We start from the raw sequence: 57,671 nt of genomic DNA, 5'->3' as shown, positions 1-57,671 counted from the left end.
TGATGGGCAAATCCGGCAATGCGTCGCTGCGCATCCCCGCCTGAATGATGCTCCACACCAGGTCTTTGGCGTTGATGTAGCCAAAATCGGACGCGCCGGTGACCCGGGCGAGTCGATACAGATTGATGGGGTAGCCTTTGTCGCGGGCGATTTCCGCCATGCGTTCGGACGCCCACTTGCTTTGCTGGTAGCCGTCGCCCAACCCCTCATGAACAGGAGTGAAGTCTTCCCGCAGAGCGGGGGCGACAGACGCCGGCGGCGCCACGGCGATGGTGGACACCAGGTGCAGGGGAACGCCTCGCACCGCCGCCAGCTTCAGTAACTCGCCCGTGCTTAGCGCATTGGCGGCGCGCAGGGACTGGTAATCGCGCATGACGCTGGTGACGGCGGCGTTGTGAATGACGGTGTCTATGTGTTGGGCGAGGTGCTCAAAGTCTTCCGTGGACAGCCCCAGCCGTGGCTTCTCCATATCCGCCAACAGGACCCGCACCCGCTTGAAGCCGGTGCAGGGCAGGCCCTGTTCGGACATGGCCTGCTCCAGGCGATAGAAGGCTTCGGCGTCTGTGGCGCCGCGTACGGCGCACAGGATGTCGGCGTCGGTCTGGTAGAGCAATTGATGCAGCAGTTGCGCACCGACGAATCCCGTGGCCCCGGTCAGCAATATCTGCCTGGGCGCTGCGTTCAGGTCGAATGCAACAGCCGGCGCCGGCGGCAGGGATTGGGCGAAAGCATCGCAGTCCGCCAGAATCTGTTCCCGCAAATCCCGTGATTGTGGTTGCGCGTCATCCGCCGCGAACAACGCCTGAGCCAACGCGGCGACAGTCGGGCTTTGAAAAATCAACGTCACCGGCACTTCCCGCCCAATGCGGGCGCTCAGGCGATTGGCCACCTGAATGGACTGCAGGGATTGTCCGCCCAACAGGAAGAAATCGTCTTCCGGTTTGATGGCGCTTTGCCCCAGCACTTCGCGCCAGACATCAATAATGATTTGCTGCTCCGCGGTTGCTTCCGCCTGGGGAAGATCGCTGGCGGATTCCGTTTCGATGGCGCTGAGCTGTTTGCGATCGACTTTGCCCGCCGCGTTCTTGGGCAAGTGCTCATGCATCGCCAACGCGGAGGGGATCATGGCTGTCGGCAAGCGCTTCTGCAGCGCCTCGCGCAGTTCGGAGATGCGGTAAGCGCGGCCGCTCAAGTGCGCCACCAGACACTTAACGCCCTCGCCCTGAACGCTCAGGGTGACGGCGGCTTCCTGCACGCCGGGCAGGGCGCTGAGCGCAGACTCGATTTCCAGCGGGTCGATGCGATGGCCGCTGATTTTGATCTGGTCGTCAAGGCGGCCCAGAAACTCCACATTGCCCTGTGCGTTGATGCGTGCGCGGTCGCCGCTGCGATAGGCGCGCTCGGGTTCTCTGGACCAGGGAAAGCGGATAGAGATAAAGCTTTCCGCTGTTTTTTCCGGCAGATTGAGATAACCGTCGGCAAGTCCGCCGCCCAACAGCAGCAGTTCGCCTTCTTCGCCTCGCGGCAGCAAATCCCCCTGGGGACTCACGATGGCGATCGCCCGCCCGCCCAGAGGCTGGCCGATGCTGATGACGCCTGCGTCAGCGCTGAGGTCCGCGCTGGTGGCGACCACGGTGGCTTCACTGGGACCATAGGTGTTGTACAGCGCGGTGCGGTCGCCGAAACAGTCGCGCCATTGCGCCACGCGTTCCGGCAATACCGCTTCGCCGCCGATAATGACTGCGCGCAGACTGGGCGGGAGCGCCAGCGACGCAGACGCGCAGCCGAAGGCTAATTCGTGCCAGTACGCCGTGGGCAGATCCAACAGGGTAACGCCCCATTGGCGACACTGCTCCAGAAAGCGCGGAGCGGATTCCAACATGGCGTCATTGCGCAGAATAAGGCGCGCTCCTTGCGCCAAGGTGACGAAAATCTCTTCGATGCAGGCGTCAAAATGCAAGGGCGCAAACTGCAGCACGCGATCCGAAGCAGTGACGGCGTAAGCGTCGATGGCCCCCGCGACAAACTCCGCCAGGGCCTGGTGTCCAATCACCACGCCTTTCGGCGCGCCGGTGGAGCCGGAGGTGTAGATCAGATAGGCGGCGCCCTGCTGCGCCGCGTCATGGGGCCATAGTGTGGCGGCGTCAGCGGTCTGGGTTAACCCGGATAACGCCAGCGTGGGCGCCTGTAAGTCCTCGCCCAGGTCCACACCGGTTTCCTCAACCACTACTAATGCAGGGCGGGCGTCTTCGATAATCAGGCGATTGCGCGTTGCAGGCGCGGCCGGGTCCAGAAAAACGAACGCAGCGTCAAGCGCCCAGGTCGCCAGCGCCGCTACAATAGCGCCTTCGCTGCGGGGTAGCGCCAGCGCGACTTTGTCGCCGCGATGGACGCCGGCCTGGCGCAGTTGACTGGCGAGGCGAGTGACGCGCTGGCCCAACTCAGCGTAAGTCAGACAGCGCCCATTAACCTGCAGGGCGACGGCGTCCGGAGTGGCCAGAATACGTTCGCGAATGGTTTGTAGCGCCGGTTGCGGCGAAATGGAGGGAGTCGGGCCTTGCAACCAGGACAAGGCGTCGCGATCCACCTGCAACGGCTGCTCCAGATGGGCGGCGGCCTGTTCTAAAAGGTCCAGCAACTGTTGCTGGATCTGTTGCAGCGACGACGTGTCGTAGCGATTGGGGTTGGCGTCCAGATCGAAACGCAGGCCGCCGTCCTTGTTCAGAATAAAGGCGAAGGACAAATCCTCTACAGGACCGGCGCAGAGATTATGGGTGCGGGAGACGCAGCCCTGAAACTCCACATGGCGGTCAAACGGCATGATGTTCACCACCGGGCCGAACAGGCGTTGGTCGCCGCCCACGCGGTTGAGATCGCGGCGCAACTGTTCATAGCGGTAGCGCTGATGCATGCGGGTCAGACGGGTCTGCTGCGCGGCAAGCTGCACCAGGTCTTTAAAGCTGGTGGCTTGGTCGACTTTCAGGCGTAGAGGAATGATATTCATCACCATGGCGGGCACGCGCAGGGATGCGGAGCCCATACGTCCCATGACCGGCGCGCCCAGTGTGATCTCCCGCGCGCCGGTGCGGCGGTGAAGCAGGTAGGCGGTGGCGGCGGTGAGCGCATCCGACCAGGTGGCGCCGACTGTGCCGGCGGCGGCCTGCAACTGTTTGACCAGCGTCGCCGGCAGACTGCGCTCCACCCGCGTCGCCATGTCAGCGATGGGCGCATTGGAGCGGCTGAGGCTGACGGGCGGCGTCTGGCCGTCCAGGTAATCCCGCCAGAAATCCCGGTCCTTGGCGAACGCCGGCGACTGACGGTAGCGCTGGTCTTCCTCCAGCACTTTGTCGTAATCGCCAAAGGCGCGTCCCACCGTGGCGGGGTCTGTTTCCGGGTTGGCCGTCAGGGCGTTATAGATTTCCGCCACCCGTTGCGACAACAGGGCGAAAGCGAAGCCGTCGCTGGCGATATGGTGGATGCGCTGATGCCAGCAATAATGATCTTCGCCGAGCTTGATCAGCGCCTGGGTGAACAGCGGCCCCTGGGACAGGTCCACGGCAGCGGCGAGATCGCTCAGCATCCACAGACGCGCCTGCTCCAGCGGCGCTTCGAAGTGGCTGTAATCCTTATGGATCAGCGTGAACGCCGGCGCATGCAGACGTTGCGCCGCTTCCCTGGCGCCGGAGTGGAAGGTGGCGTGCAGCGCGGGCGCTTCGATCAACGCCTGTCGCAACGCGCGCTCAAACAGCCCGATGTGCAGGGGGCCGCGTAATTCCACATATTCAGCCGCGTTATACATGGGGCTGGCGGGGTTGATCTGCTGACCCAGCCATATCCCGTTCTGCGCGGCGGATAATCCTTTAGGCGACGTCTCTGCCGGAGTGATCATCAATCTCAGGCCTCCGTCGTCAGGCGCGGCTCAATGGTGCGCCACCATTCGTTGATGGTCAGGGACTCCGCCAGATCGACGAAAGTGATGTCGGCGCCGCGGGCGCGCCAGTTTTCCAGCAGGGACATGACGCGAATGGAGTCCAGGCCCATGTACATCAGGTTCTCTTCCGGGTCCACGTCTTCCGGGCTCAACATCAGAATGGCGGCGACGTCGCGACGCAGGGCTTCCAGACTCAACGGCTCGGCGGTCGAGGCGTTGGCGGTTGCGCCGTTCAGCGCCGCCAGCACCACTTCCAGCGCGTCGACGTGGCCGCAGCGCTGCGCCACATAGTTCAGCGCCATTTTCTGCTCCTGCTCGGAGAAGTCGGCGACGGCGTCCGCCACCACGAAAGGCTTGATGTCGAGCATGAAGGCTTCCAGTGAGGTGGCCAGCACGCCGATGTGAGCGTACACGCCGCAGATGATGAGCTGGTCTTTGCCGTTTTCGCGCATGTAATCCAGCAGGGGCGTGCGTTTGAACGCGCTGTAGCGCCATTTCACGTATTCGATGTCGTCGCCTTCCGGCGCCAGCTCCGCCACGATATCGGTCAGGTTAGGATCGGCCGCCAGACCGGTTCCCCAGAAATCCGTCAACAACGCGCGGTCTTCCGGCGTCTGGTCGCCAGGCTGAGCGGTGTACACCACGGGCATGCCGGCTTTTTTGCAGGCCGCTTTCAGCGTCTGGATATTGGCGAGAAGAGGGCCCATGGGCTCTCCGTCCAGATTGTAGAAGTTAACGAAATAACGCTGCATGTCGTGCACCAGCAGCACCGCCCGCGACGGATCAATGGTCCAGTCGGTCTTGTTGCTTGGCAGGGCGGATGCGTTCGCCAGGGAATAATCAGCGATTTTTGGAATAGCCATAGGGGTCCTTATCAACCTAAATCTTGTTCTGGTTTAAGCCATGGTGGGCGGCGCGATCTTATCCGCGATCATCTGCCGCAACGCTTTCTTGTCCACTTTGCCCAGGCGGGTTTTGGGGAAGGCGTCGACGAACTCGATGCGGTCCGGGATCTTGAACACGGCGAGATCGCGCTCGCGCAGAAATTTGAGCAGATCCTGCGGGCGCGGGCGTTGCCCCGGCGCGGCGGCATGCGTCTGCGGAATGACGTAGGCGCAGGTGCGCTCGCCAAGATAGGGGTCCGGCATCGCCACCACGGCGGCGTCATGCACCAGCGGGTGCGCCAGCAAATGGTTCTCCAGCTCGTCCGCGGCGACTTTTTCGCCGCCCCGGTTGATCTGGTCTTTGGCGCGACCTTCCACCACCAGATAACCGGCGTCAGTCAGACGCACCACATCGCCGGTGCGATAGAAGCCGTCAGCGGTGAAGGATTTGGCGTTATGCTCCGCCGCCTTGAAATAACCGCGAATCGTGTAGGGGCCGCGGGTCAGCAACAACCCGGTGGCGCCGGGCGCTACCGGCTGGTCGTCCTCGTCCACGATGCGCACTTCATCCGCCGGCGAAATGGGGCGACCCTGGGTGGTGACGACGGTGTCGATGTCGTCGTCCAGGCGGGTGTAGTTCACCAACCCTTCCGCCATACCGAACACCTGCTGCAGCTTGCAGCCGAGGACAGGCGTGACGCGGCGGGCGGCCTCTTCGGTAAACTTGGCGCCGCCCACCTGCAATACCTGCAGGCTGGACAGATCCGGCGGAGACCCGGCTTTCGTCAGGTTGTCGCAGGCGGTCATCCAGGCCAGGGCCAGCGGCGGCACCATGGCGGTCATGGTGACCCGATGGCGGGCGATCAACGGAAACGCGATGTCCGGCGCGCCGGATTCGGACAGCACCACGGTTCCTCCCGCATACAGGACGCCCAGGACGCCGGGGGAGCTGAGCGGGAAGTTATGCGCGGCGGGCAGCACGGAGAGATACACCGTCTGTGGCGTCAGCTCGCAAATCTCGGCGCTGGCGCGCACGCTGTACAGATAGTCGTCATGAGTGCGTGGGATCAGCTTGGACATGCCGGTGGTGCCGCCGGACAACTGCAACAGCGCGATGGCGGACGGATCAATCTCCGGCAATCCGCCGGGCGCTTGATATAGGCCGTCGAGAGGGACGAAATCGCCTGCATCGCCGGCGATGATGACCTGTTGCACGAGCCCTTCGTCTTTCAACTTTTTACCGATGTCGCGATAGTCGAATCCGCCGGATTTAGCCGGTGCGATATAGGCGACGGCGTCGGCGAATTCGCAAAAATAACTGATCTCGGCGTAGCGATGGGTGGGCAGAGCCATGATCGGCGCTGCGCCCAGGCGAAACAGCGCAAAAATCACTTCAACGAATTCGCCGATGTTAGGCAGTTGCACCACGACCTTGGAACCCGGAGTAATTCCGAGGGTAATTAATCCTGATGCCAACTGATCCGCTCTGGCGTTAAGATCGCTGTAAGTCCAGGAACGCTCGCCGGCGATGACCGCGGTGCGATCTGCGAACGCCTGAGCGCCGCAACTCAGGATGCTTCCCAGGTCGTCGCCGGTCCAGTAGCCGGCGGCGCGATACAGTTCGGCCTCTGCGGCAGGCCAGGGCGTCAGTTCGATTTGCGGCTGCTCCATGCTCGCGGACATCAGGCGATCTCCACGCGGACAGGTGTGGAGGCGTGGCTGTCGAGGCCGATGGCGTTCAACATGGTTTTTAACTTGGTGGAGGTCTCGTCCAGCTCTTTCTGCGGGTCGGAACCTTCGACCACGCCGGCGCCAGCGTAAAGACGCAGCAGACGGTCTTCCACTTCCGCACAGCGGATGGTGACGGCCCATTCACCGTCGCCGGAGGCGTCGCTCCAGCCGACCATGCCTGTGAAAAAGCCCCGGTTAAAGGGCTCCAGTTCACCAATCAATTCCCGCGCGCGCTCTGTGGGATAACCGCACACGGCGGGCGTGGGATGCAGCGCCTGCGCCAAAGCGTAAGAAGTAATGGCCGGATCGATCAGCTCGCCAGTGATTTCCGTGGACAGGTGCCACAGGGTCGGCGTTTGCGTCAGTGAAGGCGTGCTGGGCACATCCAGATTGCGACAGAACGGCGCCAGCGCTTTGGCCACGGCGTCGATCACCACGGCATGTTCATGCAGGTCTTTTTCCGATTGCAGCAGCGCCCCGGCGCGACGGGCGTCTTCCCTGCGATCCGGGCTGCGCGCGACGGAACCCGCCAGCGGGTTGGCGAACACGCGCATGCCGCTGCGCGACACCAAGAGTTCTGGGCTGGCGCCCACCAGAAAACGTCGGGGATGAGCCGCATCCGCCAGATTGGCGGCGAAGTTATACCCTTTCGGGTTGGCGCGGCGCAGATTAGTGAGCAACTGCACGATGTCGATAGGACGATCGGCGCGCAGCTCCAGAGAACGCGCCAGCACCACCTTGCTGATGTCGCCGCGACGAATATGCTCCAGCGCACTGTTTACGCTTTGTTTGTAGCCCGCGCCAGAAGGCACTTCCTTCGCTTCATAAGAACCGAAATCGGTGATGACGCCGGTGCGTCCGGAAACCACGTCGCGACGACGCCAGGAACGGGTAGGCACCGTCAGCATGGGCGCTTCTCCTGGCAGGAACGGAGCGGCGCCGACCACCATGGGATCTTCCACTCCCTGCTCTCTGGCCTCGCGCAGGGCGGCGGGGATGGCTTCATTCAGGTCTCCCGCGCCCAGACGGGCGAAGACGCCGGCGGTCATCAGGGTTTGCCGGGGTGAGGAGAAGAAAAAAGGCGTTTCCGTCAGATGTGTTTTCAGCAATTGGAGAAACGCTTGATCATCCGCCTGTGGTTCCAGATGCAACGTCAAGTCATTCATGCCTGCTCCTTAGGTGACTGGTTATCAGACAGGCTGCTCCTCAGAACAGGTGAGCCGCCCCGCGTTAAGAAATGTAAAATATAATCTAAATGAAAATAATTCTCATTTGAAGAGAAATTTTCTTGTCCCATGAAGTGGAAAATGACAAGTCTGGGTCTGGTTTGTGTACCGCTGGAAGGGAGCGGCGCGCGTCGCATGGGGCGCGAACGATCTATTCGTCTTTTGCGAAAGAAAATCAATGTTATTTGATATTGATTATTGTTTGCAATAGATCCTTAGTCGCGATCAGCCATCACTGACGGCAAGAATGGTTTGACCGAGTCAGGCTGAGAAGTGTTTTTTGAGCGTCCTATGTTGCGGCGATGGCGTCTAAAAAGCGCTCGCGATCTGGTGTTGGCAGCAGGTTGGCGCGGCGGCGTATTTCAGCCTGCCAGCCCGGATCGTCTTTCTGATGAGGGAAATGGGTCTGCTTACGGACTGAGCCGAGAAACAGGTAGCCGTCGAACAGTTCCCGCACAGGTCTCTCGACGAGAGAAGGAGCCCGGTTGCTGAGCGCGCCAAACGGCAAAGCGCCAAGCTCGCTGAGATTGGTGCGCACCAGCGCTGGCGCAGACCACCCTTCACGTTCCCTTACCGCATCGACCTCCGGCCGATGACCAAAGTGCGGCCAGAGATAGAAACAGTGCGCAGGTTCGACGCCGCGCAGACGACTGGCCAGGGGCGGTCCGTTCAATGCCTGCAGGCCGCCCGCAGGACAATTGCGCAGCAAATGAAACGCTCCAAAGACCAGCAGCGCGCGTCGATTGCGCGCAATGACCTCCCGCTCTATCAACGCCTGATAGTGAGCTTCCCGTCGCTGGTTGGCCTCTCGCCACTGGCGCCCAGCGTCGACAGCGCTCCAGTCGAAGGGCGGGTCCGCCGCCAGTACGCGTACACGGGGCGTGGGCTGACGCTGATTGATCTGTCGCACCGCCTGAAAAAAGCGGCGATAAACATCGGCGAACCAGGCGCAAAAGTGCAGGGTATCGCCGCAAACTGCGTCGATTTTGCTCTCAAGTCCCGGTTCTCCGGTGATATAGGCGTCCAACAGAGGCTGACTGCGAGCGGCGGCGAACTCGACGACGATGGTGTCCATTAACGGCGCGATATCCGGACGCAGCAAACTGTCGATAAGCCATTGCAGGATCGCCTCCACGCCATGGGCGTCGCCGACTCCGACGATCTGGTGTCGCCTCAGCAACGCCGCCAACGCAGGCGTTGCGGGTTCATGGACAGGCAGTGTGGAGGCGTAGGGATTCACGAGTCGTCTGATACCTTGGGGGCTAGTCGCTTGTTCTACAGGAGAAAAGAGTCTACCCGTAAGACGATTTTTTGTCATTTGACAATGATTCTCATTTGCAATAGTCTGGCCCCGCTCGTAAGGACAGCGCGCCGTCACTCCGCTTCCCGCAGCGCTTGCGGATTCTGACGCACTTCCATTTCTGGAATCACCTGATTTCCGCTGTCATTCCGACGTCGCCTCCGAAGACGCGCCCGGCGCGGTTTGCTTCGCAATATTCCATTTCAGTTTTATCGGTAACAGCAGTCATGAAAAACAGTTCTCATCGTATGCTCGTTCGCTCCCTGGCGTTGTACGGAACCTGCGGTCTCGCCGCCGCTTCCGCCACCGCGGCGGAAACCCAGGGCGGCGCTCAGTTATTGCAACCGGTGGTGGTGACCGCCTCCGGCAAAGGCCAGGATGAAGCGACAGCGCCGGCCAGCGTCAGTGTTATCAGCGGCGAGGAACTGCAGGCGAAACCGGTGCATGATCTGGTGGATGCGTTGGGAGAGATCGAAGGGGTCACTGTGAGCGGGAACGCCAACCGCCGAACCCTGCAGTTGCGTGGTCTGGATCGCGCCTATGTGTTGATGCTGATCGATGGGCGTCGCGTGGACAGCACCTCGGCGGTATTTCGCGGCAATGACTTCGACACCGGCTGGATTCCCGTCGAAGCCATCGACAGAGTCGAAGTGATTCGCGGTCCCATGTCTTCGCTGTATGGCTCCGACGCTATCGGCGGGGTGATTAACATCATCACCAAACCGGTGAGCGATCAGTGGCATGGCTCCGTCACCGTGGATACGGTTGTACAGGAAGACAGCGCCGCCGGCGACAGTCGCAAGCTGGGCTTTTATGTCAGCGGTCCGCTGGCGGAGAAAAGCCTGGGCGTGAAACTATACGGCAGCGTGGACCGCCGCGAGGCCGATGGCGAAGTTAATCCAGACCCGGACAGTGGCGGCGAACCGCTGGAAGGGTTCGCCAGGAACGACAACCATGCGCTGAACGGCGAACTGACCTGGGCCGCCAGCGATACGCAGAATGTCAGTCTGGCGCTGGAAAGCTCCTCCCGGGAGCACGATGAACAGGATCTCGACCGCCTCGGCCTGGCGCTGACCCACAAAGGCAAATGGAGCTTCGGCGATACCGAAATCAAGGTGTATGGTGATCGCATTGAGAACAACACCGGCAATATCGGTGGCCAGACCAACCCCAACAAGGCGCACAACGCCAGCATCGACGGCCGTGTGACCCTGCCCATCGACGCCTGGGCGCAAACCCTGACCCTGGGGGCGGAAGCGCGTTATCAAAAACTGAAAGATCCCTCTACGCTGACGGGCAGACCAGGGACGGATTCCTTCGGCGAATCCGATTCCACTGATGTCAGACAGCAGGCGCTGTTCATTGAAGACGAGTTCATGTTGCGCGACGACCTGTTGCTGACTCTGGGCAACCGTCTGGATCACCACGAAAACTTCGGCAACCACAACAGCCCACGGGCGTATCTGGTGTATCTGCTGAGCGATGAAATCAGCATAAAAGGCGGCTGGGGCAAGGCGTTTCGCGCTCCGACGCTGTTGCAGAACAGTCCGAACTGGGGCTCCGCTTCCTGCGGCAGCGCCACGGCGGGATGTTATATCGTCGGCTCCGACGAACTGAAGCCGGAAACCAGCGAAAGCAAGGAAATTGGCGTGCGCTTCGATTATTCAGAGTGGGGCGGCTCGCTCACCGTTTTCCGCAACGATATCGAGGACATGATCGACATTTCCAGCCGCACACGCGATCCGGTCCTGGCGCCGACCTTCGATAACTTTGTCGGCTTCCTGCCCGACGGGCGCCCGATATTCGCCTACCAGAACGTCAGCAAAGTGAAGACGGAAGGCGTCGAGGCCTCATTCCGTTACAACCTGACCGCTGACCTGGATGTGCGCGCCAGCTATACCTATCTGGACGCCAAAGACGTCAGCGCGGGGCAGGACGCCAAACCTCTGCTGTATCGTCCGCGTCACTCCGGGACGGTGAAGCTGGGCTGGTCCGTCAGCGATCAATGGGATCTGGGGCTGACTGGCAATTATGTGGGCGAGCAGTACGCTTACATTTCCCGCGATGGGTCCGAGCTGATCAAGCTGCCGGAATACGCCACCTTCGACCTGCAATCCCTGTACGCGATCAACGAGCATTTCTCCGTCGGCGCCGGTGTGCTGAACCTGGCGGACAAACAGGTGGATCGCGAGCAGAGCTATGAGATCAATGAAGACGGCCGCCGTTATTACCTGTCTTTGAAAGCTCAGTTCTGATCCTGCGCGGACAGGTGGTCCTGCTCCAGCGCCGCCGCTGAGAGCAGGTCCGACGCCAGTTGGCTGGACGTAATGCAAAACCCCGCCGCCAGGGCTCCCGCCCGTAACCGACGATTCATGTCCCAGCCCTGACAATAGCCATAAAGATAACCGCTGAAAAACGCGTCTCCGGCGCCGTTGCTGTCCACCAGCTCAAAGCCCTCTGCGATTCCCTGCTCATACCAGTTCCCCGCCGCATCCAGGGCGGTACTGCCGCGCGCGCCATGGGTGCAGACGACAAAGTCCTTGCCGGCGGCCACTTGCTGCGCCATGAACGCGCGATAGTCTGGAAAATTATCGCTGGACAGAAACAGCGCGTCCGCCGCTTGAATAAACTCATCGTGATAGGGATTAACGCCGTCGTAATCATGCAGATCAATCCACAGCGGTTTGCCCAGCTCCCGCGCTCGCGTCAACACAGGCCGGGTGTAGTTGAGAATGCTGACGGCGGCGATATCGCACTGCTTCAGCGCCGGGTCCAGCTCGCTCCAGTGCAGCGGCGCCTCGTCCGGGGAAGGATGGGTGAAGATGGAAATGCGTCCGCCGTCGGCGGCCATCAGGTTGGTGTGCTGCTCCGTGGGTTCATCAAGCAGCTCCACCAGACAGGGCAGATCGCGACGGCGACATTCCCGCAGGATGGCGTGGCCGGCTTCGTCTTTGCCGAGAATCATATGCAGCCGCACATCCACGCCCAATTGCTTGAGATTAAACGCCTTGCCGGCGCCAGTGCCGCCGACCGCCTGATAGCAGTTTTTGGCGAGCAGGGTCTGAGGCTTGGGATCGGGAAAGCTATCCAAATGAATCAAGGTGTTGAGAGATGCGCCGCCGACGACCAATACGGATTTGGACATAGGGTTACCGCCTGAAGGTAAAAGGGAATGTGGAGTTATTATTCGTTGGCGGACAAGGCTTCGCCTTTTGGGCAAAATAGCCGCCGTGTTTGGGCAGAATAACCGCAAAAACGACAGGTCTGCTCCCTCGTCGCCAGGGATTCGCCGGAGGAGTGCGGGGGAGGAACTGAGCGTCATTAACGGACATCGAGAGGATGAGAGAAAAGGGGAGAAAATGGCCTTATTTTCTGACATTTTGGCGATATTTAGCCGCTATCTGCACGGAGACGCCATCCTGTCCGGCTGGATTGCGGAGTCGGATGACCTGTTGCGGGAGGAAGGCGATGAGTTGGTGTTTACTCTTCCCGGATTATTCGAATTCTGTCTTCGTCACGGGCTCTTGCGCGACCCGGATATCCAATACCCACAGTTTCGCGCGGCGTTGTACCAGAACCCCGCCAACACGGAAGTAAACGCCATGGGCGGTAACCTGCGCATCTACGCCAACGCCGGCAAAGTGGACGCCAGCCTGTATGCGTTAACGCGCCCGTCCCCAGGAACGGACGCATCGGTAACGCGGACGGATTAGCGTCTCAGGCGCACGGCGTCCGCCGCTCTGCGGGCCAGGTTGTACATGAAGGAGGTGAATACCTTCAGGGTCCAGCGCAGGAAATTCACGGTGATGCTTTCCACTTTGGAAATCGCATAACCCACCGCGTTGAGCATCTTCAGAATCAGACGCTCCACCAGTCCCGCCATCTCTTTGCCCATGCGCACCGCCTGATCCAGCAGCATCGCTAACTGATCCATGACGGTCAGCCCCGCCGCCAGAGCGACGTTGATGACGATACCAGCGCCGTGCAGCACTTTCTTCAATATCCAGATCAGCGCTTTGTTGATCATCTTGAAGGAGTTGACGGTGAAAGAGATAGGGCCGTCTGATTTCAGCCACTTCTCCACGTCGTCCGTCAGGCTGGCGCTGGGTTGTCTGATTTTCAGGGATTCCCAGGTTTTGCCTTCCACGGAATCAATATAGTGGTCCATCAGGTGGTTCTTGGAGGCGAAGTTCATCCCGCAATCGATGAAGCATTCCGTCCCCGGGTTGGGCACGTGATAGAACGGCCAGGTCGGTATCCAGGGCACAGGGTCCGTACTGTGAGCGACGCGATAGATATTCGCAGCGTTCACCTGGCGGGTGAGGTTGGAAGCGAATCCGGACGAGCCGACCCGTGGGCTGCCGAAGGTGTACAGCACCGGCTCCGCCACGTTGTTCTCCACCAGCCATTCCGCAATCAGTGACGCCAGCGCCCCGCCCAGGCTGTGTCCGACACAGTGCACACGGCGCGGGTTGTAACCGTTGAAGAACTTGCGCATATCCTGTTCGAAGGATTTGAACGTGGTGTTGAATCCCGTATGCACGAAGTTGCCGCTGCTGGAGCGCTGCACGGAGGTGTGCGCGTCGGTCAGTATGTCCCGGAAGTTGGTGGCGTCGGTGCCGCGGGTGACGATGAATGCGTCGTCGCGGAACTCGTTGCAGATATCGTTCACGCCGCGGGCGGCGAGGCCGAATCCTGATTGATACTTGAAAATGGACGCGCCAGCGACGCCTTCGAAGCGCGACTCATTGTTGAGGGCGAATTTCCCCGCCAGTTTATTACCGAAAAGACTGACGTCTCGTTCATGAATGATGCGGTACGAACGCTCTGCAGCGTACGCCGCCTCAGATGGAGTTAGAACTGCCACGACTGATTTCCCCTGTAATGACTGCTTTTGTTTTGGTTATTCGGTCATTCCAATTGGCATATGCCTTTGACCACATAGGAGCGACCTTCCTTGACGGACTCCTCATCGGCGAGGTCGCACTTAAGACGAATCTTGACGCCTTTGCCGAGCTCGGAATCTTCATCGAAACTTAATTTGCTGGTCGTCCAGGCGAGATATTCCTGACCGTCATGACGAATGATCATTCTTTGATGGATGACGGGTTGACCAGGTAAGTATTTGGATACAGTGCGGGAATAATAAGCGGGAAATTGGAAGCGGCCCTGGGCGTCGGTGGAGGTTTCTTCGACGGCGTTTTCATCGCTCCCCCAAGTCAGCGTGCGTTGCACCTGGGCGCCGGCGACAGGGTCGCCGTTGAGGGTGACGACAGCCGACATTTCTGAAGCGAGACAGACCTTTCCGATATCGAAAATAGACATAGACCATCCTTTACTAGACAGACATATCGATAGAACGGCAACCATCCAGATAATATTTTTGGTAGTCACGACTCTGTGTTCTTCTTATTAGTTTAGTTTCTCAATGTGCGCTGGCGATAAAACAGCCAGCAAACATTGGATATGCGTTCCCGCGGGACAATGCAATAGTAAGCGCTGACTTTTTATGAAATGCGTCAAAATATTCCGTATTTTTTTACGAGAAAATATAACTGATTGATTTTTCAGAAATATGAAAAAATAAATATTTTTTGGCCAGTCAGATCAATAGTTAGACAAGAGGTTTTTTCAAATTCAGAGAGGCGAAGAAGCAACCTCTTTGCTGGACAACGAACTAGAAAACTTAGCCAGAAAGATTCGCGCTGGCGTATAGATTAATAGCCCGAAAGTCCGGGTTACGCTTGAAAGGATCACTGGATTAAGATGTGAGAACGCAAGTAGTGTTGTTATTGGAGGGGCTAATGGCGGATACGAAAGAGGCTAAAAAGAAGTCTAATAGTGCTCTGACTGAGTTTCAAATGGAGCAATGGGCGCGGGAGCTGGACACGACTGAGGGACTGAAGCGCTTAGGGCGTGAAGCTGCTGAATGGGCAAAAAAGAAAAGCCAGCAGCACCAAGAAAAAACTTCTGAATAACTCTCTTTCTGTTATCAGATAAAGTGAACGTATGAATAAGAATGTTTGAGCCAAGCTTTTACTTGTCGCTGGCAAATCGACTCATACAGAAATCATGTGTCGTTGATAAGAAAATACCGCTCCCGCCGACAACAGGAGCGAGGGTAAGAGAAGGGACTTACAAATTCTCCCGCACCCATTGAACCAGTTGTGGGCCTTGTAGTGCGCCGGAAATGCGGGCGACTTCCTGGCCTTTCTTGAAGATCGCCAGGGTGGGGATGCTGCGGATCTGGAATTGTTGAGCCAGTTGCGGGTTGCTCTCCGTATCCACTTTCACGCAACGCACTGCAGGCTCCAATTGCGCGGCGGCCTGCTCGAAAATCGGCGCAAACATTTTGCAGGGGCCGCACCAGGGCGCCCAGAAATCCACCAGCAGAGGCAGGTCGCTGGTCTGCAGGTGTTTGCCGAAGTTATTCTGTCCGAGGGCGACGGGATGTCCTGCGAACAAGGGTTGTTTGCAACGGCCGCATTTGCCGCCGGCGGTGAGTTTGGCTGCGGGAACCCGGTTGGTGGTGTCGCAATGGGGACAGACAACCTGTAATGTATCGCTCATTTCTTTATCGCCCTGAATGTTTGAACTCCATGCTAGATGGGGGAGGGACGAGAGTGTTTCAAGTTGATTTGGGCGCATGCGCCGCCCGCAAGAGATGATATTGGTTGTATGGCAAAGGTTCCGCTGGTTTATCACCCCGAATACAGTCCTGAAATTCCCGCCGGTCATCGTTTTCCCATGGAAAAGTTTCGCTTGTTGGCGGAGTTTCTGCGCGCTGAGGGCGTGCTGACGGACACCAATCTGTTTGCGCCGGAAGCGGCGACTCAGGAAGACATCGCCCTGGCGCACTGCGCGGATTACGTGCGCGATTTTCGTTACGGCGAATTGTCCCCCAAGCACATGCGCCAGATTGGTTTGCCCTGGTCGGAAGGCGTCTGCACGCGGACTTTCCGGGCGGTGGGCGGCACTTTGCTGACTGCGCGACTGGCGCTGAAATATGGGTTGGTGGCGCACCTGGCGGGCGGCACCCATCATGCGCATTACGATCACGGCAGCGGCTTTTGCGTGTTCAACGACCTGGCGGTGGCGGCGCGGGTATTGGTGCGCGGGGGTGAAGCCTCGCGGGTGCTGATCATCGACTGCGATGTGCATCAGGGCGACGGCACCGCGCGCATTCTGACGGACGACGCCGACATCTTCACCTGCTCGTTCCACTGCCGCCAGAACTTCCCCTATCGCAAGGCGCACAGCGACTTCGATATCGAGCTGGATCGCGGCTCCGACGGTCGCGCCTACATGCAGACCATGGAGCATTGGCTGCCTTATATCTTCGACCTGACCCAGCCGGACTTTGTTCTGTACGACGCCGGCGTCGATGTGCATGACGATGATGTGCTGGGGCATTTGCATCTCAAAGACGCGGATATCGCGGAGCGGGATGAGTATGTCATCCGCCAGTGTCTGGAGCGCGATGTGCCGGTGGCCTGCGTCATCGGCGGCGGCTACGACAAGGACCGCAAACGTCTGGCCGCCCGTCATGGCATTATACATGGCGTGGCCAACCGTCTTTATCAGGAGTATGCGTTATAGGGGACGGCCAAGCCGTCCTTTGTTTCTCTCGCCTGCCATCTTCTTCCTGCCGCCGCTCTAATCTCAGCTCTCTTAATCCTCTGATTTTGCAGATAGTTCGTCACATTTTTGTCATCTGTTTCGCGTAAACCTGTCACCGGTTTCCTGTTTCATTAGACAGGTTTTCCCGGAAACGACTTCCTCCCCGACGGTTCGATGATTTCCAGGCTGGAGCGCCTGGCGGTCGCAACTATCTGCGTCCGCGTCTCAAGGTAAATATCCGGAATCCGGATCAGATCGCATAATCACCGTCCGCCGATAAGCTAGACTAAGCCTGCCCGTTAGAGAAAACGGGTGGGGATAACTCGATAATAAATAAAGTAAAAAGGGAACAAACATGACTACCAAGCCAAGGTTCAGGGTATCCGCGCTGTTATTGGGCATGGCGATGCTCCATACCGGCGCGGTCCACGCAGCGGCGGACCTCTTTTTCTCCGAGTATGTGGAAGGCTCCAGCAACAACAAAGCATTGGAAATCTATAACGGAACCAGCGCCGACGTTGACCTGAGCGCCTATGAAGTGCAGATGTATTTTAACGGCTCCTCCAGTGCAGGCGTGACGTTGAATCTCAGTGGAACCCTGGCGGCGGGAGACGTTTATGTCATCGCTCACAGCAGCGCTGATCCGGTGATTCTGGCGCAGGCGGACCTAACCAGCGGCGGCGGCTTTTTCAACGGCGATGACGCCATCCTGTTGCTGAAAGGCGGCGCGGCGGTGGACTCCATCGGCCAGATTGGCGTGGACCCCGGCAGCGAGTGGGGCAGCGGCGACGTCAGCACCGCCAATAACACGATGCGTCGCAAATCCGACGTGGAAGCCGGCGACAGCGATCCTTACGACGCCTACGACCCCACCCTGCAATGGGACGGTTATGCCAACGACACCTTTGACGGCTTGGGCTCCTATGGCGACGGCCCCACCGATCCGGGCGGCGAACCTGGTGAAATCGGCGAGTGCGGCGATCCCGCCACTTTGATCAGCGCGATTCAGGGCGACGGCGCGAGTTCGCCATTGAACGGCCAGCAGGTAGTGCTGGAAGCGGTGGTGACCGCGGACTTGCAAGGCGCGGATGAACAAAAAGGCTTCTTCGTGCAGGAAGAAGACGCGGACCAGGATGGTAACGACAAGACCTCCGAAGGCGTGCTGGTGTACGCGGACGCCTCCGTGCTGGACGTAAGCGTCGGCCAGAAAGTGCGGGTGCTGGGCTCAGTGACCGAATACTACGATCTGACCGAAGTGAACGCAGTGCAGGCGATTAAAGTCTGCGGCGACAACAACCGGGTAACTCCTGCGCAGGTGTCTCTGCCTCTGGACAGCGCCGACGCGCTGGAAAAAGTGGAAGGCATGCTGGTGACTTCCGCGCAGCCCTGGACCGTTAACGAAGTCTACAACCTGGGCCGCTACGGCGAGGTCTTACTGGGTAATGGCCGTCGTTATATCCCTACGCATTTAGCGACGCCGGGAGATGAAGCGGCGGCGGTGGCGGCGGCCAACGCCCTGAACCAGTTGGTGTTGGACGACGGCAGCACCAAACAGAATCCGGCGGTGATTCCATTCCCCGCGCCGGAACTGAGCGCGCTGAACACCCTGCGTGTGGGCGACAAGGTGAACGAACTCACTGGCGTCATCAGCTACAGCTTCTCCGTATATCGTATGTATCCCACTGTCACGCCTGCGTTTGTGGCGGAAAACCCACGCACCGACGCGCCTGTGACCACCGGCGCCGGCAACCTGAAAGTGGCCAGCTTCAACGTGCTTAACTACTTCAACGGCGATGGTCAGGGCGGCGGCTTCCCCACTTCACGCGGCGCTACCACAGCGGAAGAGCTGGAGCGTCAGGCGGCGAAAACCGTAGCGGCCCTGTTGGCGATGGATGCGGATGTCGTGGGCCTGATGGAGATTGAAAACGACGGCTATGGCGCGGACTCCGCGATTCAGGATCTGGTCAATCGTCTGAATGCGGCGGGCGGAAGCTATGCGGTCGTCAATCCCGGTCTGTCCGCACTGGGCGGCGATGAGATCGCCGTCGGCATGATCTACAAGGCGGATAAAGTGACCCCGGCCGGCGTCGCCAAGTCCCTGAGCAGCTATCCGTTTGATCACTTCAACCGTCAGCCTCTGGCGCAGACGTTCTCTCTGAATGATAACGACGGCAGGATCACGGTGGTGGTCAACCACTTCAAATCCAAAGGCTGCACCAACGCGGAAGGCGAAAACCAGGACCAAGGCGACGGCCAGGGCTGTTACAACGCCAAACGCAGTGAAGCGGCGGTGGCGCTGGCGGACTGGCTGGCGAGCGATCCTACCGGCGCGGAAGACGCGGACGTGCTGATCATCGGTGACCTTAACGCTTACGCCAAGGAAGATCCCATCATGGCGTTGCAGACGCAGGGGTACCACAATCTGTTGGCGGAGTTGAATGGCGACGCAGCCTATTCCTACGTGTTCTCTGGTGAAACCGGCTACCTGGACCATGCTCTGGCGAGCGAGTCGCTCAGGTCCCAGGTCGTCGGCGTTTCCGAATGGCACATCAATGGTGACGAGCCTCGCGCGCTGGACTACAACGTGGAGTTCAAAACCGACGCTCAGGTGCTGAACCTGTACAGCCCGGATGCGTTCCGCTCTTCCGATCATGATCCGGTGATCGTCGAGATCAGCCTTGATGGCGTCAAAGAAGAAGTGAAAGGCGACTTCGACGGTGATGGCGACGTAGACGGCCGCGACCTGCTCATGCTGCTGAAGCAACTGTTCCGTTCGGTCAATGACGACAACCGTCAGTACGACCTGAACGAAGACGGCCGCATCAGCCTGCTGGACGTGTTCGCCTTCCTGCGCCTGCTGTAGTCGGCATGCGCCTGGATTGTTAGGCTAAGCGTCGGCGCGATGCGCTGAAACAGCTTTCCTTCCCCCCTCGTCTTCTGCGGAAGCGGGGCGGGGGAGGCTCTGCTAGCCTGAACCATCTTTACGAGAGCGCCTATGTCCGTCGGCTACGAACTTGTCAACCAGACCAAACAAGAACGCATCACGTTCGCCCATCTTCCCGTCAGTACGCAAAATGAAATCGTCGGCCATCCCGTCTCGGCGACCCTGGTGTGCTGGTATCTGATGAATAATATCGGCGACGACATTCAGTTTGTTTCCGACACCTATGACGACTGGCCGTTTCGTTCCGGTCAGCGTAAAGATTATCTCGCCTACCCCGATCGCACCGATGCTGTCATCGCAGCACTTGTTCAGAAAGGCGTTTTGCAGGAGGATGGCCTTCTTTATGCGGATGAAGACGAACCTCATTCCGTGTACATCCGGGCGTTGCGCAACGTCTGGCTGGATAACTGAATAGAGATTGATCGCAACACAACCCAAGGAGCCACTATGAACTACAAGGGCAGCTGCCACTGCGGCAATATCGCGTTTGAAGTCGAAGGCCAACTGACGGAAGTTTTGGCGTGTAATTGTTCCATTTGTTCCCGTAAAGGGTCGTTGTTGTGGTTTGTGCCGCGGTCGCAGTTGACGCTGACGTCCGGGGAGAACGCCATGAGCGCCTATACCTTCAACACACACGTTATCCAGCATCGGTTTTGCCCTACCTGCGGCATTCATCCCTTCGGAGAGGGAACCGACCCCTCCGGCGCCAAGATGGCGGCGATCAACGCCCGCTGTCTGGAAGGGGTGGATCTGGACGCGTTAAAAGTGAATCACTACGATGGGCGCTCGAAATAACTCACGCGCCTGTCCTCGCTAACATTGAGAAAACTTATGCTGGAAGAAATCAAAGAAGCCAAAGAAAACGGAACCCTGGTCTCCATCGAGCGGGATGAAGTGGACGAAAACAGTCTGCAAGCTTTTGTATTGGACTATTCCGACGAACTGGTGTTGGTGCAGTACGTCTACGACTTTAACCTTGATGGTTTGATGGTGATGCGGATGGGAGACATCACGGACGTCTACATGGGCTCCACTAACATACTGCAAACCCAAATGCTGAAAGATGAAGGCTATTACAGCAAGGTGGAGTTTGACATAAACATTGACCTGAGCAGTTGGCGCGCAGCCTTGTCATCCCTGGAAAAGCGCTACGGATATTTGATTCTGGAAAACGAAAATCCAGATGACCCGTTGTTTCTGCTCGGCAGAGTGGAAGAAGTGAACGATGACCACGCTGTGGCGCGGAGCTTTGATGGCGAGGGCTTGTGGGACGATGAAGCGACTGAAGTGAGCTATGACGAACTCACCGCCGTCAAAGCAAACAGTAACTACATAAATTTCTACAAACGCTATTTCGAAAGAAATCCGTCCGCCGTCGACTACGAGTAAACGCCTCCCCAGGCCGTTCGCCGCGCATTTCCATCGCTCTGCGCGGCGGGGCCTCCCCACCTTTTCTCCGTTATCTCTCGCCTTGCGTAATCTCAAACTTGGTCTAAAACTTTTGTAATGTCAGGTCGCCGACATCCTGGAGGGGGGATGCATCGGATGAAGCGCGACTGGCCCCGCAACGGCGCGTTGTCGGGAAAAAGTGATTGCCATGGGTGCAAAGGAGCCGTGACGCTGGCGTTGACCGTCGCGTTGCGCTCACATAGCGAGGAGGTTGCTATGCGTAAGGAAGTTCTGACCCTCGTCGGCGGCGTTTCTGTTTGCCTGTCGTTGCTGCTCACCAGTTGCCGCACGCCGGAGTCGGGCGCCAGCTCTCCGCCCAGGTCGCAATCCGCCAGTCAGTCCGACGGTCAACCCGCCGATCTTCCGTTACCCACCAGCATGCCTCTGCGGGACTACGAAAAAGTCCTCTACACCTGGCTACTGAAATTCGATTACAAGAAGCTCGGCTGGAAGCACGACAAGGGCGTGCGCGACACCGGCCCCTTCATCCGCAACGAATATTTCGGCACGCATCCCGCCGTGCGCATTTTCTACTCGCCGGAAGTCATGCGTTGGCTGGAGGGCGGCCGCCAGGGCGATATCCCTGACGGCGCCATGATCGTCAAGGAGATGTACACCGCGCCCGGCGTGCTCTATCAGGATCTCGCCAAAGATCCCAAATATCAGGCCGACCCTGACGCTTATGAAGCCATGCTCGGCAAGCTGCTCACTGCATGGTCGGTGATGGTGCGTGATAAAGCCGGCTCCAAGGACGGCTGGTTCTGGGCGGGACCCAGCGCGGCGGGAGAAGGGCAGACCATTGAGAAAGCAGTGGACAGTCAGTTGGATAATTACAGCCACGCTCCCTATTCCAGCTTTGGCGCGCCCTGCCTGCGCTGTCACGGTTCGGCGGAGAATATGTTCACCTTCAGCGCGCTGCGCAATGTTGAAGGCTTCTTCCCGGAAGAATATCCCCTGCGCTTTTTCGTCGATACGTCCTGGCGCAGTCCCGATCATCTGAGCAGCTATCCCCTGTCTTTGTTAAAAGACGATCCCTACGCCCAGTCGGTGTTTGAAATTCCTGAATTGCAACGCCCCTGGGAAGACTCTGAAGTACCCGGTCTGCAGGCCTTCCTCAGCCAGCATATGGGGCAGGCGGAGCTCTCCGCGCTGCCGATGAAGAACGAAGCCCTGCCTATTCCGAACAGCGCGTTTCTGAAGCAGTTTCCAGAGTTAGCGCGCAACGTCTCTCTAAAGGTGAAACCTTTCCCGTCGCAGTGGGCCGACCATGTGGTGCCTGGTCCTGATGGCGCGGAAGCGTTTATCACCTCCAGTAACTGTCTGGGCTGTCATGGCGGTCTGGGCGGCTTGCCGTATGGCGTCACCATGTTCCTGCAGACCGGTCCTAATTACGGCGACGGCTTTAACGTCTCCGAGTATGGGGAATGGCGTTGGTCGCCCATGGGGCTGGCCGGGCGCGATCCCATCTTCCACGCGCAGTTGGAAAGCGAAATGGCTTATGTGGCGGCGGATGGGATGATGACTCCCACGCCGTTGAAAGGCAGCGTCGCCGATACGCAAACCGCCATCACCAACACCTGTCTGAGCTGCCACGGCGCCATGGGGCAGCGTCAGTTGGAAATCGACGCTGCGGTTGATCCGGCCCTCGACCCCAACTTCAAAGTGGATTATTTCTATCTCACTCAGGTGCTCTCCGCCGCGGAGCCGAAACCCGCGGACTACGCTTATCACAAATACGGCGAGCTGGCGCGGGAGGGCATCAGTTGCGCGGTATGTCACCATATCAACGAGCCCTCCGCCGAGCAGGTCGCGAGCTGGAATCCCGCCAATCCCGACTGGCTGACGCCCCTGACGCCGAAAGAACTGGCGTTTGGCCTGTTCCACAATTCCACCGGGCGCTTCGAGCGCGGACCGGATGACGAGTACTACGGCCCCTTCAAGGACGTATCCACCCGCCCCATGGAAGACGTGCTGGGCGTGAAGCCGGTGCATAACGGCTTCATGAAGGATTCGCAGATGTGCGGAACCTGCCACACCATCAACCTGCCCAATATCGGCATGACCCAGAATCCCTACCCGGTGCTGGACGCCGCCGAAACCAATCCGGCATTCAAGGATTATCCGCACACCATTGAGCAGGCCACCTTCCTGGAGTGGCAGAACAGCGCCTTCGCCCAGGGTGAAAACGACCCCAACTCTGACTTCAAGAGCTGTCAGGGCTGCCATATGCCGGGAGGTTTCGAAACTCTGGACGGCAGCATCAAAATCGACCAGCTCGTCACCCAGATCGCGGCGATTCAGGACGCCAACTTCCCCGCAGCGGAGCATACCCTGCCGCTGGAAGACATCGATATCCCCCTGCGTCCGGACTACAACCGTCACGAGCATGTAGGCCTGAATGTGTTCCTGCTGGAGATGTTCGACCAGTTCCCTGACATTCTCGGCGTGGATAAAACCGACTACATGACCGGCGCGGACAACGGCGTGGATCTGGCCATCGACAATATGATTCTGCAGGCGCAGAAGGAGACGGTGGACATCGACGTGAAAGTGGAGGGCGTCAGCAACGGCGTGCTCACCGCCAACGTCACCCTCACCAACAAAACCGGCCACCGCTTCCCCAGCGGCGTGGCCTTCCGTCGCGCTTTCCTGGAGTTTCTGGTGATGGACGGCGACAAAGTGGTGTGGGGCTCCGGCCGCACCAACTCTGTTGGCGTCATCGTGGACGGCAAAGGCATTCCCCTGAAAACCGAGTTCCTGCCCAGCCCGGATGCCTACCAGCCGCATTATCAGTTGATCACCCGTGAGAATCAGGTGCAGATCTACGAAGAGCTGAACCAGAACGCGCAACACGAATTCACCACCAGCTTCGTCCACCGCGTCTACAGCCCTAAAGACAACCGCCTGCTACCCAAAGGCTGGCGCGTCTCCACCGTATTCAAACCCGAAGGGCAGGTGATGGAGCAATTCATGGCCTCCACCGACCCCCACGGCGTCGGCGACGATCCGGACTACCAGGACCAGGGCCCCGGCTTCAAAGGCCAGGACGCACTGACCTACAAAGTCACCCTGCCATCCGGCGTCAACACCAGCGCCCTCAGCGTAAAAGCCACCCTCTACTACCAATCCATCCCCCCCTACTGGCTAAAACAACGCTTCACCACCGCCCCCAACGGCGCGGCAACACAGCGTCTGTACTACATGGTCAGCAGACTGAACCTGGAAGGAACCCAAATGGAGAACTGGAAGTTGGTATTGAAGAGTATGAAGGTTAGTGGGTTTTAGTGGGGGTTACGACCCTCTTTAAATCGTGAAGCTCATGTTAGGAGATAGTACTCGTATATGAGATTAAGAAAAGCTAGGGTAAGAATGTATCGCAGCGTTATAGATACAGGAATATTTGATATTGAGTCTTCTAAAACCATTTTTGTTGGTCCGAATGAAGCTGGAAAAACAGCTGTTCTTAAAGCATTGCAGCAATTAAATCCACCTGCTGGAACTCCAGGGTTTGACTCATTAAGGGACTATCCGAGATCGCACTATAATGAAATATCAACAAAAAATGTGGAAGTTTCTAGTGTTATAGTTTCTGAAGGATTTTTTGAAATAGAAGAAGAGGAGAAAGAAATTATTCCAGAGCCTTTCTGGGACTGTGTATTCGTTGTTGAACGTAGGCTTGATAATAGTATTAATTATTATTTTGAAAGCTTGCCATCTTTAAGTTTTGGGGAAGTAAAGAAAGACTTTTTTCGATTGTGCTCATATGTAAATGAAAGAATTGGAGGAGATGAATCTAAGCATGAAATTGTCTCCTCCATAGAATCTTGTTTGAGCCTTATAAAAAGCGTTGGTGATGAACTTGTTATAAATATTGATCTGTATAATCGTTTTAAACCTTTTCTTGAAATGATGTTTCCATTTTTGGATGAGGAAAATAAAGTTGAAAATGATAGGTATGATAAAATATGTAGTACATTGAAATACGCTCAAATTGAGCAGGATACTCTCGATGCTCTCAAAGACAGAGTACCTGTTTTTGTTTTCTTTAGTAACTACTTTAGAGTTCATCCATTGATTCACCTTGAACACTTGGCTCAAAGAACAGAAAGTAATTCGCTTGATGATAAGACGTATGATTATGGAAATAACTGCTTATTACAATTACTAGGATTTAAGGCTAGGGATCTCTCAAATCTTGGCAAGGCTGCTGAGCCCCAACTTGGTAATGCTGATGCAGTGAAGAAATATCGTGATCAATTAGACACTAGGAGCTACCAGTTAAATTCTGCCAGTGTACAACTGACCGAACAGATCAGAAAAGTATGGTCTCCCGACCCGTCGAAGGCCGAGGCAGATCGTCTTCGAGTAACTGCAGACTCTCAATATCTGAAGGTTGTTGTGGAAGATGATCTTGGAGTTGAGGTTGAGCTAGATCAGCGGTCAGAGGGGTTTCAATGGCTGGTGTCTTTCTTTGTAGTGTTTTTTGCTGAGGCGGCTAATAGACATAAAAATGCAATATTATTACTTGATGAACCTGGTTTGAGCTTGCATGGATTGAAACAACGCGAGTTCCGTGAAACTATTTCTAGGCTCTCTAAGAAGAATCAGACTATATTTACTACACACTCTCCCTTTTTAGTAGGCCCGAATGAATTGGACTTAGTTCGGGTTGTAGAAATGACGTCTAGAAATACTGGAACAAAAGTGCACACTGAGGTTGTTGCAGATGACCCTGCATCCTTACTTCCCTTGCAGGAAGCACTTGGATATGACTTAGCTCAGAGCTTATTTTCGGAGCAAAGAAACATTGTGGTGGAAGGTTTGACAGATTATTGGTACATAGATGCAACAGCCTCATTATTAAGGGAGGCTAATTTAGCTAATCTAAATGAGAAAATAGCCTTAGTTCCGGCAAATAGCGCGGGAAAAGTTGTTTATTACGCAACTATACTGCATGCTCAGAAGCTCAAGGTGGCAGCATTGTTAGACTCTGATAAGGCTGGAAACCAAGCCGCTCAGCAGGACACGTTGGTGCATACTTTGGGAAATGGTAGGATTTTGCGAACTAAGGATTCTTACAGTGGGGCGGTCGAGAATCCAGAAATAGAAGACTTGCTACGTATGACGTTGGTTAATGTTGCCAAGTCTGAACTTAATTGGGATATTACTGAATCTGCAGAAAAATATCCGGCACGACCTATAATAAGTATATTTTCGTCTGAAATTAATGATTTTTCAAAATATAAACTAGCTAAAATTTATGTTAAATGGACTCGAGATAATGATGCTTCATTATTAACCGAGCAAGAGATCTCTGATTGGGTTAGCTTAATTGATAAAATTAATAAGTCTTTGAAATGAAAGTTTACTGGTTGTGAGTTTGGTGAAAAAAATAATAAATAGCCTAAATTTCATAAATGTTCATATGTGAACAACACCTTGAGGTAAATTTGCTCCAAACTATTTTCCAGCCCCAATGGAGCAAATCAAATGAAGGGCAATCGCATTATCAAACAAGCACTGACCATCCTGGCCGCCCGCCTGCGCGAGCCCGGCGCAGTGATCGCCAGCCCCCGCTTCGCCTACGACTACCTGAAGCTGAATCTGGCTGAACTCCAACACGAAGCCTTCGGCGTGTTGTTTCTGGATAACCAGCACCGCGTCATCGAATTCGATCTGATGTTCCGGGGCACCTACAACGAATCCACCGTCCACACCCGCGAAATCGCCAAAAAGGCGCTTTCACTCAACGCCGCCGCCGTCATCCTCGCCCACAACCACCCCTCCCAAAACGCCCGCCCAAGCCAAAGAGACATCCGCCTCACCCGAGAAGTGAAACGCACTCTCGACCTATTGGAAGTACGAGTGCTGGACCACGTGATTATTGGAGGAATGGAGGAGTTTAGTTTTGTGGAGAATGGGATTTTGTAGGGGAGGGGGATTTGAGCTACTCCGAATGTTGGAAGGCGCTGCGCTTTTCCAACCTACGAAAATTCGGCGGCGTCAGTAATAGAGATGTTCTGTTAAAAATGCGTGGCTTGCGCCCAGGGAAGCAACTGGGCGTATGGCAATAACTGTAGGTTGGATAAGCGAAGCGCCATCCAACATTGTGCTTATGTTACTGGTTCTTATCTTCGAAAGGCAGGAGATCGGCGACTTTCGTTAAAAACTCATCCAAGGGAATATAAGCGTCGCAGTGCTCCAAAGGAACGCTCCATCCAAACTCCTCATCCCAGGTCATCACGTCGTACATATAGCGAAGGGCGGCAAGACAAGGTTTTGTGCGATCTGGCTCGCCATATTGCCATTGGATAATGGCGTCTGGAACTTTAGAACCATCAGAAGGATCTAGAACACCAGTGAAGGCGCCTATGACTTCAGAAACGGGTATGAAGCCGACTACCTTGGCGATTTTGGAGTCGAAGGGCACCCAGTAACTATCTCCACTTGGATCAACCTGCCAAAAGAGAACATCGTAAACAGTGCCTGCTGGATACTGGATGGCGGAGACATAATAAATACCGCCTTTTTCTGGAGCGCCCTGGCGCCAATTGACTTCACTATTTGAAGCTACCATAGCATTGTCTCTCCTTTATTTACCGCTCTTTCAAACTCATCAACCATTTCTTGAAGTCTGAATTTAGAATTTGTATTGAGCTGGCCATGCGCATCAAGCCAGAAATCCAGTATTCCAAATGCGCTTCTTTCTTTATGTGGAAGTTTATCTTCTGACCAAAGCGTGCAGTATACTAGGGCGTAATTGCTTGTCCAGTCTACTTGTTTGTTAACGTTGTATCTTCTTGTCGCCTTCAGATGCGAGGGAGAGCCTTTTTCTAGAATATGTGCGTGGTATGTATCTTCTAGCTTAAGAGGGTCTTTGTCATAAGGGACATCCCTCCCGATAAGATATCTAATGTTTATATAGTTATTTGTGTCATTGAATTTTAAGTTTTCTTTCTTGTACTCGATAAAATCCCTTATTAAGTCTTGAAGCTCTGGAATTGCTTGGAACTGGCTCTTTATCTGTGGACTAAGCCAAACCTTTTTAGCCTTGCTCATCAATTACTTCCCTGTGTTTAGTAAACAATCATGGTCCACTTGTGTCCATTTATCTCTGCATCCTTTCTTGCTCTTTCGAATGCATCAGCGACTTTCTTTATATTTTCAGGGGTTGGCTTAAAACGAGGTACGTAAGCTGGCTTATTTGGGGGTTCGTTTTTTGTCTTGTCGGTCATAGTGACTAATCCTTTAAGCGTGTATAAGATGATTCTGAACTTCGAAATTCATATCTATTTTGACAACGACTTTTGATTATCTTGTGTGTGTCGGATGATGTATAGAAAGCTGGCTTGGTTTAATGTTAAAAATGATTAACTTTGATGGTAATCATATAATTCTGTGAAGTTTTGGATGGAAGGTATAAATGTGACTATATATCGTATTATCCATGAGGAATCCTATTTAACTTTCGAGATTCCCACGGGCGAAGTCCTGAAAAATCTGGGTCGTGAATACCCGTTTCATATCAAGCGTTTTCCTGTGCCTTACAGCGCTATTTGGAAACCGTTAAGTATCCGATTCAAAGCGACAGACAGCGGCGTTGAAACTATCCCAGATATCGCAGCCAGAAACGGTCGGCTTTTCTTTAACGAAAAGGCGTACAAAGCAATGAGCGGCCTTTTGGCCCAAGCAGGGGAGTTCTTGCCGGTTAACTTCGATGAATCCCACGGTTATCTGTTCAACCCTTTGCGAACAGCGGAAGAAGTGGATGGCGTGGATCGGCGTTTGACGGCGTACGATGCAAATCAAAACTTGGTAAACATCGCTTTCGACGAGTCCAAGGTTGGCGGCTTTCCTATATTCCGAACTGAACTGGATACCTTCCAGGGCATATTTTGTAATGAAGCCTTCGCCAAAGCTTACAGGCAGTCAGAACTAACCGGCATTTTTCTCCATTCGGACTTATCCAATCCGCTCGGCGAGAGCTACGGCGTAAAGCATTGATGCTCTGAACCCCCAGTCACCGTAGGTTGGATAAGCGAAGCGCCATCCAACAGTTCTTCTCACATGCCGCGATACATTTTTCGCCCTTCCTGTGATGCCTGTTTGTTTCTTTCCACGACGGACTTTAGACGTTGTTATCGCTATATTTCTTTCGGGAACACGCTCGGATAACATCACAGCGTTTCTCCATTTTCCGGAGCCTGATCTCCCTTCACTCAACGAGTAATACTTTTACAACCTCATATGAAAAAACACTATTTGGCCGGACTGCTGTGTGGATTACTGATAAGTGGCGCCGGCGGGCGTTCCGCCCTCGCTGCAACGTCGGAAGAGTTGTTCAAGAGCGGGCAGTATGAAGAATTTTTTTCTCAGGCCCATGAGGCGGCGGCCAAGGGCGACGCAGACGCTCTGTTTTTGCTTGGTAAAGCTTACGACTTGGGAAAAGGCGTTAAGGAGGACCGCGAACAGGCTCGTGTTTATTATCAACAGGCTCGGGAGAAAGGCTCTGCGCGAGCCAGTCATAACCTGGGCGTGATGGAGATTGACGCCAAGCGACCCGAGGCCGCAATCCCGCTTTTGCAGGAAGCGTTGGAGCGGGGGTTGAAGATGCCTACCTATATTAACCTCGCGATTGCGTATAACGAACCCGATCCTACCTCTGTGTTCGCCGTGGCGGGCGTGCTTCCCAATATTCTCAAGTCTGGCGATTACTACGCCAAGGCGCATGAATCGGCGCCGGACGCAGGCTATGACTTCGAAGCCTCCCGGCAATATGTGCGCGCTTACCAGATGTCCAGGCATCTATTGCCGGGAGAGCGTGATGGTTTTGACTCGTCCGCCATGAGAAAGCAGGCGGTGGAGTGGCTGCAGAAGGGGATGGACAGAGACCTCAGGCAGGCATGGACCAACTACGGGGTGCTAATGCTTGATGAGAAAAACTACGCGGAAGCCCAATCCGCCTTCAGCAAAAGCGCGGCGCAGGACGAGCCGGTGGCCCACTATCATCTGGCCCGCATCGCGGAAATGGGATGGGGTCAGGAAGAGCGCGATAGAGAACAGGCGTTGATTCACTACGAGAAAGCCGCCCTGCTAGGGCTGGAAGCGGCCCGCCAACCCGCCAGAAATCTGTTGGAAGAGGAACTCAGATACGAAACCGACATAGATAAGCTGGAACAAGGCCTCAAAAGGCTGGAGGCCCTACGCAAGCCGGATGATTATAACTACATATCGCTGAACTCGCCTGAAGCCCGCTTGATGTGGGGGAAATTCTTGCGTGATCAAAAACGAACAGCTCAGCCTCTCCCCGCACAGCCGATCATTCTAAAGGCCTGCGGACTGGGATTCAGTCAGCCTTATGGAGTGCAATTCAACATCGGAGAAAATTCGAGCTGGCGTTTGGAAGCGCACAAAGCACTGGGCGAAGTTGAACCCCTTTCTTTCAGTGGTTTAGTAAACGCCGAAGGCTGCGCTGAACTGGACCAGGAAATGCCGGCGAATGTACGCGCTCTACTCAATGAGGGGGCGGTGCTAGCGCTCAGATTCCCCAACTATTCGTTGCCTCTGCAATGGAAAGAAGAAACAAAAAATATCCTCCTCGACATGCAACCCATCGGCGCCCCACTGCCAAGTGGGATTTAACTACTAAGCCGCTGACATTGCTCGATCCTGAAAACGCCCTGAACCTCTACGATAGGCAGGGCGTTTTACTTTATTTGGGCTTATCCAATCCGCTGACGAGCACTACGTAGTCTCTGACTCTCAATCACCGTAGGTTGGATAAGCAAAGCGCCATCCACGCGCCCCAGAGCCGCCACTTCATACCCCCAAAATCGGGCTTAATCAGCTCCGCCAATGCCCATATAAAAGCTCAGGCTTGATTGCAGGATGTTGCTTTCTTTATTCGGCAAAAAGGAAACGCTGTATTCGACAAAGTCGTCGAAGGTGAGTGGTTCTTGAGGCAACCCAAGTGAGAGAGGCTTTTGACCATCAAAAGCGTTTTTCTCCAACTCGGATGTCACTATGCTGCTCAGTGAGGGCGAATAGGTTGGCGTGAGCTGAGCGTATTGAGCATGCTTTTCGATGATTTGCCCAATGGACTGGCTTGTGGGGGCTGGATTCTGACTGGAGAAAGCATAGCTGACCTTAAAGTTATACATATCACAGTATTTGTGTTCTATAACGGCGATATCGCCATTTTTATACACAAGATAAAGCTTTTTTATATATTCATCGCTTTTTCTGTCTCGTTCTGTGCTCCAGTGTGAAAGCGCCACACTGCTATCTGTTACGGCCGCCTCCTTAACAAACGAAGCTTTATAGTGGCACTGGGCTTCTTCAGCACAAAAAGCGACAGGCGTAACAAGCATGAGAACAGAAAAACTAACGGCTTTCATTGATGTCATTATCTTGTTTTGATACCAAATTCATTTAAGTAATGAATGAGCTTCCCAAATAAGCCTGCCTGGATTTCAAAGAACTCGTTTTCATGAGCCTCATCATACTTGGGATGGTCATCACTCCAGTAGGGATACTTCAACTCCGCCTTCATATGCTCAACTATTGCTACATTTGTAAGCGCTTGAGCTTCCTCACGGGCAAGCCTAATCGCAGTCATAGTGTCAGCCGTTTCCATATCACTGGATGAAGGCTTGCTAAGAATACGCGTCACTTCAGGATAGTTCTCGCTTTCGGCAATAGCTTTTAATTGTGCAATGAGTTCGTCGGGAAGAAACACGATTTTCATGGCTGTTTAACTCTGATAAATGTGCTCAGATAGAAGGCGAAAATCATTATCATCTCCCTCTGAGTCGTCCAAGGCATGCTCGCTAGTGCTCCAGGCATAGAAAGATTTCTTCTGCTCTAACACTTCTATTGAAACCAATGCGATTGTTCTACTTTCTTCGGTAGGTTCGGAAAATTTTTTAGGATGATATTGCTCGCACTTCCATATCGCCATAACTTCCATTTTATTCTCGTTTAAATACGCATCGAAGTTGTCTAGGGCTTCTCTTATGGTAGAACCGGGAACTATTGCAACTCCGACTAGAAACTCAGATCCATCAAAGTTTAATGGGGACATTGCATCTAAAGATGCTCTATGGTGAAAGATCCAGGCAGATACAGGGCTCATAAATACCTCATTCAGTTGATAAAAAGCAGCTTGTACTACTCTAATGCCTAATAGATGAGCAATGAGTTCGAAGGAAGAAAAATACTGCACTCATAAACAGGTGGCGCCTTGTAAGATTTTCGGAGCCCATCGCATCGATATTTACTGGAATTGGCATAAATGGAAAGTCCTATTATGTTTTCTTTAAAGTACAATGTATAGAAAGCCAGCTTGTTAACTATTTGGTAATTTCTTATCGAGTGTATGTGTGGCTATATTATTGAAGTGTTTAAATCTACGGGTAATGAAAAGAGATGGGTAGTCATGTTTGGTGAAATTAATGAATTGATTGCCTGAAGAAATAATAAGGATGAAGCATGGCCTTAAAGACAGCGACTTTATATGCATGGCTGATTTTTATCTCGTTTTGTATTGCGACCATTAGTATCGATTACATCATGAGAGTAGCTAGCGACGATTTTTATGCCGGCGGACTGTCGAAAACGCTATGGACTACAATCCCAATTTTGGGCGGACTGATCAGTCTTTCTATACTGGTTAGTGGGGCTAAAAACATAAGCAAAAACTGGCGAAAGATCTGCTTAATTTTCTTAAATGCTCTTTGCGGTGCGCTGCTCTACTTCGTCGTTGCTTTTCTTTATGTCATTGAGCTGGGTATTGACTCACTGTAGGGGCGTGGCGAACATTGCCTTAATAAGTCCGAGGGGCGCCAGAAGGAGCTATTAAATGGTGGTTACCTCAGAGAGAGACCCCATGTCATGGAATCCAAAGAGTGAATAACAGGATTATTTCTATAAACAACGAGAAGCTGGATGCGTTTCCCGCTATTGAGGATTACGCATCTCTTCGTGAGCTGTCTTTGAACGGCAATCGCATCAGCGCTATTCCGCAGGATATCGGGAGTGCAAAAGAGCTGAAAAAATTCAGCGTCTTCGATAACCAGATCGCGGAGATTGCGTCTGAAATCTGGAGTCTGACTCAGCTTGAAGATTTGAATGTCAGTAAGAATCAGTTAACGGCAATTTCCAGTGAGATTGGCAATCTGACCCAGTTGAAGTTAATCGATATCGCGCATAACAGGTTGAGTGAGATTCCGGGTTCGATTGCAAACTGTCGTGACGTGGCGTTTTTATACGCCAGCAACAACAAGATTGCTGCGTTGCCAGATTCACTGACGCGTTTGAATAAGCTGCTTTACCTTAACCTGAGCGATAACCCGCTGCCGGTGTTGCCGGAGGATTTCAGTTTTGAATCACTGGTGGAGTTCAGGTTGTATAACAGCGGTCTTGTCACTTTGCCGGATTCTTTCTTCCTGTCCCGAACGCTGAAAGAAGTGTACCTCCAGAACAATCGTTTAACTGAACTGCCGAAGACGGTTGGACGTTCAACCAAGCTGCGTAAGTTATTCCTGGAGGGCAATCAGATCATGGCGTTGCCTGATGAAATCGGGAGCTGCGCGTCACTGGAAGAACTCGATTTGCGCAACAACCCCGTTGAGCGCCTGCCAGACGCCATCGGCGAACTGAAACAACTGCGTCTGTTGGATCTCAGAAAAAATCGTCTGCAAACGCTGCCTGAATCGATCCTGTCGTTGGAGAACCTCTGCAAACTGGACCTGCGCTGGTCCGAGCGGCTGCAAACGCCGGAATGGCTCGACGAACTCAGAGCAAGAGGCTGTCTGGTTTACTGCTAATGCTGGCTTGGAGGCGGCGAAGTAACAACGCTAGATTGCTTCGCCTTCTTCATCCTCCAGAACTTTCGAACTGGCGCCGGTGACGAATTCCGCTTGCTGGTCGACGAGGACGATTTCTGCGACTTCTATGATGTCCTGATTTTCTTTTGTTGGAGCGGTAAAGTTTTCAGGAACGTACCGTTCGCATTTGGAAACGTCCATTACCCACATTTTGTTCTCGCTCAGATAATTATCGAGCGCATCCAGCGCCGCCCTCATTGAATTTCCCGGGACGATGATAATGCCTGCGATATATTCTGATCCGTCCAAATTCATAAGCGAAAACTCATCCATGTGGGCTTTGAAGTGAATGATCCAGGCGGAGTGTTTTGTCATTGGGTTGTTGTGTCCTGAAAGAGCAACGTTAAGGCCGACAGCAAGTCTTACGGGTCAACGGAATATGTTTGGCGACGGCGTTCAAAAATGTATCCAGTGGGATATGCCCGCGGCAGTAGGCGATGGGGGTACTCCAGCCGAATTCTTCATCCCAGGTGAGGATATCGTAGGAGCCTGGGGCGGCGGCGATCTGGGGCGCTTTGGCGTCTGGTTCACCATCGCGCCAAGGCAATATGGCCGCGTCGGCCTGATAGTTTTCTTCGATGTAATAAGCGCCGGTCAGGTATCGTAAGGCGTCTTTGACGGGCATGTAGCCCGTCACGTCTGCGGCAGGGGAGTCGAAGCCGTTCCAACACCGGGTCTTACCGTTATGGCGGTCATAAGCGCGGTACATGGCGTCATAAACCAGCCCCGCCGGATAGGTGATCGCCACCAGATAGAGAATGCCGACTTTACACTCTGTCCCGGATAACCACATGGGCTTTGCAATCGTCGGCGATGTCATTAAATTTCACTTTTTCCTGTTCTACTTTCCCGGCGTATACTCGGGCTGAAGGGTTCGCTTTGCGCGGAAAATTATCTATGTTGAGGGCGGAGATGTATAGAAAGCCGGCTTGATGATGGGCGGTTAATTCTGAGAAATACGCTGCATCCGCGTGGGGTAAATCCTCCGGCCGCTGGTTAAACCGGGAATAGTGGGCTATCTGTTTAGCAGAGAAGAAGGAAAAGACTTTTAGTAGTGGGTATCTGAGAGACGGGTTGAGCAGGGTTATGGCTAAAGCAAGCGCGATAAATACGCCGGTGCATATTGTTCTGGTCGGCGACTCCATTTTTGATAACGCATCCTACGTCGATGAAGGCGACTCCGTTGTCGAGAAATTGCAGGCGGCGGTTGGGGACGACGTGAAGGTGACCCTGATCGCGGTGGACGGCAGCGTCACCACGGATGTGTCGGAGCAGCTGGTGGACTTTCCCGACGATGTCTCTCACGTCATCGTGAGCTGCGGCGGCAATGACGCCCTGAGCGTGATTAACATTCTGGACGCCCGCGTCAACACCGTCGGCGCGGCCATGCGCGCAATGGATCGTGAGCGCGACGCCTTTCGCTCCAACTACAGCAACATGCTGGAAGCCCTGCTGGAAAAAAGCCCGAATCTGGTGGTCTGCACCGTTTACAACAACATCCCCGGACTGGGGACGGAAGCGGTGGCCGGGTTGGCGCTGTTCAATGAGATCATTCTGGAGGAAGCCATCGCCAGACAGCTCCCTGTCATCGATCTGCGCAACCTCTGCCAGGATGTAGGAGACTACTCCGCCAGTTCCCCCATCGAACCCTCCGCTCAGGGCGGCAAGAAAATCGCCAAGGCTATTCAGCGGGTAGTGACGCTGCATGCGTTTGGGACCGGAGAGAGCAGAGTCTACGTCTAAGCCCACCTGCCTAGCTTCAAGCGGGAACGCGGGGCAGGTATACGGGATAAACCCGTTCACCCTGAACCCGCCGAAGGGCCTTCCAGAGCGCCAACGAAGCCGCAGTAAAGTCTGACCCAATACCACACCCACTCACACATACGCTCACCCGCTGGGCCACCACATGCCCCGTTCGCCCTGAGCTTGTCGAAGGGCCTCCCAGAGCGCCAAAGAAACCACCGCCAGCCCCGACGCTTTTGCCTGAACCAAACAGCTAACCCTATACTCTCCGGCGAAACACAACACGAAGGACGCAAACAAGCGTGTGGAAGTTACTGAAGTACCTGTCTCTAACCGTTTTTATATTAGCGTTCCTGACGGTGACGGCGCTGGCGTATTTATGGACGACCCGCGAAGCAGATAAATGTTTTATACCAGATCAATACAGCCTGCTGAGTTCCAAAGAAATAAACGGCGACGCTTATCAGCTTTATTATGTGGTGTCAGGGTGGGCGGATAAGGTTGAGTTTTTGACGCTGTATCGCGGTGAACTCGCCTACGATCAATGCGGTGGCGTCAGTTCCGAAGCCCTTGTTAATGTTTATATCGACAGAGGTCCCGAGGGCGCAGCGAATCAGGCGCCGACCAAAATTATTATTGAAGGCGAGCGGATACGTATTGAATATGCGCCATTGAACGAAACGAGGACGCCTGTGTCTGAGTCGCCAGTCGAATGGCTATCTCTCTCGCAGAACGCGGAGAACTTATAAACGGGGTAGTGCATGAAGAAAAGAATGACATTGAACCGCGTCGGCGCACTCCGTTGTCTGCGCGGAATAGCGGCTTTGTGTGCGCTGCTGTGGGCCACTGCGACCTTCGCACTGGAAGATGACGGCCTTCAGGATAAAGTACTGGCCTATGTGGAAAAGCTGGAAGAGAAGACGTCGCCGGAGCAGGCGTTGAGCTATTGGCGCTCACTGGAGTTTGAGCTGGGCGGGACGGATGGGCGTTATGAATACTGGCTGGGAAAAATCTACCAGGATCTGCAACAAAACGAAGCGGCGCTGCAGGCGTTTAACCAAAGCGTCAAACTCGATCCCGGCAATCGCTGGCCCTACATAAAAATCGCCGAGATAGGCATCCAGCAAGGCGCCTACGAGGCGGTGGAATCGTTGATGAACAAACTCATCAAAGCGTATCCAGACTGGCATGTCACTCCATTGACGCTGGCGCAGTCCTACTACGCCAGCGGACGCTATGACGACGCGGTGAATGCCGTGACGACCTCCCTGAAGATCGAACTGACGCTGGAAGGCTACGTGCTGTTAAGCAAGGCGGCACTGGAGACCAAAGACTACCTCACCGTCGTCCAGGCAGGGGTGACAGCGCAGGAAAGCGATTCACAACTGCAAAAAGACCCTGAACTGTCCGAACGCATAGTACAGGCCTTGGTCGGCATGGAGCGTCGCGACAAAGCCGCCGTCTATCTTGATAGCCAAAAGTCTGCTCTGCCTGCAGAGACGATTCGGGCGTTGCAGGAAAAATATGGGCTTAAGTAGAATCTGGATCGCTCCCACCGTCGCCTTGACGTAAGCCGGGCGTCATAAAATCGGCGTATCGCCATTATCAAGCGAGAAGGACATTTAACTGCTTCTTCCGTAATGAAATCTTTTTGTAACCATGCTGTCACCTCTTTCCGGTATTTCTGGCCCACTGCGTTCTGAAGTGAACTCTGATGAGAAGAGGTTTGAGTATGTCCGATATAAAAAAATTCGAATTCGACAACTCCGGGATCGATCCAGTTACAAACTTTTCCGGAAATCGCCCTTTCGCTTCCGTGCTTGAAACCCGCATCGCCCGTCGCACTGTCATCAAGGGCGGCGTCAGCGCCGCTTTGGCGGGCATGCTCGGCATGTCGCTGGTGGGCTGCAGCAGCGATGACGGCGGCGATTCTGATGACAACCAGGGCCCGTTGCTGGGCTTCACCGCTATCGCCACCAGCGTCGCCAACGAGGTGAAAGTGGCGGCTGGCTACACCGCCACGCCATTCGTTCCCTGGGGCACGCCTCTGACCGGCGCGCTGCCTGAGTATCTGGGCGATGGAACCAATACCGGCGCGGACCAGGAACAGCAAGTGGGCATGAACCACGATGGCATGCACTACTTCCCGATTGATTTCAAAGAAGGCGGCGCCAGCTCGGAAGAAGGCCTGCTGGTGATGAACCACGAATACATCGAGCCGGACTTCCTGCACCCTGACGGCCCGACCGAAGTCGGCGGCGCTCGCCCTGAAGCGGAAGTGCACAAAGAAGTGGCGGCCCATGGCGTCAGCGTTATCCATATCAAGAAGACCGCTGGCGTTTGGGATATCGTCCACGGCAGCCAGTACAACCGTCGCGTGACCGGCGCTACCGACATGGAATTGCGCGGACCGGTGCGTGGAACCGATTACGCCGTCACCAAGCACAGCAACGACGGAACCCTGGCTCGCGGCACCCTGAATAACTGCTCCATGGGATATACGCCTTGGGGAACCTATCTGGCCTGCGAAGAGAACTGGGCGGGATACTTCAAGAGCGATGACGATCCCAAGCCGCGCAACCTTAGCCGTTACGGCGTGGGGAGCAATTCGCGCTATGGCTGGGACACCGTGGCGGGCGTGGACGTTTACGAACGCTTCGACGCCACCAGCAAAGGCGCTGGCGCTGCGGACGATTATCGCAATGAGCCCAACACCTATGGCTGGATTGTGGAAATCGATCCGTTCGAACCGACTTCCACGCCACAAAAGCGCACTGCGCTGGGCCGCTTCGGCCATGAAGGCATCATCTTCGGACTGGTGGAAGAGGGCAAACCCATTGTTTGCTATTCCGGCGACGACTCCCGCTTCGAATACATCTACAAATACGTGTCCAACCAAGCCTACTATGCGGACACCGCCAGCGGCGCGCTACTGGACGACGGCAAGCTATACGTGGCCAAGTATAACGATGACGGCAGCGGCGAGTGGCTGGAACTGTCTCATGGCGTCAACGGCCTGACGGTGGATAATGGCTTCGCGGATCAGGCGGATATTCTGGTCAATACCCGCACTGCGGCGGATTTCGTCGGCGCCACGCCCATGGATCGACCTGAGTGGGGTGCGGTGCATCCTACTACTGGCGAGGCGTACTTTACGCTCACCAACAACAGCCGACGCACTGAAGACCAAGTGAATGCGGCGAACCCGCGCCCCAATAACCGATACGGCCATATCATTCGCTGGCGCGAGAACAGTGACTCCGTCACCGCCTTCCAGTGGGATATTTTTGTGCTGGGCGGTCCCGCCGGCACGGCGACGCCGGGTGAGACCGCGGCGCTGGTGACGCTGGACGACAGTAACAAGTTCAACAGCCCGGATGGCTTGTGGTTCGACAAGCGCGGCGTATTGTGGATTCAGACTGACACCGGCGGCACCGAGGAGTTCGGCAACGATCAGATGCTGGCGGCCGATCCGTCCACTCGTGAAATCCGCCGTTTCTTCACCGGGGTAGTAGATTGCGAAGTCACAGGCGTGACCTCGACGCCGGACCTGAAGACCATGTTCGTCAATATTCAGCACCCAGGCAGCAAGAACGGCGACGGCAGCTATACCAGCAACTGGCCGGACGGCGGCTCCGCCCGTCCTCGCGCCGCCACTGTCATCGTCACTAAAGACGACGGCGGCGTTATCGGCAGTTAAGCCTCGCTTAGAATGTCTGCCGGCCGCGGATGAGGAATTGGACCCCGTCGATTTCCTTTCCGCCGCCTTCATCCCGGTCCAGCGGGAAGGCGATATCCAGGTGCAGGACGCGAGTCACTTGGATACGGCTGGAGGTCAGACGCAGACCGATCCCGACATCGTGCAGGACGCCGTTGTTGGGGCCGTTATCCTCTCCGGGAAACCACGCCCGCCCCATGTCCATGAAAACCGCGCCGCCCAGGCGGAACAGCTCGAACGGATGCCAGTTGGAGTAATAACGCCGCTCCAAAGTGAGCAGAAAGCTGCGATCTCCGGTCTGATACCGTAACGGATATCCGCGCAGCCCGTTGTCGCCCCCTAACGTCAGCTGCAAATCTGAAGTGAGGTCTTTGCTATAGGCCAGACTCAATGCGGCGTACCAGCTGTTTTTGCGCTTGGATTCGGTGCGCAGATAACGGGTTTGCAGGCCCAGGATCAGGTTTTCCAATCGGTCTCCCGAAGGGCTCCAGTAGCCGGTCTGGTCGAACTGCAAGTCCGCGAATTGCAGGCGCTCCGCGATCAGTGCGCGGCTGATTCCGCTTTTTAATACCCACTGATCCTCGCTGGCGCCGAAAGATTCCGATGACCAGCCCAGTCGGGCGTATAACTGCAAACCAGTGGGAATGTCTTCGGTTTGTTGGATCTGATTGAAGTTGTAGGTCTGAAAGTAAAGGTCCTCACGGTACTCATAACCGATCCAGGGATAGCTGAGGATGCGGTCCTCGGGAAAGGGATCGGGGGGCGTTTCGCCCGCTTCTTCGGAGAAGTCGTAATGGGCGTACTCGTAGCCGTAAAGCAGGCGATGGTCGTTGAAAGCCCCGCCGCCAATGGAATGGCCGCTGAACAGACCGTAACTCTCCAGACGCTGTTTGAACTCGCTGACGCTATCGCCCCGGTAATAAAGTTGTTGCGTCAGTTGCTCGCGGTTGTAGGCGACGCCGCCGGACCAGTTGGCGCCGACTTTATAAAAGGGCCGCACGAACTGGGCGGCGCGCCGATAGCCGTCGCTGTTTTCGGTAAACGTCAACTGCGAGGTCCAGCGGGAGCCAAGCAGATTGGGGTCCTGATAATCGACGGTGAAGCCGGTGCGGGATTCATCTTTCTTGTGGCTGAAAGCCAGACGTTTGCCATACCCCAGAAAATTCTCGTCGGTCAGGCCCAGCACGGTCGTGTTCTCGCCGCCGCTGCGACTGAAACCCAGCGCGGGCAGTAACGTCCATAAGTCCCGGGTGACCACGGCGATATCCACCATCCGGCCGCATACGCGAAAGGGACGCACCCAGGCGTCGTACAGGTAGGATTTATCGCGCAGGCTGCGTTCGCTTTGTTGCAGCATATGCGGGTCGTAAGGATCGCCGCTTTTAAACAGCAACTGATAACGCGCGGTTTCTTCGCGGGTGCGAATATGCAGGGCGTTGGCGGTGCGGTAAATCCAGTGATCTTCTTCCGGGTCGGTGGCGTCGAAAATCTCCCGGTTGAAGACATAAACTTCGCCAATCAGCGCATTCTCCGGGATGGTTAAGCCCAACTCCTGTCGCAACTGCACTCTGGGATTATCGAAATCCACCTCGCTGGGCTGAATCTCCGCATACTCACAGACCAGCCCGGCCTCCTGCTCCGCCAAGACCTGAGCGGCGCAGCAACCCGACGTTGCGGCGATGAACAAGCGGAAAAATCGGCGAAGTGAGTTTGAGCTCATTGCGTATCCATCGAGAGGAAGTCCTGATTGATAAGCGGTTTTTATTTATAGCTTAGCGGTTTATGCAGCAAGATGGAGCCTCAACTTTACCGCCTGATGACTGAAATAATCGGAATCAACCGTTCGCCCTGAGCCTGTCGAAAGGCCGCATACCTGCTGCGCCTCAATAATCGAAATCAACCGTTCGCCCTGAGCCTGTCGAAGGGCTGCATACCTGCTGCGCCTCAATAATCGAAATCAACCGTTCGCCCTGAGCCTGTCGAAGGGCCGCATACCCGCTGCGTCTCAACAATCGGAATCAGCCGTTCGCCCTGAGCTTGTCGAAGGGCCGCATACCCGCTGCGCCTCAATAATCGAAATCAACCGTTCGCCCTGAGCCTGTCGAAGGGCTGCGTACCCATTGCGCTTCAACAATCAGGATCAACCGTCCACCCTGAGCCTGTCGAAGGGTCGCATACCCGCTGCGTCTCAATAATCGGGATCAACCGTTCGCCCTGAGCTTGTCGAAGGGCTTCCCAGAGCGCCAAACCGAATCAGGAATGGAAACATGCCTATTCCAGCGCCGCCAACGCCGCTGCGCATTTCTCCCGCAAAAAATCCCGCAGCAATAGCGCGGCGGGCGTCACCTGTTTTTTACCGGGACAGATCAGGTACATGCTGATCTCCGCACAGGCATATTGGGTGAGGGTGGCGCGGACGCGGCCGTGCAGCAGATCCTGACACATATCGAGCCTGGACTTGTTGGCCAGACCCACGCCAGCGACGGACCAGCGGTGTACCGCTTCGGCGTCATTACTGATGCGGTCGCCATTAACATTGACGGTGATGCGTCGATCGCCGTCATGGAACCCCCACTGGTCATAGGCGCGCTCATCCACCAGATACAGCAGGCAGTTATGGTTTTGCAGGTCTTCCGGCGTCAGCGGGTCGCCGTAGCGTTCGAAGTACGCTGGCGACCCGCAGATGATGCGGCGCGTGCGCACAATGCTGAAGGCGACATGGCTGGAGTCGGGCGGCGCGCCGTAGCGCAGGGCGATATCCACGTTTTCCCGATTGATGTCCGCCACCCGGTCTGTCAGCTCCAGGCGCAGCACGAGATTAGGATGCTGACCCTGAAACTCATCCAGCCAGGGCATCAGCAGATTGCGGCCAAAGTCTGAAGACGCGGAGATGCGCAAGGTTCCGCCAATTTCGCCTTTCTTCGCCAGCAGTTCCCGTCTTCCGGTATCAAGGGCATGCAACGCCGCCCGGCAGTGTTGCAGAAAGCTTTCTCCTTCGCCGGTGAGGCGCAGGCTGCGGGTGGAGCGCACAAACAGGGCGGTATCCAGGCTTTGCTCCAGGCGTTTGATGGCGGCGCTGGCGGCGGCGGGAGTCATATCCAGTTCCCGTGCGGCGGCGGTGAGGCTGCCGTGCAGAGCGGTCTGGTGGAAAACGGTAAGGTCGTTGATGGAGGTCATTTTCAAAAAATATTTGAAAAAGAAACAACTAATAGGCTGTTTTTCGTTAACAGTCAATCTACGAGAATGCCTTATCGCCGCATTACGGCCCTGAATTCACCTGCACAGGAACACGAACATGAAAGCTATTGGTTATCTGCAAGCGCAATCCATCGATCATCCAGAATCACTATTAGACATCATGCTGCCTGATCCGCACCCCAAGGGACGCGACCTGTTGGTGGAGATCAAGGCGGTGGCGGTCAACCCTGTGGACGTGAAAGTGCGCAGCAGCATGTCTGCGGAAGGAGAGGCCCATAAAGTGATTGGCTGGGACGCTGCGGGCGTGGTGAAAGCGGTTGGGGATCAGGTCAGCCTGTTCAAGCCCGGCGACGAAGTGTATTACGCAGGCTCTATCGCCCGCCCCGGTACAAACAGCGAACTGCATCTGGTGGATGAACGCATTGTCGGGCGCAAGCCGTCCAATCTCGGCTTTGCGGAAGCGGCTGCGCTACCGTTAACCGCTATCACTGCCTGGGAAATGCTGTTTGATCGTTTGCAGATCAGCCATAAGGGCGCAAACAGTGAAAACGGCAATCCCGCCCGTTTGTTAGTCGTCGGCGCGGCTGGCGGCGTGGGCTCTATCATGCTGCAGCTGGCGCGCAAACTGACCGACGCGGTGATCATTGGCACGGCGTCGCGTCAGGAAACCCGTGATTGGGCGCTGGCCATGGGCGCGCACCATGTCATCGACCATCGTCTTCCTTTGTATGAAGAGTTACAGCGCATCGGCATAGACAGCGTCACTCATGTAGCGAGTCTTACTCACACGGAAAAGCATTACGACAGCATCGTCCAGGCGTTGGAGCCGCAGGGGCGTCTGGCCATGATCGACGATCCCTCCACGCCGATCGACATCATGCCCTTGAAGCGCAAGAGTCTGTCTTTGCATTGGGAGATGATGTTCACCCGCTCCTTATATGAAACAGCGGATATGATTGAGCAGCACCGCTTGTTGAATCGTGTGGCGGAGCTGGTTGAGGAAGGCGCTGTGCGCACCACGCTGAAACAGAATCTGGGTAAGATCAACGCAGAAAATCTGAAGCGCGCCCACAGCCTGATTGAGAGCGACGCCGCCATCGGCAAAATCGTGCTGGAGGGATTCTGACACTTTTGGGCTCTTTCCCGTTTCCGTATTGCAACCGCTTCACGCCCGGCTAAGCCGGGCGTTTTCGTTGTTTTCAGCGCCCCTCCGCAAAGTCCAGTTACTTTATTGCAACGATTTTGTAAGTCACGCCTAGGACCATTCTGTTTTTTTCCGGCAGAAAACGATCGGAGAACGCTATCCAGTTCTTTGGTTTTGTTTCTAGTTTGTTGTTTATAAAGAAAAAATTAGAGCTGCCTGTTTTCTTTTGAAAACCATTCGTCTTATTCAGATTTTCTGGTATGAAACTTGAAAAGACCTTCTCAGTTTTCGTTGATACGTTGTAGCGCCGCAGAATAAAAGGGGAGGCTTGTAATGCGAAAGGTGACATTTTTTGGTTTTCTGGGCGCTTGGTTGTTGGCTGGGGCGGCGCAGGCGGCCGTAATAGGGGAAGCCGGAGGGGCGACCTGGACTCCGTTTCAGATCCATGAAGGAGAAAATTCAGCCCAGCGGCGGGGGGCGTCCCACGAGCGCCGTCAGGCGGAGTCTGCTGACGATCAGGGCGGCTGGCTGGAATCCTATGTGCAGGAAATGTCTGAGGTTGAAGCGCAGGCGTCGCGCTTCACCGGCGCAGAGCCGGTCATCAAGCCTTACTGGTTTACATTGCTGTTGTCGGATGTCGCCTCTGTGCGTTGGTTGTTCTCTCATCTGGGCGGCAATCTGTGGGTGATAGATCGCAATGGACCGGTGTCCTTTGTGCCGCAACCTTCCACTTTGGCGCTGATGGGGTTGGCGGGATTCGCCACTGCGACAGTTGGATTGAGAAATAAGCGTAAATATTGTTAAGACATTCGGGGGCTGGATGTGTCAATATAGGGCCCCTTCAAAAATATTCCGAATTATTAACGAGTTGCCTGCGCCGGTCCGTTCCGCTTCGTCTTCCTGCGGGCGGGCCGGCTTGGGGCTTGTTTTGCTAACGATTCGCCAAGGTTTGGTGTGAAGTATCGGCAATGAAGATAAGGCGAGCTTCCTCGGAAGAGTGTGTTGTATTGAGTGAGATCGCCATGGAAAGTAAGGCGGTCTGGGGTTACTCCCAGGAATTTATGGACGCCTGTCGGAGAGAGTTAACCTACTCCGAGGACTACATGTCCCGGCACACGGTATATACGGCGGTAGCCCGCAGTGGTGAAATCGCCGGCTTCTATTCGTTACGTGCGTTATCTCCAGTTTGTACGGAGATGGATGCGCTGTACGTACGCCCGGACTATATGCGCCAGGGCGTCGGTCGCGCTCTGTTCGAGCATGCCATACTGTGGGCCTACCAATATGGCTATCATCTGATGATGATTCAGGGCGACCCTAACGCCGCTGGCTTCTACGAGACCTTCGGCGCCATCTTGATTGGTTATTCCGACTCCACCCGTTTTCCCGGGCGTAAACTGCCTTTATTTCAGATTGCATTGATTGATCAGGTCTCTGCGATCAGCGCCTCTTTGTAACCCTGTCGTAACGATTCCCCGCGATTTTGTGGCGTTATTCTGCGCTCATGTGATTATTTTTTGAACTGTGTCACAAAAAGGACTAATTTATAAGTCATCAAGAGTCTCTATCAGTAGCGAATTGCACGACGCCCTGACTGACGACACTGAGTTCCAGTACGGCGCCGATGCAACAATAACAATACACAGGCTGAGGATTATGGATACTCTCAATGCGGTTATTACTATCGCCAGTGTGGTGCTGGTGTTAAGCGGCGTTTTGCTGTTCTTCGGCGGCAAGCTCGCCAATCATGGCTCAGAAGCCCGGCAAACGGGCGTTTACGCGAGCTTTAATGTTCCCACTCTGGTTTTACTGGTGGCGGGCGTGGGGATCGCGCTGGCGCCACGGCTGACCCATAACGGTCAGTATGGTTTCAGTCAATTGCCTGCGCCGGCGGCGGGGATTGAAAACATGTCCGCCTCGTCCACTCAGATCGCCGATGTGGCGCAATCGGAAAGTCAGCCTCAGGTTTCCATTCAGGCGAAAGCATCGTTGTTGACGGCGGGCAGCTATGAGTTGATGAGCTATTCCCTTGATAACAAGCAAATGCACCTTGTAGGCGGTATGGACCTTTATGCGCTCAAGTCCGACCAATACCAGATATTCGTTGAACTCAACGCCTATGACGACAAAGGCTTGCGCGACATCTACACCGGCAGCGGGTTGCTGTACTTCGACGGCGCCAACTGGATGCTGAATATGGAAGGCGGCGTTGGGCCTGCGATGCTGACGCAGCGGGAAACGCCCGTGAAGCTTACCAGGGAAGGGGACTTTGTCGTTCTGGCCTACGAAACGGACGGGCGCTCGCACCATTTGATCTGGTTGCAGGATTGAGCGCCCGACGGCGTTCACCACCGTCCGAACATGTAAAACGCGGAGGGACTGCCAGTTGGCGCACTGAAATCGCCATGTTTGCAATTCCGCACCAGTGTTTCGAATTGCTGATGATTCATGTGAATCAGATCCCGATGATCGCCCGCCTCCAGATAGAGCTCCGCTGAACTCAGCAGCTCGTCGTCGACGATGGTTTCCATCTGATAGGCCAACCCTACGGCGGGAATGGCGCCAAGGGAGCAATTTTTCAACGCAGAAGCGACGCCTGACAGAGCAGGCGCAGGCGAACAAAAAGAAGGATTCTACATGTTCGCCGCATTCATAAATTATAGCCCTTAAAACACAGGGCTGATCACTTTATATGCGATTAAAACCTGCAACGCTGATGCGGTTATCGGCGCTGGTCCGGTTATTGCTGTAAGCCTACTTTGTCTCAACCTGCGTCAGCGCCGGCGATCCCGGCATCGGCGCATTGTCGTATTGAGCGATCCTCACATACATACAGGAGCAGTAGATGTCCGTGCAGTGGCGTAAAGGTCTTGCCATCGTTGAGGGCTGCGCCCTCGTAGCCCTTGGGTTGGTGTTTCTCAACAGTTCGCACTTGCTGGTCAGCGGCGTCGCTGGCTGGGCGTTGATCATGGCGCACTGGATTCCACTGAGCTTTGGCGGCTTGTTCTTCCTGCTGAATTGCCCTTTCTTTGTGCTTTCGTGGTTAACCTTGGGGCGCGCTTTCACCTTTAAGTCTCTGGCGGCGATCGCTTTTGTCAGCCTGTTAAGCGACTCCCTGATGGCCTTGATCGCTTTGCAAGCGACGCCGCAATGGCTGGCTGCGCTGATCGCAGGCGGACTCATTGGCGCAGGACTGACCTGGATCATGCGTCATGGCGCTTCCCTCGGCGGGGTGAATATCGTTGCGGTCTGGGCGGAGCACCGTTACGACCTGCAGGCCGGACAGACGCTGTTTGCGGCGGACTGTCTGGTGGCGCTGGTCGGCGCCTGGGTGTTTAACGGCTGGGAGCTGTTATGGTCGCTGCTGGGCTTTGTGGTGTTGAGCTGGGTGGTGGGACGCTATCACAAACGGGACCGGTTGCGAAAAGAGGAGCAAGAAGCCTGCGAATCTCCGACCGTAGAGTGGGGAGCAAGATAGGTTCTACAATCCAGGTTGTATAAACGGTGTTCAAGTATTAGGTCTAAGGGTCTATTTGGGGTGGTTGGTTTTAGGCCGTAAAGCTGAGAAAAAGCGGCCTTCCCCTTTAATTTTCAAGGCTCTCAGCCGCGGAAGGTGGCGTTGTAAGGACAGAAAAGCTATTATCGGCGGCCCAATAACCGCAACAACACTAGTATTTTGTCCATATGAACGCGAACACGGACGTATACCTCCGAGAAACCGATGACAGCTCCTTCGCCACTCGCGTCATCAGCGAGAGCATGGCGGAGTATTTCAATAAATATGAAATGGAGTGGACGCCGGAGCGGGTTTCGAAATATTGGGGTGAGCACGAAAACTACGACATTTTCTATCGCGACGAAAAAGTCGGTGTGTTGCGTCTGGCGTTTGATGAAGAGGCCTGCATCGTCCGCGACCTGCATGTGTTGCCCGCCTACCGTAATCTCGGCGTTGGCAGTCAGGCCCTGCAGAGAGCCTACACCGCCGCCTGGGTGCGTGAGCTTCCCACGCTGCGCTTGAGAACCTTCGTCTGCAATCCCTCCAAAAACCTGTACAGACGCCATGGCTTCTCTTTGATCGACAGAAAAGACCACCTGATCGTACTGGAAAAGAAAGTCGACTAGATCCCACTCAATAGCGGGCGGACCTTAGAAGCTTTCTTCCGCCCTTTCATCCAGTTCCAGCAACAACGATTCAATCCGCTCCCGATAATCTCCCGGCTCCTTCCATAATCCACGCTGCATGGCTTCCAGCAGACGCTCAGCCATTTCCTGCAGCGCCTTGGAGTTGTGCTCGAGCATGAAAGCCTGGTTGTCGGCGTTGAGGGCGAGGGCGTCGGTGACATTGGCGTATTGGTAATCGTCCACCAATCCCGTGGTGGCGTCATAGGCGAACAGATAATCCACGCTGGCGGCCATTTCGAAAGCGCCTTTGTAAGAGTGTCGCTGCATGGCGGCGATCCATTTGGGGTTGGTCACCCGTGAGCGGATCACCCGGTTGAGTTCTTCCTTCAGCGTGCGTACTTTGGGCGCAGCAGGGTTGCTGTGATCGTTAAGATAGATGCTGGGCGCGTCCCCGCGCAGTACGTTGACCGCGTTGGTCATGCCGCCCTGAAACTGGTAATAGTCATCAGAGTCGAGAATATCGTGCTCGCGGTTATCCTGATTCTGCATCACCACTTCCAACTGGCCGAGGCGATGGCTGAACGCGCCGAAGGCTTCTTCTCCGGCTTCATTTTGACCGTAAGCGTAGCCGCCCCATTGCACATAGGCCCGGGCGAGGTCGTCTGGCGTTTCCCAGCAGCGCTCGTCGATCAGGCCCTGAAGTCCGGCTCCGTAGGCGCCGGGTTTGCTGCCAAATACGCGGAACCCGGCCTGTCGTCTGGCTTCTTGCGCTGACGCGCCGGCGGCGGTCAGTTGCGCCTCCCGTTCCCGGATATGGCGCTGAATGAGATTGCTGTCGCCGGGCTCCTCCAGCTCCGCCAGCTTTTGCACGGCGGCGTCGAACAGTTTGATGACATTGGGGAAAGCGTCGCGAAAGAAACCGGACACTCGTAGCGTCACGTCCACGCGGGGGCGGTTCAGATAGAATGCGGGGATGATTTCGAAATCCACCACACGATGAGAGCCAGGCGCCCACACCGGTTTGACGCCCATCAGGGCGAAGGCCTGCGCGATATCGTCGCCCCCGGTGCGCATGGTGGCGGTGCCCCAGACCGACAGCCCGATTTGCCTGGGATAATCGCCGTGATCCTGCAGGTGACGCAGCACCACTTGCTCCGCCGACGCCTGACCCAGCTCCCAGGCGGTTTTAGAGGGTATGGCGCGGCTGTCCACGGCATAGAAATTACGCCCGGTAGGGAGCGTATCCAGACGTCCGCGGGTGGGCGCGCCGCTGGGCCCGGGTGGCACGAAGCGTCCCGCCAGCGCACGCAGACTGTGTTGAATTTCGTTGTCGGCGCTACGTTGTAACGCGGGCTTCAGAACGGTTTGCAGATAGGCGAGCAGGGCGCAGGCGCCGGGCAGGCTGTCGCGCAGCTCGGTTAATGGCGCATCGCTCAGAACGTATTGCGCAACCAGTTGTTGCGCATAAAGCTCCAGACGCTCCCGGGTATGCTGCTCCGTCCGCCAGACTGACTCCAGCAGCGCAACCAAAGGCTGCGGCCGTGCGCCCAGCCAGAGGCGGGCTTGCGGTTGCAGGGGATCGAATGGGTCATCGCCGTTGACGGACATCTGCATATCCGCCGCCAGCGCATGCATCAGGCCGCGATCATCAGGCTGTTCCCCACGAGGCAGTCGCACCAGCGCCGTCAGAGTGTCGCGCATTTGCGCGGGCTCCGGCAGTTCCCCCAGGCAGTGCAGACCATCGCGGATCTGCGCCTCTTTGATGTCGCAGAGGTAGGTGTCCAGTTCCTGCAGTACTGCGTCGTCGTCCGGTTCCGCGCCAGTTCGCGACAGCTCCGTCAGTACATTGGCGCTGCGGGCTTTCTGCAGAATTTCACGGCGCAGGTGATTCTCTCGACGCGCATCCAGGCCCATGGCCTGATAATACTCGTCCACCATACGCTCCAGCTCCGCCAGTTCGCCATAGACTTCCGCCCGGGTCATGGGCGGCATCAGATGGTCGATGATCACCGCCTGGGCGCGGCGTTTGGCCTGTGCGCCTTCACCGGGATCATTGACGATAAAAGGGTAGATGTGCGGCATGGGGCCAAGGGCGATGTCCGGCCAGCACTGCTCTGACAGAGCCACGCCCTTGCCCGGCAGCCATTCCAGATTGCCGTGTTTGCCCACATGTACGATGGCGTCGACTTCATAGGCGTGGCGCAGCCAGAAGTAGAAGGCCAGATAGCTGTGAGGCGGGATCAGGTCGGGATCATGGTAATTAGCGGCGAGATCCATGTTATAGCCCCGCGCAGGTTGAATGCCGACGAAGGTTTCCCCCAGGCGGACGCCGGACAGCATCAACCTGCCGGCGCGACATTTGGGATCTTGCTGTGGCGCGCCCCAGCGCTTCAGTACAGCCTGTCGACAGCGCTCCGGCAGGCGATTGAAGCAGGCTTCGTAATCCGCCAGGGCCATGCTTTGATGGCAGGGCAGCAGCTCAAGGGTATCTGGATTATTGGTGATGGATGACTGCAACAGTTCGATCAGCGCAGCGGAGTTTTCGGGAATATCCGACACCGGGTATCCCGCCGCCTGCAGGCTCCGCAAAAGGTTTAACGTGGAGCGCGGCGTATCCAGACCGACGCCGTTGCCAATGCGACCGTCCCGGGTCGGGTAGTTAGCCAGCACCAGCGCGATACGTTTATGGGCGTTGGGTTTGGCGCTCAGGCGGCTCCAGCGCCGCGCCAGTTCGGCGACGAAACGGGCGCGTTCTTCCTGTAACGCGTAGCGAACCACATTTAGCTGACAGCGTTTGCTGTAGTGATCGGAGTCTTTGAATCCCACTGCGCGGGTGATGACCCGGCCGTCCAGTTCCGGCAGGGCGATATGCATGGCGATATCCCGGGAACGCAGTCCGCCGCTTTGCTCGCGCCAGTCCGCTTCACTGCTGGAAGCCAGAATCACCTGCAAAATAGGGACGTCGACGCTCAGTGGATGGGTATAGTCAGTGGGCGTTGATGAGAGAGAGGCGTTGGCGGTGTTTTGCAGCGCGAAGGCGGTGGTGTTGAGAATCACTGTGGCCGCGCTGCGCTGGCACAGCAGGTCCACGGTTTCCAGACAGGCGGCCTCCTTCAGGGAGGCTACCGCCAGCGGCAGCGGGTTCAAGCCCTGTTCCTGCAGCACGCGAATCAGCCCGTCGAACATGGCGGTATTGGCTTCCTGCAGGTGGCTGCGATAGAACAGCAGCAGCGCGGTGGGCTGGTCTGGACGCCAGTCCTTGCGCCAATCTTCGAGAGTGGCGTCGGAGATATTGGGATGATAGATCAAGGCGCGCGGAATGACTTTGGGCTCCAGCCAGGAAAAGTCCTGGCCGAAACATTCCGCTGCGATATAGCGGAAAAGCTGTTCGCTGTTGCCGCGTCCGCCTTCACGAAGGTAGCGCCAGACGCGCCGGGCGCAGGCCGCACCGACCGTGCCGCTGTTGAGCAACGCTTCATCCTCGCTATCATCGCCTGGAACCACAATCAATGTGCGTCCGGGACGCCGCGCCCAGTCCTGCAATTGCTCCAGTCCATAGGGCCAATAAGACGCGCCGCCAAGCAGCGACAGCGCCACGACTTTGGCGTGGTCCAGCACCTGGTCCCGATAGAGGTCGAACGCCGCTGGTTTGCTCAGGTGCATCCAGTTGGCGAGCCGCAGGCTTGGGTAATCATCCGGCAGCGTCTCCGCCACCCGGGCGAGCAGGCCAAGCGCGCCGTCCGCCGCAGTGAGGACTACCAGATCCGCTGGCGTTTGTTGCAGGTCGACGATGCCTTCGCCGTCGTTGAAACCGCCCGGTTGCGCCGCCAGCAGATGCATGGACTCAGACTTCCGCTGCGCTTAGGGCGTCGCGCAGTGCGGAGGCGTCGATGCCCTGGCCGATGAACACCAGACGGGTTTTGCGGTCTTCGTCAGCGCCCCACAGGCGGTCGAAATAATGGGCGATGCGGTCGCCCACCGCCTGCACTACCTGGCGCATGGGCTTATCGCCGTTGGCGACGAAGCCTTTGACCCGGTAGATGGTATTGGCGCTGATGAGGTCGCGGGTAATCGCCAGGAGCTTGTCGCTGTCCACGGGGCCCAGCGTAATGACGCAGGAGTCGAAATCGTCGTGGGCGTGGCGGTGGTGATGACCGTGGTCATGGTGATGATCATGATGAGTGTGGATGGCTTCGATGCGCTCTTCCGTCGCAGCTTCCAGGCCGATCAGCACTTGCGAATCCACCTCGCCATTGGCGACGAACAGGGTTTTCACCCGCTCAGGCAGCTTCGCCTGCACTTGCTGCAGCGCCTGCGCGCGGGCGTCTTCGTCCAGGCAGTCGCTTTTACTGATAACCACCAGATCCGCCGAACTGAGCTGGTCGTCCAGCAGTTCCCGCAGGCTAGGGTTGTGATCCAGACTGTCGTCCGCGAGACGCTGTTGCTCCACCCGTTCCGGATCATGCGCAAAGCGGCCTGCCGCCACAGCGGGACCGTCCACTACGGTAATGACCGCGTCCACGGTGCAGAACTGTTTGATGTCCGGCCAGTTGAACGCCTGCACCAGCGGCTTGGGCAGCGCCAGACCGGAAGTTTCAATCAGGATATGGTCAATCTGATCGCGGCGCTCCACCAGCTTCTGCATCACGGGCAGAAATTCTTCTTCCACCGTGCAACAAATACAGCCGTTGGCGAGTTCGTAAATGCCGGAATCCGTTTGCGTGGCGGCGTTGTCCTCGCAGTCCAGGGGGCAGTTGCGCAGCAGATCGGCGTCGATATCCAACTCGCCGAACTCGTTGACGATCACAGCGATGCGTTTGCCGTTGGCTTGTTTCAAAAGATTGGACAGCAGGGTGGTCTTACCGCTGCCAAGAAATCCGGTGACGACAGTGGCGGGAATTTTATTCAGTTGCACAATGAGCCTCTTGCAGTGTTCCGTGAGATGCGGCGGCGCGAACTCCTGCGCCAAGGTTACTGCGCAGCATTCTGCGCCAAATTTCCCGGATTTTCATCTTCTTAGAGTCGGCGGAAAGGCGGCCCCAGAGGAAAAATCCCGCATGCAGAAAAGCTGGACGAGGTGTAGAGTTCGCGGCGCGCGATCATCCCGCCCTCAGTGAATGACGACCGACGTGGCGGGCGCGTATTGACTTTGCCGCCGGAGATTTACATCTTTAGCAGACTTAACCTTGCAAGCGTTAAGCGTCGAAAGGACCTGCCTGAAAAGGATGTGATGTGAACGCTACTGCTATTGTCCGTATTCTCTGCACTCCGTTGGCCTGGGTGGCCGGCGTTCTCTATGGCGCTTTGCTGGCGCTTATCTACTACAACCTGCGCGTCGAGTGGGGATGTGATCCTGAAATGTATGGCGGGGGCGATTGCCTGGCGGAAGGCTGGGACGCCTGGCCGGGACAGGTCAGGTTTGTCTGCGCCGGATTGGTGAGCGCCTGTGCGGTTGTCGCTGCGACTTTTATCGCTCCCGCCTGGAAGCGGTGCGCCTCGGCGGCGGCCAGTGTGGCGGGGGGAGGCCTGATGTATCTGCTGCTCGGCATTTATGCGCTGGCCGGCGCCCTGGCTTGCGGCGTGTTAGCCGGCGTGATTTACGACGCCTTATCCCGACGCAATAAGGCGCCTAAGTGAAAGAATACTCTCGCTTGTGGGAGAGTCCCCGGATGCAGGGCGTGGAGCTGCTTTCCGCCGCCTTCAACCGGTTCTCATTCAGCAAACACTGGCATGATCAACTGGCGGTAGGCGTGATTCTGCAGGGCGCTGAGGGGTTGGATTATCGCGGCGGCAAGGTGGTGATTCCCCGTGGTCAGATCGTCGCCATCAATCCTTCCGAGCCGCACACGGGTTTCGCCGCCAGCGATGGCGGCTGGCGCTATCGCATGTTCTATTTCGAAGAAGCCCTGCTGCGGGAAACGCTGCGTGAGCATCGCAATGGTTTCTCGCCCTTTCTGCGGGGTCCGGTAATTGATGATCCGGCTGTCTTTTCGTTGTTGCTGGAACTGCATCAGGCGTTGGAGACGGAGAGTTTTTCTCTGGCTCAGGATTCATTGCTGACCGCGGCGCTGCATCAGCTTTTCCAGCGCCATGGCGATGGCGGCGAAGTAGAGGCGAGGCGCGTTCAGGATCTGCAAGGTTGTCTGCGGATTCGCGATTACCTGCATGACCACTGGCGTCGCAACGTCGCCCTGGAAGAGTTGGCGGGGCTGACCGGCATGAGCCGCTTTCAGTTGATTCGCGCCTTCAAGCAACGCTTTGCGCTGACTCCTCATCAATTTCTGATATTGCTGAAAACCCGTGAAGCCAAACGGATGTTGGAGACCGGTATGGAGCCGCTGACGGCGGCTCTGGAATGCGGTTTCTTCGATCAAAGTCATCTGCATCGCAATTTCAAGCGAGTGTATGGCGTGACCCCCGGCAGTTTCGCCAAACGCAATTTCGTACAAGAACCCTTCTCTCCTTCCGTCATAGATTAGCGCCTGTTGTTGGCCGCCTCCACGCGACGGTGGGCGTCGGCTTTGGAGTCAATGCAGGAAGTAAATCTATGTCGTTCAGCTTTATCGCGGCCTGGCTGGCCGTCATGTTTCCTCTCGTATTCAGTCCCGGACCCGCCAATGTGGTGTTCGCCGCTTCCGGCGCCCAGTTGGGCGTTAAGCGCTCTCTTCCTTTGCTGGCGGGCGTTGATCTGGTGTTTTTCCTCAAATCTCTGCTGGTAGGCTTTGGCCTGGGAGCGGCGCTACAGGAGTATCCACAGGGATACGCCATTCTGCGCACCGCCGGCGCCTGTTATCTTTTTTATCTGGGGTACTGCTTTTTCCGTCCGGCGCTGGCCGGGGATTCGGCCTCTCCCAAAATGCTTGGTTTTAAAGACGGCCTGATCATTCAACTGCTCAACGCTAAAGGCTGGATCATGGTCGTGCTGATGTTCTCGCTGTTTGGCGCGCAGGGTGAGGATGCGACGGCGCGGGCCCTGTGGCTGGCGGTCATGCTGGCGCTTTTGAATGTATGTACGCATCTGGCCTGGATCGCGGCTGGCGCGGTGCTGGTGAAACGCCTGGCGGGCGGCCTCGGTCAGCAAGTGCAGGCTTTTCTGTTCGGCGGCGGGTTGATCGTTGTCGGCGTCTGGTTACTCCTGGGTTGACATACCCTTACTTGCACCCGGCTTCGGCCGGGCTTTTTTACTTGGCCTGTTTTATTGGAGGCTTTTTAACTTCTTCACGACGGGTTTTCGCTACTTTCATCGCTTTCATTTCTTTGGCGCGCGATGGGCGGCGTCCACTATTGCTCCCAGCGTCAGATCTTTTCACACATAGCGTTTTGGAGCTGGTAATGGAAGAAGTATATAAAACCCCGGAATCCTCCCTCATTGACGGCCGCAATGGCCAGAAGCCCGTGGGCGACTATCGCCTGTATAAGTTGCCCGCCGTGGGACTGGCGACATTTTTCGGCACTATCCTGGCCGGCGGAATTATTCTTTCATACAACTTTAAGCAGCTTGGCCGGGACGACATGGCCCGCAATGCGCTGGTCTTCTCATTTTTGGCGTTGCTGGTGGTCTTTGGACTGGCGTTTGTTGTGCCGGAGATTCCCGGCGTCAATGTGGTGTTCACGGTTGTGCAACTGGTGGCGATGATGCAGATCTCCAAAAAATACCAGGGCGATGATGTGGAACATCATATGGCGAACGGCGGCGCCATGATTTCGAACTGGGTGGCGTTTGGAATTTCATTGCTGGTGCTGATTGTCGTGATCGCGTTGTTGTTCGGAATCGGTATGTTGCTGCCGTATTGATCAAATAAAACTGATTCGAAATATAAGAAAACGCCCGGGATTAGCCGGGCGTTTTCATTTTAAAGACTGGCGGGCTGCAGTGTGAGCCTGCGTCTGCGGTGCAGGGCGGCGTACGTCAGCATCAGGCCGGCCAATCCCAACAGCAGCCACTCTTCAGGCTCGGGGACGGGAGATGCGCTGAACATGTCCATGGGCGCACTGAAGGTTTCCTGTCCGGTTTCTACTTCGCGATCGAACCGATCCGCTTTTTGCTCCGCTTCCTCCAGCGCTTTTTTCTGGCGCTCCTCCACCAGTACGATCATGGAAGAGTAATCTGTCACCAGATGTTCAGCTTTGGCGATAGAGTGCAGTTTATCCAGCACCTCGACGTCGGAGGTGTCGCGAGTCTGCGCCAGATACTCCAGCCAGCGGCGTGCGGCGATGGCGGAGAAGAAATCTCCTTTGTCATGAATGCTGTTTTGCTCCGCCCCGGCGTCTGTGTTCTCTTGCGTGTACCAAAGGTAGTGGGGCGTGATAGCGAACAGGCCGTCCTGCGCGCGGCTTTGTCTGAACTGGTGCGTGGCGATCGCCTCCTGTAGCGACTGCGTGACGCCGCCCTGGCTTTGTTTGAGCAAGTCCAGCATTTGGTCTTGATAGGCGTAAGCGAGCGTTCCACCGAGATGCGCCAGCCATACAGGCGGCATTTGTGCGGCTTTGAGTGTGAACTCGGATTCCAGTTCATAGCTGCCAGCGTCAGTCAGCAGCATCACCGCGTCATAATCCTGCTTTGCACTTCTGCGCCAGGCGGCTAACTGGTCCATGGGCAGGCTATCGCCATAAAACCGGTCAGCTGACGGTGGCGCTGTAATGGACTGGCAGCGCTCGTGGCATAGAAAAATTTCGTGGGCGACATTGAGCTGTTGTAGCTGTTTCAAGGCTGTCGCCACATTCCCGGCCTGCTCGCCCATGCTGTAGGAGCCATCGATAAGAATGGCGTACGGCGTTGTCGATTTCTGTATGTCCCATTGCGCATCCGCACCCGTGCGGGGAACTGCGCGAACATGCTGTCCGGCGACGGTAACCTCGTGAATAGTACGCGTCGAGCTTTTCGTCGCTGGAGCGGAGGCGGGCGTCCATTCGCTTTCAAGCGTGTGGATGGGCTGATTGTTCAGAGTACGTTGAGTCTGGTCGCTCCAATAGGCGTTGCGTTTTTCCAATAGTTGAGGCAACGGCCAGGCGCCTTGGTCGTTCAGGGTGGTTTTGTATTCGAACGTCAAATACATGGGATCGACCTCATAGTCCGTACCCAGTCGCAGACCTATGGAGCGGCTGTAATTGGCTCTACGAGGCGGAACGGGAAACGCGCGCAAGCGATACTGACGAGGGCCGACCTGCTCCAGCAAAGAGGGGTCGATGCGCTGATTTACTTCATCGTTGTAAACCTGCTGCGCCGCGCCGCGAGGGGCTACCGCATAAGGAAATTTATCCAGGTCCTGGGCGTCGTCGCTCAGCCATAGCCCCGTCAGCGCCGCCTCTTCCGGCAGGCTGAAATGAAAGGTGACTTCATGCTGGTCGTAAGTCTGATTTTCCAGCGTTTGCACGATGCGAATGCGCGCGCTGTCGTCTTGCGGCTCAACGGTGATCGCCATATTGGTGATCAATACATGTCGGTTTAGCACATCAACCAGGCCCGCAACGGGGCGGCCTTGGTCGAAGGTGGCTTTGATGGCGTTTAGAATCGCCTCCGGTTCGCCTTTTTCGATGGGCTGGTCGAAGAATTTCTGGTAGTAACGGGCGGCGCGTTCTTTGTCCTCAGAGAAGTAGGCTCCGTCGTATAGAAAGGGCGTCGCCAAAAAGTCGAAGACGGCTTGTGAACCTATCGCCAGAGCATGGTCCGCATCGTCAAAAGCGCCCAGATAGGCGTTATACACGGCGCTGTTTCTTTCGGTAGTCGATAGATAACGATAGGGCGCCAGATAGGCGTTGATCAGCCCTTTGCGC

52 protein-coding genes (2 of these 52 cut by a window edge) are annotated in these 57,671 nt (G+C 55.9%); 29 read left to right on the top strand and 23 right to left on the bottom strand.

The window, feature by feature from the left end:
* From AC2IBB_RS32615 to AC2IBB_RS32595, 5 genes are all read right to left on the bottom strand, one after another.
* Positions 1-3,889, bottom strand: the 5' portion of a protein-coding gene (locus AC2IBB_RS32615) for an amino acid adenylation domain-containing protein (RefSeq protein ID WP_486330782.1). The gene continues 452 nt to the left of window position 1, outside the view; the window shows 3,889 of its 4,341 coding nt (coding positions 1-3,889); it begins with the start codon at positions 3,887-3,889; its stop codon lies off the left edge, out of view.
* 5 nt (positions 3,890-3,894) lie between these two features.
* Complete coding sequence (locus tag AC2IBB_RS32610) at positions 3,895-4,794, bottom strand: isochorismatase (protein WP_486330781.1); 900 nt, start codon at positions 4,792-4,794, stop codon at positions 3,895-3,897.
* 33 nt (positions 4,795-4,827) lie between these two features.
* Positions 4,828-6,498 (bottom strand): (2,3-dihydroxybenzoyl)adenylate synthase, encoded by a 1,671-nt coding sequence (locus tag AC2IBB_RS32605; protein ID WP_486330780.1) that lies wholly within the window; start codon positions 6,496-6,498, stop codon positions 4,828-4,830.
* On the bottom strand, positions 6,498-7,712 hold the full coding sequence (gene dhbC / locus AC2IBB_RS32600; RefSeq protein ID WP_486330779.1) for an isochorismate synthase DhbC: 1,215 nt from the start codon (positions 7,710-7,712) through the stop codon (positions 6,498-6,500). The genes AC2IBB_RS32605 and dhbC overlap by 1 nt, the downstream gene beginning before the upstream one ends.
* Before the next feature lie 349 nt (positions 7,713-8,061).
* A complete protein-coding gene (locus AC2IBB_RS32595; protein ID WP_486330778.1) occupies positions 8,062-9,012 on the bottom strand; it encodes a hypothetical protein in 951 nt (316 codons plus the stop codon).
* 287 nt (positions 9,013-9,299) lie between these two features.
* Between AC2IBB_RS32595 and AC2IBB_RS32590 the strand changes: the two genes are divergently transcribed.
* Complete coding sequence (locus AC2IBB_RS32590) at positions 9,300-11,327, top strand: TonB-dependent receptor domain-containing protein (protein ID WP_486330777.1); 2,028 nt, start codon at positions 9,300-9,302, stop codon at positions 11,325-11,327.
* Here the strand turns inward: AC2IBB_RS32590 and AC2IBB_RS32585 are convergent.
* Positions 11,318-12,217 carry a carbohydrate kinase family protein gene (locus AC2IBB_RS32585; protein ID WP_486330776.1) on the bottom strand — a complete coding sequence of 300 codons (900 nt, stop codon included), beginning with the start codon at positions 12,215-12,217 and terminating at the stop codon, positions 11,318-11,320. The genes AC2IBB_RS32590 and AC2IBB_RS32585 overlap by 10 nt on opposite strands.
* A 214-nt stretch (positions 12,218-12,431) precedes the next feature.
* Here AC2IBB_RS32585 and AC2IBB_RS32580 point away from each other — a divergent pair, with 214 nt between their 5' ends.
* Entirely contained in the window at positions 12,432-12,785 is a 354-nt protein-coding gene (locus tag AC2IBB_RS32580) for a hypothetical protein (RefSeq protein ID WP_486330775.1), read from the top strand.
* On the opposite strand, the gene AC2IBB_RS32575 is transcribed toward AC2IBB_RS32580, so the two are convergent.
* Both AC2IBB_RS32575 and AC2IBB_RS32570 read right to left on the bottom strand, forming a co-directional pair.
* Positions 12,782-13,939, bottom strand: coding sequence for a lipase family protein (locus AC2IBB_RS32575; RefSeq protein ID WP_486330774.1), 1,158 nt, complete (start codon positions 13,937-13,939; stop codon positions 12,782-12,784). The genes AC2IBB_RS32580 and AC2IBB_RS32575 overlap by 4 nt on opposite strands.
* Before the next feature lie 44 nt (positions 13,940-13,983).
* The gene (locus tag AC2IBB_RS32570) at positions 13,984-14,397 is read right to left on the bottom strand and encodes a DUF6795 domain-containing protein (protein ID WP_486330773.1); all 414 of its coding nucleotides are present in this window, start codon (positions 14,395-14,397) and stop codon (positions 13,984-13,986) included.
* A 479-nt stretch (positions 14,398-14,876) separates the two neighbouring features.
* On the opposite strand from AC2IBB_RS32570, the gene AC2IBB_RS32565 reads away from it, so the two are divergent.
* A complete protein-coding gene (locus tag AC2IBB_RS32565; protein ID WP_486330772.1) occupies positions 14,877-15,050 on the top strand; it encodes a hypothetical protein in 174 nt (57 codons plus the stop codon).
* Positions 15,051-15,207: 157 nt separating this feature from the next.
* On the opposite strand, the gene trxC is transcribed toward AC2IBB_RS32565, so the two are convergent.
* The gene (gene trxC / locus AC2IBB_RS32560; protein ID WP_486330771.1) at positions 15,208-15,642 is read right to left on the bottom strand and encodes a thioredoxin TrxC; all 435 of its coding nucleotides are present in this window, start codon (positions 15,640-15,642) and stop codon (positions 15,208-15,210) included.
* Between the two features lie 108 nt (positions 15,643-15,750).
* Between trxC and AC2IBB_RS32555 the strand changes: the two genes are divergently transcribed.
* The 8 genes from AC2IBB_RS32555 (at position 15,751) to radC (ending at position 27,016) form a co-directional block, all read left to right on the top strand.
* Positions 15,751-16,671, top strand: a complete 921-nt coding sequence (locus tag AC2IBB_RS32555) for a histone deacetylase family protein (RefSeq protein ID WP_486330770.1) — start codon at positions 15,751-15,753, stop codon at positions 16,669-16,671.
* A gap of 376 nt (positions 16,672-17,047) precedes the next feature.
* Complete coding sequence (locus AC2IBB_RS32550) at positions 17,048-19,555, top strand: ExeM/NucH family extracellular endonuclease (RefSeq protein ID WP_486330769.1); 2,508 nt, start codon at positions 17,048-17,050, stop codon at positions 19,553-19,555.
* A 132-nt stretch (positions 19,556-19,687) separates the two neighbouring features.
* Positions 19,688-20,047 carry a hypothetical protein gene (locus AC2IBB_RS32545; RefSeq protein ID WP_486330768.1) on the top strand — a complete coding sequence of 120 codons (360 nt, stop codon included), beginning with the start codon at positions 19,688-19,690 and terminating at the stop codon, positions 20,045-20,047.
* Positions 20,048-20,083: 36 nt separating this feature from the next.
* Positions 20,084-20,431: a GFA family protein gene (locus AC2IBB_RS32540; protein WP_486330767.1), complete on the top strand. Its 348-nt coding sequence runs from the start codon at positions 20,084-20,086 to the stop codon at positions 20,429-20,431.
* 36 nt (positions 20,432-20,467) lie between these two features.
* The gene (locus tag AC2IBB_RS32535) at positions 20,468-21,025 is read left to right on the top strand and encodes a hypothetical protein (RefSeq protein WP_486330766.1); all 558 of its coding nucleotides are present in this window, start codon (positions 20,468-20,470) and stop codon (positions 21,023-21,025) included.
* A 147-nt stretch (positions 21,026-21,172) separates the two neighbouring features.
* Positions 21,173-24,370, top strand: coding sequence for a hypothetical protein (locus AC2IBB_RS32530; RefSeq protein WP_486330765.1), 3,198 nt, complete (start codon positions 21,173-21,175; stop codon positions 24,368-24,370).
* Positions 24,371-24,427: 57 nt separating this feature from the next.
* Positions 24,428-26,446, top strand: coding sequence for an AAA family ATPase (locus AC2IBB_RS32525; protein ID WP_486330764.1), 2,019 nt, complete (start codon positions 24,428-24,430; stop codon positions 26,444-26,446).
* Positions 26,447-26,575: 129 nt separating this feature from the next.
* Positions 26,576-27,016, top strand: coding sequence for a RadC family protein (radC, locus tag AC2IBB_RS32520; RefSeq protein WP_127973971.1), 441 nt, complete (start codon positions 26,576-26,578; stop codon positions 27,014-27,016).
* Positions 27,017-27,203: 187 nt separating this feature from the next.
* Here the strand turns inward: radC and AC2IBB_RS32515 are convergent, their stop codons facing one another.
* From AC2IBB_RS32515 to AC2IBB_RS32505, 3 genes are read right to left on the bottom strand one after another with little or no spacing between them, the layout of a single operon-like run.
* A complete protein-coding gene (locus AC2IBB_RS32515) occupies positions 27,204-27,662 on the bottom strand; it encodes a hypothetical protein (RefSeq protein ID WP_011400235.1) in 459 nt (152 codons plus the stop codon).
* Complete coding sequence (locus AC2IBB_RS32510; protein WP_279501359.1) at positions 27,656-28,144, bottom strand: type II toxin-antitoxin system YafO family toxin; 489 nt, start codon at positions 28,142-28,144, stop codon at positions 27,656-27,658. Before AC2IBB_RS32510 ends, AC2IBB_RS32515 begins: the two co-directional genes overlap by 7 nt.
* 17 nt (positions 28,145-28,161) lie before the next feature.
* Positions 28,162-28,320, bottom strand: coding sequence for a hypothetical protein (locus AC2IBB_RS32505; protein WP_486330763.1), 159 nt, complete (start codon positions 28,318-28,320; stop codon positions 28,162-28,164).
* A 190-nt stretch (positions 28,321-28,510) separates the two neighbouring features.
* Between AC2IBB_RS32505 and AC2IBB_RS32500 the strand changes: the two genes are divergently transcribed.
* Both AC2IBB_RS32500 and AC2IBB_RS32495 read left to right on the top strand, forming a co-directional pair.
* On the top strand, positions 28,511-29,089 hold the full coding sequence (locus AC2IBB_RS32500; RefSeq protein ID WP_486330762.1) for a hypothetical protein: 579 nt from the start codon (positions 28,511-28,513) through the stop codon (positions 29,087-29,089).
* A 243-nt stretch (positions 29,090-29,332) separates the two neighbouring features.
* Positions 29,333-30,727: a tetratricopeptide repeat protein gene (locus tag AC2IBB_RS32495; protein ID WP_486330761.1), complete on the top strand. Its 1,395-nt coding sequence runs from the start codon at positions 29,333-29,335 to the stop codon at positions 30,725-30,727.
* A 197-nt stretch (positions 30,728-30,924) separates the two neighbouring features.
* Here the strand turns inward: AC2IBB_RS32495 and AC2IBB_RS32490 are convergent, their stop codons facing one another.
* Genes AC2IBB_RS32490 through AC2IBB_RS32480 form a run of 3 tightly spaced genes read right to left on the bottom strand, consistent with a single transcriptional unit; the run spans position 30,925 to position 32,219 of the window.
* The gene (locus AC2IBB_RS32490) at positions 30,925-31,482 is read right to left on the bottom strand and encodes a hypothetical protein (RefSeq protein WP_486330760.1); all 558 of its coding nucleotides are present in this window, start codon (positions 31,480-31,482) and stop codon (positions 30,925-30,927) included.
* Between the two features lie 8 nt (positions 31,483-31,490).
* Positions 31,491-31,832, bottom strand: a complete 342-nt coding sequence (locus AC2IBB_RS32485) for a hypothetical protein (protein WP_486330759.1) — start codon at positions 31,830-31,832, stop codon at positions 31,491-31,493.
* Between the two features lie 6 nt (positions 31,833-31,838).
* Positions 31,839-32,219: a hypothetical protein gene (locus AC2IBB_RS32480; RefSeq protein ID WP_486330758.1), complete on the bottom strand. Its 381-nt coding sequence runs from the start codon at positions 32,217-32,219 to the stop codon at positions 31,839-31,841.
* A 356-nt stretch (positions 32,220-32,575) separates the two neighbouring features.
* Between AC2IBB_RS32480 and AC2IBB_RS32475 the strand changes: the two genes are divergently transcribed.
* Positions 32,576-32,890 (top strand): hypothetical protein, encoded by a 315-nt coding sequence (locus AC2IBB_RS32475; RefSeq protein WP_486330757.1) that lies wholly within the window; start codon positions 32,576-32,578, stop codon positions 32,888-32,890.
* Between the two features lie 101 nt (positions 32,891-32,991).
* Positions 32,992-33,912, top strand: a complete 921-nt coding sequence (locus AC2IBB_RS32470) for a leucine-rich repeat domain-containing protein (protein ID WP_486330756.1) — start codon at positions 32,992-32,994, stop codon at positions 33,910-33,912.
* 30 nt (positions 33,913-33,942) lie between these two features.
* On the opposite strand, the gene AC2IBB_RS32465 is transcribed toward AC2IBB_RS32470, so the two are convergent.
* Positions 33,943-34,287: a hypothetical protein gene (locus AC2IBB_RS32465; RefSeq protein ID WP_486330755.1), complete on the bottom strand. Its 345-nt coding sequence runs from the start codon at positions 34,285-34,287 to the stop codon at positions 33,943-33,945.
* 28 nt (positions 34,288-34,315) lie between these two features.
* The gene (locus AC2IBB_RS32460) at positions 34,316-34,792 is read right to left on the bottom strand and encodes a hypothetical protein (RefSeq protein ID WP_486330754.1); all 477 of its coding nucleotides are present in this window, start codon (positions 34,790-34,792) and stop codon (positions 34,316-34,318) included.
* 266 nt (positions 34,793-35,058) lie between these two features.
* Between AC2IBB_RS32460 and AC2IBB_RS32455 the strand changes: the two genes are divergently transcribed.
* The 4 genes from AC2IBB_RS32455 (at position 35,059) to AC2IBB_RS32440 (ending at position 39,415) form a co-directional block, all read left to right on the top strand.
* On the top strand, positions 35,059-35,715 hold the full coding sequence (locus AC2IBB_RS32455; RefSeq protein WP_486330753.1) for an SGNH/GDSL hydrolase family protein: 657 nt from the start codon (positions 35,059-35,061) through the stop codon (positions 35,713-35,715).
* A gap of 302 nt (positions 35,716-36,017) precedes the next feature.
* Entirely contained in the window at positions 36,018-36,464 is a 447-nt protein-coding gene (locus AC2IBB_RS32450; RefSeq protein WP_486330752.1) for a hypothetical protein, read from the top strand.
* Between the two features lie 12 nt (positions 36,465-36,476).
* Complete coding sequence (locus AC2IBB_RS32445; protein ID WP_486330751.1) at positions 36,477-37,253, top strand: tetratricopeptide repeat protein; 777 nt, start codon at positions 36,477-36,479, stop codon at positions 37,251-37,253.
* Positions 37,254-37,447: 194 nt separating this feature from the next.
* Positions 37,448-39,415 (top strand): PhoX family protein, encoded by a 1,968-nt coding sequence (locus tag AC2IBB_RS32440; RefSeq protein WP_486330750.1) that lies wholly within the window; start codon positions 37,448-37,450, stop codon positions 39,413-39,415.
* A gap of 7 nt (positions 39,416-39,422) precedes the next feature.
* Here AC2IBB_RS32440 and AC2IBB_RS32435 read toward each other — a convergent pair whose 3' ends face one another.
* Entirely contained in the window at positions 39,423-41,153 is a 1,731-nt protein-coding gene (locus AC2IBB_RS32435) for a BamA/TamA family outer membrane protein (RefSeq protein ID WP_486330749.1), read from the bottom strand.
* Positions 41,154-41,704: 551 nt separating this feature from the next.
* The gene (locus AC2IBB_RS32430) at positions 41,705-42,610 is read right to left on the bottom strand and encodes a LysR family transcriptional regulator (protein WP_486330748.1); all 906 of its coding nucleotides are present in this window, start codon (positions 42,608-42,610) and stop codon (positions 41,705-41,707) included.
* 118 nt (positions 42,611-42,728) lie between these two features.
* On the opposite strand from AC2IBB_RS32430, the gene AC2IBB_RS32425 reads away from it, so the two are divergent.
* The 4 genes from AC2IBB_RS32425 to AC2IBB_RS32410 all read left to right on the top strand — a co-directional run bounded on the left by AC2IBB_RS32425 (position 42,729) and on the right by AC2IBB_RS32410 (position 46,106).
* The gene (locus tag AC2IBB_RS32425; protein ID WP_486330747.1) at positions 42,729-43,757 is read left to right on the top strand and encodes a zinc-binding alcohol dehydrogenase family protein; all 1,029 of its coding nucleotides are present in this window, start codon (positions 42,729-42,731) and stop codon (positions 43,755-43,757) included.
* 351 nt (positions 43,758-44,108) lie between these two features.
* Complete coding sequence (locus tag AC2IBB_RS32420; RefSeq protein ID WP_486330746.1) at positions 44,109-44,579, top strand: PEP-CTERM sorting domain-containing protein; 471 nt, start codon at positions 44,109-44,111, stop codon at positions 44,577-44,579.
* A 164-nt stretch (positions 44,580-44,743) separates the two neighbouring features.
* Complete coding sequence (locus AC2IBB_RS32415; RefSeq protein WP_486330745.1) at positions 44,744-45,232, top strand: GNAT family N-acetyltransferase; 489 nt, start codon at positions 44,744-44,746, stop codon at positions 45,230-45,232.
* 199 nt (positions 45,233-45,431) lie between these two features.
* A complete protein-coding gene (locus AC2IBB_RS32410; RefSeq protein ID WP_486330744.1) occupies positions 45,432-46,106 on the top strand; it encodes a hypothetical protein in 675 nt (224 codons plus the stop codon).
* Between the two features lie 14 nt (positions 46,107-46,120).
* On the opposite strand, the gene AC2IBB_RS32405 is transcribed toward AC2IBB_RS32410, so the two are convergent.
* Positions 46,121-46,357: a YbaK/EbsC family protein gene (locus AC2IBB_RS32405; protein ID WP_486330743.1), complete on the bottom strand. Its 237-nt coding sequence runs from the start codon at positions 46,355-46,357 to the stop codon at positions 46,121-46,123.
* Positions 46,358-46,620: 263 nt separating this feature from the next.
* Here AC2IBB_RS32405 and AC2IBB_RS32400 point away from each other — a divergent pair, with 263 nt between their 5' ends.
* Together AC2IBB_RS32400 and AC2IBB_RS32395 are read left to right on the top strand one after the other, a co-directional pair.
* Complete coding sequence (locus tag AC2IBB_RS32400; protein ID WP_486330742.1) at positions 46,621-47,253, top strand: YitT family protein; 633 nt, start codon at positions 46,621-46,623, stop codon at positions 47,251-47,253.
* 206 nt (positions 47,254-47,459) lie between these two features.
* Positions 47,460-47,897, top strand: a complete 438-nt coding sequence (locus AC2IBB_RS32395) for a GNAT family N-acetyltransferase (RefSeq protein WP_486330741.1) — start codon at positions 47,460-47,462, stop codon at positions 47,895-47,897.
* Positions 47,898-47,921: 24 nt separating this feature from the next.
* On the opposite strand, the gene cobN is transcribed toward AC2IBB_RS32395, so the two are convergent.
* On the bottom strand, positions 47,922-51,737 hold the full coding sequence (gene cobN, locus AC2IBB_RS32390) for a cobaltochelatase subunit CobN (protein ID WP_486330740.1): 3,816 nt from the start codon (positions 51,735-51,737) through the stop codon (positions 47,922-47,924).
* Positions 51,738-51,741: 4 nt separating this feature from the next.
* Entirely contained in the window at positions 51,742-52,812 is a 1,071-nt protein-coding gene (gene cobW / locus AC2IBB_RS32385; protein ID WP_486330739.1) for a cobalamin biosynthesis protein CobW, read from the bottom strand.
* Positions 52,813-53,129: 317 nt separating this feature from the next.
* Here cobW and AC2IBB_RS32380 point away from each other — a divergent pair, with 317 nt between their 5' ends.
* The 4 genes from AC2IBB_RS32380 to AC2IBB_RS32365 all read left to right on the top strand — a co-directional run bounded on the left by AC2IBB_RS32380 (position 53,130) and on the right by AC2IBB_RS32365 (position 55,691).
* The gene (locus AC2IBB_RS32380) at positions 53,130-53,534 is read left to right on the top strand and encodes a hypothetical protein (RefSeq protein WP_486330738.1); all 405 of its coding nucleotides are present in this window, start codon (positions 53,130-53,132) and stop codon (positions 53,532-53,534) included.
* Positions 53,531-54,376, top strand: a complete 846-nt coding sequence (locus AC2IBB_RS32375) for an AraC family transcriptional regulator (protein WP_486330737.1) — start codon at positions 53,531-53,533, stop codon at positions 54,374-54,376. Before AC2IBB_RS32380 ends, AC2IBB_RS32375 begins: the two co-directional genes overlap by 4 nt.
* 68 nt (positions 54,377-54,444) lie before the next feature.
* The gene (locus AC2IBB_RS32370) at positions 54,445-55,041 is read left to right on the top strand and encodes a LysE family translocator (RefSeq protein ID WP_486330736.1); all 597 of its coding nucleotides are present in this window, start codon (positions 54,445-54,447) and stop codon (positions 55,039-55,041) included.
* 188 nt (positions 55,042-55,229) lie between these two features.
* Positions 55,230-55,691 (top strand): hypothetical protein, encoded by a 462-nt coding sequence (locus tag AC2IBB_RS32365; protein WP_486330735.1) that lies wholly within the window; start codon positions 55,230-55,232, stop codon positions 55,689-55,691.
* Between the two features lie 59 nt (positions 55,692-55,750).
* On the opposite strand, the gene AC2IBB_RS32360 is transcribed toward AC2IBB_RS32365, so the two are convergent.
* On the bottom strand, positions 55,751-57,671 hold the 3' portion of the coding sequence (locus tag AC2IBB_RS32360) for a TIGR02921 family PEP-CTERM protein (RefSeq protein WP_486330734.1). 863 nt of this gene lie beyond the right edge of the window; 1,921 of the gene's 2,784 nt are visible here — the last part of the coding sequence; its start codon lies off the right edge, out of view; its stop codon occupies positions 55,751-55,753.

Source organism: Hahella sp. NS-SX17, assembly GCF_057367735.1.
Note: the sequence above shows the minus strand (reverse complement) of the source record. Positions and strands in the feature narration are given on the sequence as shown.

Excerpts from the sequence above, each read along its gene's own strand:
- AC2IBB_RS32485 (WP_486330759.1), bottom strand. The coding sequence starts at position 31,832 with ATGAAAATCGTGTTTCTTCCCGACGAACTCATTGCACAATTAAAAGCT.
- AC2IBB_RS32460 (WP_486330754.1), bottom strand. The coding sequence starts at position 34,792 with ATGACATCGCCGACGATTGCAAAGCCCATGTGGTTATCCGGGACAGAG.
- AC2IBB_RS32505 (WP_486330763.1), bottom strand. The coding sequence starts at position 28,320 with ATGACCGACAAGACAAAAAACGAACCCCCAAATAAGCCAGCTTACGTA.
- AC2IBB_RS32515 (WP_011400235.1), bottom strand. The coding sequence starts at position 27,662 with ATGGTAGCTTCAAATAGTGAAGTCAATTGGCGCCAGGGCGCTCCAGAA.
- AC2IBB_RS32425 (WP_486330747.1), top strand. The coding sequence starts at position 42,729 with ATGAAAGCTATTGGTTATCTGCAAGCGCAATCCATCGATCATCCAGAA.
- AC2IBB_RS32610 (WP_486330781.1), bottom strand. The coding sequence starts at position 4,794 with ATGGCTATTCCAAAAATCGCTGATTATTCCCTGGCGAACGCATCCGCC.
- AC2IBB_RS32590 (WP_486330777.1), top strand. The coding sequence starts at position 9,300 with ATGAAAAACAGTTCTCATCGTATGCTCGTTCGCTCCCTGGCGTTGTAC.
- AC2IBB_RS32545 (WP_486330768.1), top strand. The coding sequence starts at position 19,688 with ATGTCCGTCGGCTACGAACTTGTCAACCAGACCAAACAAGAACGCATC.
- AC2IBB_RS32410 (WP_486330744.1), top strand. The coding sequence starts at position 45,432 with ATGGATACTCTCAATGCGGTTATTACTATCGCCAGTGTGGTGCTGGTG.
- trxC (WP_486330771.1), bottom strand. The coding sequence starts at position 15,642 with ATGAGCGATACATTACAGGTTGTCTGTCCCCATTGCGACACCACCAAC.
- AC2IBB_RS32550 (WP_486330769.1), top strand. The coding sequence starts at position 17,048 with ATGACTACCAAGCCAAGGTTCAGGGTATCCGCGCTGTTATTGGGCATG.
- AC2IBB_RS32570 (WP_486330773.1), bottom strand. The coding sequence starts at position 14,397 with ATGTCTATTTTCGATATCGGAAAGGTCTGTCTCGCTTCAGAAATGTCG.
- AC2IBB_RS32530 (WP_486330765.1), top strand. The coding sequence starts at position 21,173 with ATGCATCGGATGAAGCGCGACTGGCCCCGCAACGGCGCGTTGTCGGGA.
- AC2IBB_RS32465 (WP_486330755.1), bottom strand. The coding sequence starts at position 34,287 with ATGACAAAACACTCCGCCTGGATCATTCACTTCAAAGCCCACATGGAT.
- AC2IBB_RS32400 (WP_486330742.1), top strand. The coding sequence starts at position 46,621 with ATGTCCGTGCAGTGGCGTAAAGGTCTTGCCATCGTTGAGGGCTGCGCC.
- AC2IBB_RS32370 (WP_486330736.1), top strand. The coding sequence starts at position 54,445 with ATGTCGTTCAGCTTTATCGCGGCCTGGCTGGCCGTCATGTTTCCTCTC.
- AC2IBB_RS32525 (WP_486330764.1), top strand. The coding sequence starts at position 24,428 with ATGAGATTAAGAAAAGCTAGGGTAAGAATGTATCGCAGCGTTATAGAT.
- cobN (WP_486330740.1), bottom strand. The coding sequence starts at position 51,737 with ATGCATCTGCTGGCGGCGCAACCGGGCGGTTTCAACGACGGCGAAGGC.
- AC2IBB_RS32565 (WP_486330772.1), top strand. The coding sequence starts at position 14,877 with ATGGCGGATACGAAAGAGGCTAAAAAGAAGTCTAATAGTGCTCTGACT.
- AC2IBB_RS32415 (WP_486330745.1), top strand. The coding sequence starts at position 44,744 with ATGAAGATAAGGCGAGCTTCCTCGGAAGAGTGTGTTGTATTGAGTGAG.
- radC (WP_127973971.1), top strand. The coding sequence starts at position 26,576 with ATGAAGGGCAATCGCATTATCAAACAAGCACTGACCATCCTGGCCGCC.
- AC2IBB_RS32475 (WP_486330757.1), top strand. The coding sequence starts at position 32,576 with ATGGCCTTAAAGACAGCGACTTTATATGCATGGCTGATTTTTATCTCG.
- AC2IBB_RS32555 (WP_486330770.1), top strand. The coding sequence starts at position 15,751 with ATGGCAAAGGTTCCGCTGGTTTATCACCCCGAATACAGTCCTGAAATT.
- AC2IBB_RS32480 (WP_486330758.1), bottom strand. The coding sequence starts at position 32,219 with ATGAGCCCTGTATCTGCCTGGATCTTTCACCATAGAGCATCTTTAGAT.
- AC2IBB_RS32495 (WP_486330761.1), top strand. The coding sequence starts at position 29,333 with ATGAAAAAACACTATTTGGCCGGACTGCTGTGTGGATTACTGATAAGT.
- AC2IBB_RS32420 (WP_486330746.1), top strand. The coding sequence starts at position 44,109 with ATGCGAAAGGTGACATTTTTTGGTTTTCTGGGCGCTTGGTTGTTGGCT.
- AC2IBB_RS32430 (WP_486330748.1), bottom strand. The coding sequence starts at position 42,610 with ATGACCTCCATCAACGACCTTACCGTTTTCCACCAGACCGCTCTGCAC.
- AC2IBB_RS32440 (WP_486330750.1), top strand. The coding sequence starts at position 37,448 with ATGTCCGATATAAAAAAATTCGAATTCGACAACTCCGGGATCGATCCA.
- AC2IBB_RS32580 (WP_486330775.1), top strand. The coding sequence starts at position 12,432 with ATGGCCTTATTTTCTGACATTTTGGCGATATTTAGCCGCTATCTGCAC.
- AC2IBB_RS32605 (WP_486330780.1), bottom strand. The coding sequence starts at position 6,498 with ATGTCCGCGAGCATGGAGCAGCCGCAAATCGAACTGACGCCCTGGCCT.
- AC2IBB_RS32395 (WP_486330741.1), top strand. The coding sequence starts at position 47,460 with ATGAACGCGAACACGGACGTATACCTCCGAGAAACCGATGACAGCTCC.
- AC2IBB_RS32490 (WP_486330760.1), bottom strand. The coding sequence starts at position 31,482 with ATGAAAGCCGTTAGTTTTTCTGTTCTCATGCTTGTTACGCCTGTCGCT.
- AC2IBB_RS32510 (WP_279501359.1), bottom strand. The coding sequence starts at position 28,144 with ATGAGCAAGGCTAAAAAGGTTTGGCTTAGTCCACAGATAAAGAGCCAG.
- dhbC (WP_486330779.1), bottom strand. The coding sequence starts at position 7,712 with ATGAATGACTTGACGTTGCATCTGGAACCACAGGCGGATGATCAAGCG.
- AC2IBB_RS32435 (WP_486330749.1), bottom strand. The coding sequence starts at position 41,153 with ATGAGCTCAAACTCACTTCGCCGATTTTTCCGCTTGTTCATCGCCGCA.
- AC2IBB_RS32585 (WP_486330776.1), bottom strand. The coding sequence starts at position 12,217 with ATGTCCAAATCCGTATTGGTCGTCGGCGGCGCATCTCTCAACACCTTG.
- AC2IBB_RS32535 (WP_486330766.1), top strand. The coding sequence starts at position 20,468 with ATGCTGGAAGAAATCAAAGAAGCCAAAGAAAACGGAACCCTGGTCTCC.
- AC2IBB_RS32540 (WP_486330767.1), top strand. The coding sequence starts at position 20,084 with ATGAACTACAAGGGCAGCTGCCACTGCGGCAATATCGCGTTTGAAGTC.
- AC2IBB_RS32445 (WP_486330751.1), top strand. The coding sequence starts at position 36,477 with ATGAAGAAAAGAATGACATTGAACCGCGTCGGCGCACTCCGTTGTCTG.
- AC2IBB_RS32365 (WP_486330735.1), top strand. The coding sequence starts at position 55,230 with ATGGAAGAAGTATATAAAACCCCGGAATCCTCCCTCATTGACGGCCGC.
- AC2IBB_RS32455 (WP_486330753.1), top strand. The coding sequence starts at position 35,059 with ATGGCTAAAGCAAGCGCGATAAATACGCCGGTGCATATTGTTCTGGTC.